Here is a 55,634-nt window from a genome sequence, read left to right on the forward strand (position 1 = left end):
CATCGGCGTCAGCGCCGGCGTCGTCGTCGCCTCCGCGGCGGGCTACGGCTCGTACGTCGCCTCCGCGGCCATCATCGCCACCTGAGAAGCCCGTACCGCAGACGGCGGTACGCCTTCCACCCACCACAACACCCCACACCCACGAGGGAGAACACCATGCAGGACATCGTGAAGCAGGACATCGCCACCGAGAACCTCGAGCTCGGCATGCAGGAGCTGGAGGCCATGGAGGCCCCGTCCTTCTGGTCCGGCTTCAAGCAGGGCCTGGTCGTCAGCGGCATCGCCGTCGCCAGCGCCACGCTCGCCACCTGATCCACCGGCAGCCCGGCGGCTGCCCACACCACAGCGGACCGGACCCCCGGTCCCCCAGGGTGACTTGGTCCCGTGGCGGTGGCGCGAGCCACCGCCGCGGGCCCCCCTGCACCCGCATCACGCACCACACGCACAGAGCAGAAGGAAGAGGGAGCCAACATGCCGAAGGAGAACCCCCGCAAGGGGACGAACGGACAGCTGGGGACGACCGCCGCGCTGCTCGCGCTGGCACTCGCCGTCGCCAACGCGCAGCTGACCGGCCCCGCGCTCGTCGCCGTCATGGCCGTCATCGGGATCGGCCTCGTCGCCTGCGCCGCCAAGGTCGGCGCCAACGTCGCCGCGGGCAAGCGATGAGCGCCGCCGGCGTCGTCCGCGCCTCGGGCCTCACCAAGGAGTTCGGCCCGTTCACCGCCGTGCAGGACGTCACCTTCGAGGTCCGCCCCGGCCGGGTGACCGGACTGCTCGGCCGCAACGGCGCCGGCAAGTCCACCACCCTGCGCATGCTCCTCGGCCTGGCCCGCCCCACCTCCGGCACCGCCACCGTCTTCGGCCACCCCTACACCGAACTCCCCGACGCAGCCCGCCGCGTCGGCGTCTGCATGGACGGCATCGGCCCCACCCCCGGCGCCTCCGGCCGCCGCGACCTGCGGATCTGGGCCCGCACCCTCGGCGTCTCCGCGACCCGCGTCGACGAGGTCCTCGACCGCGTCGGCCTCGCCGACAGCGCCGACCGCCCCGCCAAGGGCTACTCCACCGGCATGAAGCAGCGCCTGGCCCTCGCCACCGCCCTGCTCGCCGACCCCGAACTCCTGATCCTGGACGAGCCCGCCAACGGCCTCGACCCGGACGGCATCCGCTGGCTGCGCGACACCCTGCGCGCCCTGGCCGCCGAAGGCCGCACCGTCCTGGTCTCCAGCCACCTCCTCGCCGAGGTCGAGCAGACCGTCGACGACATCGTCGTCATCCAGCGCACCCTGCGCTTCGCCGGCTCCCTCGCCGAGCTCACCTCCGACGGCGCCCAGCGCCTCGAAGACCGCTTCTTCTCGCTGGTGGACGCAGATGCCGAGACCGCCGCGCGCACCGAAAGGCTGACCCATGCGTAACGTCCTCGCCGGCGAGTGGATGAAGGCCTGGACCGGCCGCACCTGGCTGATCCTCGCCACCGCAGGGATCTTCATGTCCCTCCTCACCTGCTTCGGGTACGCCTCCACCGGCGACGAGGCCATCGCCCTCGGCAAGAGCACCGCCGCCGCCGTCACCGACGACATGGCCCAGGCGTGGATGATGACCTTCCTGATGTCCGCCGTGTTCGGCGGCATCCTCGTCACCCGCGAGTACAACTCCGGCTCCATCGCCCGCTCGGTCCTGCTCAGCGGCGGCCGGATGCGCCTGCTGTCCGCCAAGGCCCTCGTCGCCACCGCCGCCGGACTCGTCAACGGCCTCCTCGCCGCCGCCCTCGCCGTGCTGTGCGCGTTCACCCTTCCCGGCCACTTCGGCTACGACGGCGACTGGACCGGCCACACCACCCGGATCGTCCTCGGCGTGATCACCGTCAACGTGATCGCCGCCCCCTGGGGCGCGCTCCTCGGCTGGATCCTCCGCAACCAGCTCGCCACCGTCGTCACCGTCATCGCGCTCACCCTGCTCGTCGAGCCGGGCCTCCAGGAGATCGTCCCGGACGTCGCCGCCTACCTGCCCACCATCGCGATGAGCTCCGTCTACCTCGACGGCAAGCCCGAGCTGCTCTCCGTACCGCTCGCGCTCCTGGTCCTCGCCGGCTGGCTCGCCGCCGCCGGGACCGCCGCCCGCCGCCTGCTGCTCTCCCGCGACGTCATCCAGGGGTGATCCGGACATGTCCACCAAGACCCTCATCCGGAAGGCGGCCCCCAAGCCGGCCGCCGCCGCGGACGACCTCGACCCCGCGCTCCTGGAACGCCCCCGCATCGCCGCGAACGTGGAGATCCACGAGCCCATCGAGAGCGGCGCCCCCTGGGTCCTCCAGCGCGGCAACCACCAGCACTTCCGCCTCCAGCCCGACCTGGCCCGCCTGGTCCGGGCGATGGACGGCTCCCTCGACCACACCGGCCTCGCCGAGGTCCTCGGCCCGCCGTGGACCGCGCAGCACGTCGGCACCGCCGTCGAGAAGCTCGCCGACTCCAAGGTCCTCGACGACGGCAAGCCCGCCGAACGCCGAAGCACCTGGTTCCGCTTCGTGCCGCCGATGACCCTCCAGTTCACGGTGCTGCACCCCGAGCGGCTCCTGGCCCGCCTCGCCCCCGTGATCCGCCTCCTCGCCGGACGCGCCTCGGCCGCCGTCGCCGCCCTGTTCGTCCTCGGCGGGATCCTCGCCCTCGCGCTGCTGTCCCCCCAGGTCGACGCGGCGCTCGGCCGGCCGCTCCCCTTCTACGCCTACTTCGGCGTGATGATCGGCGTCCTCGCCACCACCGCCGTCCACGAGGTCGGCCACGGCGCGGTCCTCACGTACTACGGCGGCCGGCCCAGCCGGATGGGCTTCATGCTCTTCTACATGTCGCCCGCGTTCTTCTGCGACGTCTCCGACGGCTGGCGGCTCTCCCGCAAGGAACAGCGCGTCCGCGTCGCCCTCGCCGGCATCGCCACCCAGACCGTGATCGCCGGGGCCGCCGCCCTGACCGCCCTGTTCCTGGCACCCTCGGACCTGCGCGACGCCGTCCTCGTCTTCGCCGTCGCCACCTACGTCAGCGGCATCGTCAACCTGCTGCCCTTCGTGAAGCTCGACGGCTACATCGCCCTGATGAGCCACCTCGACATCCCGCACCTGCGCGACCGGGCCATGACCGACGCCCGCCGCTTCCTCGCCCGGATCCTCTTCGGCGGCCGCGGCTACGCCCGCGAACTGGACGGCCGCCGCTGGGCCGTCGCCTTCGGACTGGCCTGCATGGCCTTCCCCCTCTACGTCATCGCGGGCGCCCTGACCCTGTGGTCCGACCTGCTCCAGCGGCTCGGCGCCGTCGGCACCAGCACCGTCCTGATGGCCATCTGCTACCTCGTCTACCGCCTCGGCCTCGGCTTCACCAAGCTCGCCTCCGAGGGCCGCACCGCCGGCGCCCCGCTGTGGCGCACCATCGCCGCGGCCGTGCTCCTCACCGGAGCCGCCGCAGCCGCACTGGTCCTCGTCAAGGCGCCGCACACCATCGCCGCCGGATACGTCGCCCACGACGGCGGCCGCGTCGAGCTGGTCCTGCCGAACACCGCCGACCTGTCCGCCGTCCGCCCGGACTCCGCCGTCCGCTTCTACCGGGCCGGACTGATGACCCGCGAGCAGACCGGCACCGCGAGCGTCGCCGCGACGGACCGCACCGAGAGCACCGCGCCCATGTCGGCCTTCTTCCCGGTGGCCGCCACCCCGATCCGGATGCCCGTCGTCAGCCTCCCGCTGACCGTCGGCCAGGCCCCCGCCGACCCCGTCGGAGCGGCCCGGATCGACCTCGGCGAACTCCCGCTGGGCGAGTGGCTGTACGTGAAGTACGTCGCCCCGCTCTGGCGCCGGTAGCCGATCCCCGCCTTCCCCTTCCCTCCGCCCCTCCCGTCACGAACGGAGAGCACCATGGACCTTCGCTACATGAACTACTGCCAGCCCGGCAATCCGTTCTACGACGTACCGGCCACCGCCGCCGCCGACGCCAGCGTCTTCCCGGCGGTGACCGGACCCCTCCCCGAGGGCTGGACCCGCAACGACAACACGCACTGGCTGCTGATGACCCCGCCCGACACGGTCCTCCCCGGCCAGGGCTGGAAGATCCACGTGTCGGCCACCCTGGAGAACGCCGACCGCGTCCTCACCCTGGTCCGGGACTTCTGCGTCGCCGAACGCGTCACCTTCAAGTTCATCCGCAGCGCCGGCATCCTCAAGATGCGCAACAGCAAGTACGGCGACCGCGGCAGCAGCGGCAAGTTCTTCACGATCTACCCCGGCGACGAGGCCCAGCTGGAGCGGATCCTGCGCGGACTCGGCGACCTCCTCGACGGGGAGACCGGCCCCACCATCCTCAGCGACCTGCGCTGGCGCTCCGGCCCGCTGTACGTCCGCTACGGCGGCTTCGTCTCCCGGCTCGGCCGCTCCGAGACCGGCGAACTCGTGCACTGCATCGAGGACCCCGAAGGCCGCCTGGTGCCCGACGTGCGCGGCCCGTCCTTCCGCCCGCCGTCCTGGGTGGAGCTGCCCGCCTTCCTCGGCGAGGCCCTCGCCGCCCGCAACGCGGCCACCCTCACGGACTTCCCGTTCCGCGCCACCAAGGCCCTGCACTTCTCCAACGGCGGCGGCGTCTACCAGGCCACCGACACCCGCGACGGCGGCACCGTCCTGCTGAAGGAGGCCCGCCCGCTCGCCGGCCTCGACGAGGAGGGCGCCGACGCCGTGGCCCGCCTCCAGCGGGAGCACTGGGCCCTCGACCAGCTCGCCGGCCTGGACTGCATCCCCCCGATCGTGGACTACCGCAAGGGCAACGAGCACTGGTTCCTGGCCCGCGCGTACGTCGACGGTAAGCCGCTCGCCCGCGAACTCCTCAGCCGCAACCCGCTCGTCAGCGGCGACCGCACCGAAGGCGCGCACGCCGCCTACACCGCCTGGGCGCTGGACATCGTCGACCAGGTCGAGCGGGGCGTCGAGGCCATGCACGCCAAGGGCGTCGTCTTCGGCGACCTGCACCCCAACAACATCCTGATCCGGCCCGACGACACGATCTCCTTCATCGACCTGGAGACCGCCAGCCCCGCCGAGGACGAGTCCGCACAGGCCATCGGGGCCCCCGGCTTCCGCGCCCCCGCCGGCTACAAGGGCACCGCCGTCGACCGGTACGCCCTCGGCTGCATCCGGATCGGCGTGTTCCTGCCGCTGACCGTCATGGCCACCTGGTCCCCGGCCAAGGTGGACCAGCTCATCGGCCTGGTCACCGAACACTTCCCGGTCCCCGACGGGTTCGCCGCGCAGGTCCTGGCCGACCTCGGCCCCGAACCGCACCCCGGCCGGCTCCCCGACCCCGTCCCCGGCCCCCTGTGGACCGCGCCCACCGCCGCCGGCTGGCCCGCGCTGCGCACCACCCTCGCCGAGGACCTGCTGGCCAGCGCCACCCCGCAGCGCGAGGACCGGCTCTTCCCCGGCGACGTCGAACAGTTCTCGGTACCCGGCGGCGGCGCCACCTTCGCCTACGGCGCGGCCGGCGTCCTGTGGACCCTCGCCGAGCTGGGGCACGCCCCCGCCGACGAGCACGTGTCCTGGCTGACGGACGCCACCGCCCGCGCCGCGGACATGGGCCCCGGCTTCTACGACGGCCTGAGCGGCGTCGCCTACGCCCTGGACCGGCTCGGCCGCACCGACGAGGCCGCCGCCGTACTGGACCGGGTCCGCCGGGCCCCGCTGGAGGACGTCGACCACGGCCTCTTCGGGGGGCTCGCCGGCATCGGCCTGACCCACCTCCACTTCGGCGACGCCGACGAGGCCGCCCGGATCGCCGCCCTCATCGCCGACCAGGCCCCCGGCGGATCCGTCGGCCGCCCCCGGCCCGGACTGCTGCGCGGCGCGGCCGGCGGGGCGCTGCTGATGCTGCGGCTCCACGAAGCCACCGGCGAGCCCAAGTACCTGCACGTGGCGGGCGAGCTGCTGCGCCACGACCTCGCGGAGGCGGGCTGGTCCGAGGACAGCGACCCGTCCGGCTCGGAGGACGCCGCCTGGAAGGTCCCGTTCCTCGCCTTCGGCGGCGCGGGCCTCGCCATGGTCGTGCACGAGGCGGCGCGGCTGCTGCCCGAGCCGGAGTTCGTCCGGGCGCGGGACGCGCTGCGCGAGCAGGCCGGCCCGTCCTTCATGCTCAACGCCGGTCTCTTCCACGGCCGGGCCGGCGCCCTGCTGGCCCTGCGTCACCTGCACGACGGCTCCGCCGCCACCGAGCGGGCGGTGCGGCGCCACCTGGACGCCCTCGGCTGGCACGCGGTCCGCTGCGACGGCCACCTGGCCTTCTTCGGCGACCACACCCTGCGCCTGTCCGCCGACCTCGCGACGGGTTCGGCCGGTGTCCTCCTCGCGGTCGAGGCCGCGCTGGGCGATGCTGGCCCCGGTCTGCCGTTCCTCGCGCCGGGCCCCCGATGACCCGTCAGGAGACCCCGATGCGCACCACCACGTACCACTTCCTCGTCGCCCCGGACGGCCGCGGCCCCGAGGGCGCGGCGCCCGAACTGGCGGCCGTGCGGCTGATCTCGTTACTGCCGGCGGACTGGGGCTACGCGCCCGAGTTCCCCGGCGGGACGGTGTCCCTGCGGCTGACCCCGCCGGCCGGAACCACCGAGGAGGCGGCGCACGCCGTCGTCGCCGAGGGCCTCGCCGACCCGAGCCTGCGCGGCTGGAGCTGGGCCAACCGGCCCGCCTGAACCTCCCGCGGCTAGGGTGCGGGGTCATGGACACGCTCAGAGCCGCCGTCGGGTGGGGGCTGGTCGCCTCCGCCGGGGCCGCCGCAGCCACCGCGGTCGCCGCCCCGCTGTACGAACACCCCGGTGGTCCGGCCCTGCTGGCCGAACTGAACCACCCCGTCCTGCTGGCGGTGCTGGCGGTCCTCGCGCTCGCGGGGGCCGCCCTGCTGCGTTCCCGGCGGCCGGACGTGCGCAGGGCGGCGGGGGCGGGGCTGGCCCTCTCGGTGGTCCTCGGGGTGCTCGCGGTCCCGGCGTACGGGGTGGTCACCGATCCGATGCCGATGGAGGAGTGGGACGTCCCCGCGCCGGACGGTGCCCCCCGCCGGCTGGTCGTGGAGCAGACCTCGGCGCTGACCGACCCGGTCTGGCGGATCTACGTCGACGCGGGCACCTTCCCGACGGCCCGCCGGTGGCCGGTCGCCGAGTACCGGAGCGACCCGGAGTCCGCCTTCACCAAGGGCGTACTGGGGGCCCGCTGGACCGACGCGGACCACGTCCGCATCATCGACCTCGACCACGGCCACCACGACCTGCGCATCGGCCCCGACGGCCGCCCGCTGGACCGGCTGGACTGGTAGCAGAACGCCGCCCCGGCCGGGGCCACAAGGCCGGAGCCCGCCCCAAGAGGCCGCGTGCGGTGGGACGATGGGGTGAGCCGTAGAGGCCAGGTCGAGGTCACCAGGGGGTGCCATGAGCGTCGACGTCCGCGAAAGGCTAGCCGAGCTCGGATTACGGCTGCCGGAGGTGAGCGCCCCCAAGGGGGCCTACGTACCCGCCGTCCGCAGCGGCATCCACGTCTTCGTCGCCGGTCAGATCCCGCTGACGGACGGCGAGCTGACCCTGACCGGCAAGGTCGGCGCCGAGGTGCCGCCGGAGCGCGCTCGGGAGCTGAGCCGCCAGTGCGCGCTGGCGGCGCTGGCCGCCGCCGACTCGGTGGCCCCGCTGGAGTCCGTGGTGCGGGTGGTGAAGGTCGTCGGGTACGTGTCCTCCGCGCCCGGCTTCACCCGTCAGGCGGGGGTGGTCGACGGGGCGAGCGAGCTGCTGGTGGAGGTCTTCGGCGAGGCCGGCCGCCACGCGCGCAGCGCCGTCGGGATGGACATCCTCCCGCTGGACGCCCCGGTGGAGATCGAGATCGTCCTGGAGGTCACCCCCGGGCCCTGAGCCCCGGCCGGTGTTCCGGGGCTCCCGCCGGGCCGCGCCCCGGGACCACCGGCGCCCGCGCGGTGCCGCCATCCCGGCCCGCCCCGGTCGCCGCCCCGGCCCGGCCTGCCGCCGGGGCGCTCCGGACGCGGGCCCGCCCGGCGTCCGGTCACGGCCCGGCCGGGGCGAGGGCCCGCCGGAGCAGGGCCCGGGCCGAGCACGGCCGGGCCCGGGCAGGGTCAGGCGATCGGGACCGCCGTGCCCGTGACCTCGATGCCGGCCGACGGGTCCGCCGGGACGCCCACCGTGATCAGGCTCGGGCGGCCCATGTCGACGCCCTGGTGGACGGTGAGCTCGGCCGGCAGCTCGACCAGGCCGAGGCTGCGCAGGTACCCGCCGAACGCCGCGGCGGCCGCACCGGTCGCCGGGTCCTCCACCACCCCGCCGGGCGGGAAGGGGTTGCGGGCGTGGAAGACGTCCGCCGACTCGCGCTGCACCAGGGTGATCGTGGTCCAGCCGCAGCGCGCCATCAGGGCGCCGAGCGCGGGCATGTCGTAGTCCAGGTCGGCGAGCCGCTCCCGGCTCGCCGCCGCGATCACCGGGTGCCAGGCCCCCGCGTACGCCGCCCGCGGCGGCAGCGCCGGATCGAGGTCGGACGCCGACCAGCGCAGCGCCGCCAGCAGCTCCGCCAGGTCGGCGTCCGCGATGGGCTCCGTACGCGGCTCCACGCTCACCAGCGTCGCGACGACGGCGCCGTCCGGGCCGTCGGAGGTCGTCACCGGGACGAGGCCCGCCTTGGTGTGCAGCAGCAGGTCCCCGACGCCGTGCCGCTGGGCGTACGCCACGGCGGTCGCGATGGTGGCGTGCCCGCAGAAGGGCACCTCGTTCTGCGGGCTGAAGTAGCGGATGTCCAGAGCCCCGTCCTGGCGGGGTACGGCGAAGGCCGTTTCCGAGTAGCCGACGTCCGCCGCGACCGCGGCCATCGTCGCCTCGTCGATGCCGGTGGCGTCCAGCACCACACCCGCCGGGTTCCCGCCCAGAGGGTCGGTGCTGAATGCCACGTAGCGCAAGAGGTCCATCGCCCGAACGTAGCGGGCCCGTCCGCGGAACGTCAAAATCCGTCCCACGCCCGGGAATTGGCGCTTCCGGAACGGGCCCGCAGAGCTCCGGCCGGGGCCGTCAGGCCCAGGTGAGCAGCCGCCCGGACGTACCGAGCCCCACCGCGAACCCCAGCGCGATCCTGCGGTCCCCGTGACTGGGCCGGACCGCGTGGAAGAACCGCGGATCGATCAGCAGCGCCTCGCCGACCTCCGGAGCGAGCTCGATCGACTCGGCGCCCGCCACCACCGTCTCGGCGTACCCGTACCGGGCCGCCAGCCGGTGCACCTCGTCCTCGGGCTGCCAGCGGTGCCTCCACAGCACCGTCTCACCGCCCTCGGGCGGCACGCTGAGGTACAGGTTGAACGCGAACTGCCCGATCAGCGGCTCGTCCAGCAGGTCCCCGTCGTACTCGCGCAGCGCGTCGTCGAAATGGACCTGGAACCCCTGGTTCGGCTCCCGGGCCACCCCGTCGCCCATCTCCACGCCGCCCCGGCGGCCCACCGCCACCCCGCCCGGCCAGGCCACGGCGAGCGCCTCCCGGCAGGTGCGGAACGGATCGAACGACAGGCCCAGGCCCTGCCAGGACTCGTGGTGCCCCTGGAGCGCCTTCCAGTAGGTGTCGGCGACCCCTCCGTCCGCCATGTGGTCGCTGACGCCCACCCCGAACCGCATCACCGGCGGATCGACGCGGGCCTTCCCGTACGAGTCGAACACCTGCTGCCGCAGCGCACCGAGCACCTCGTCACACCGCTCGCGCGGGAGGAAGGAAGGCACCCGGACCGCCGCGTACCGCCCGGCGGCCAGCCCGGCGAGCAGCTCGTGGGTGAACGCCGGCGCGGTCACGGCGCGGAAGAACGGATCGTGCGGTGGTACCGGTAACGCACTCTGAGTGGTTCGCCCTGAGGATTGCCCTGACGTCATTCGATCGCCCCCCGGCGTCGGAAAGACAACAGAAAACAATGGCGCCTATCCGGGATGCGTTCCGCTGGTCGCGCGGAACGCCGTCTTCGCGTCGAGTTCCAGTGCCTGCCGTCCGGCCTCCAGCGCTTCCATCGCGATCCGCCGGCCGACCTCCGCCTGCATCTGCTCCAGGTCGCTCCCCGGAGCACCCCATCTGAGGGACTGGTCGTCGTTCGTATCGGTGGGGACAGCAGTCATCGGCGGACCTCCGCGCATTTCGGTGTGGGACGCGTCACACAGGGTGAGGCAACGTCAGGCTACGCGCAACCCTGCGCCAGACGTCGGAGTTCCGCTCAACTCATATGAAAAGAGGGGGGTTTCAGCCCGGCAGCTCCCGCAGAAGTTTCTGCAGGAGAGCCCTGGCCTGCACCAACAGCGGATGCTCCGGAGCGACCACCCGGGTGAGGTCGCGCACCAGCGCCTTCAACTCGTTCACTGCTTCGGGTGTACGCCCCACGATCCCCAGGAGCACCAGCACGAACGTGTAGCGGAACCGCATGACCATGTTGGAATCCGGCGGCTGGGCCGCGTCCCGCAGCGCCTCCCGGATCACCTGCTCCGCCTCCGTCGCCCGCCCCTGGTCCAGCAGCGCGTGCGTCAGCGTCTCCCGCACCCGCAGGATCTCCGGCGTGGACGGCGGCCAGTGGTTGCGCCGGCTGATGTCCAGGATCTGCCAGGCCTCCGCCTCCGCCTCCGCGTGCCGGCCCAGCGTCCGCATCGTCCGGGCCAGCGTGTGCCGCACCACCAGCGTGTCGTAGTGCTCCCGGCCGCGCACCTCGTTCTCCGCCTCCACGATGGAGCGCAGCATCTCCTCCGCCTCCGCCTCCCGCCCCTCCTGCTCGTTGATCGCACGGGCCAGCTTGTGCCGGCTGGCCAGCGTGTCGGCGTGGTTCTCCCCCAGGATCCGGGTCCGCGCCAGCACCACCCGCGCCAGCACCTCCTCGGCCTGCGGCAGCTGCTCCCGGTCCAGGTGGATGCGGCCCTGCTCGTGCCGCAGCCCCAGGATCTCCCGGTCGTCGATGTCGAAGCCGAAGGAGGAGCACCGCTCCACCATCGGCACCACCAGGTCGTACGCCGGCCCCAGCAGCCCCCGCGCTATCAGGTAGCGGGCCGTCAGCCGCGCCAGCTCCAGCGCCTCCGTGCGCACCGTGCGGTCCGACAGCTTCAGGTCCCCGAGCAGGCAGGCCCGGGACACCTCCAGCGCGTGCGGGGCCAGCGCCGCCCACAGCGGCCAGTTCGCCGGATGGTCCGGATTGACGTGGAGGGTCGCCCGGATCACCATCCGCACCGCCAGCCCGTAGTAGTCCGCGGGCCGGTCCCGCACCTCCCGGTCCTCGCGCAGCACCCCGTGCACCACCGGGTGCAGCGACAGCACGTGGGCCAGGTCCCGCTCGGCGACGCCCTCGCGCTCGGAGAAGTCCACCAGCCCGAACTCCTCCAGGCCCGCGAGCGCCGCGTACGTCCGCGCCGGGGTGATCCCGGGGAACAGCGGGGACTGCGACAACGGCGGATCGGCGAGCAGGCACCGGTAGGGCACCGGGGCGATGCTCAGGCAGGCGAACACCTTCAGCAGGGACGCTGCCTGCGCCCGCTCCTGCCTGCTCAGCAGGTCCATCGCGATCCCGCAGACCTTCTCGACTATCTCCCGGCCCAGCAGCTCGCTCAGGTCCGGGCCCGCCTGACCCGGGGCGGCGTCGACCCGCGCGGCCACCGCCCGGCCGAAGGACTCGAAGTCCCGGACGTCGCTGTCCAGGGAGATCTGGCTCTCGTTGACCGCCTTGATCACGTCGGCGGCGTGCCGCAGGGCCAGCGGCAGCCCGCCCAGCTGCTGCGACAGCCCGCGCGCCTGCTCGTTCGTACCGCCCAGGCCGCCCGTCCGCTCCAGCAGCATCGAGGCCCCGTCGTCCTCGCCGAGCGGCACCACGTGGTGCACGGCGCTGTTCTCGCCCCAGGTCTGCTGGCGGCGCACCCGGCTGGTGACCAGCACCGTGCCGTTCGCGTTCTGCGGGCGGCGCAGCCAGCCGGTGCCGTCCGCGACCTGGCCGTCGCGGGGGCCGAGCCGCTCGGGGTCGTCCGCGTTGTCGAAGATCAGCAGCCAGGGGTCCGGGCACGCGTTGAGCAGCGTCCACACCAGGTCCATGGCCGTCCCCAGCAGCCAGGCCCGCTCCACCGTTATCGACGGCGCCCCCAGGTCCCGGGCGACCATCCGCATGCGCACGCTCAGCTCCGGCAGCGACACCCACCACACCCGGCGCCCGGCCCGGTGCGCCCGGTCGGCGACCTCCAGCGCCAGCCGGCTCTTGCCCGACCCGCCCAGCCCCGACAGCACGTGCACCTGCTGGCGGGCCTGCTCCGACAGCAGCGACGCGACCAGGCTCAGCCGCTCCTGCCCCTTGAGCTTGCCGTCCTCCAGCGTCCCGTACGGCGGCGGCGGGAACGGGGCCAGGTCCAGCTCCCCGGCGGCGGGCGGCGGCAGCGAGGGCCGCCCGGCCACATCGGCGCGGGAGCGCGGCGCGATCAGCCCGGACCCGTCCGCGACCCCGTCCGCCGGCCCGTGCGCCGCCTCCAGCAGCGCGGCGCGGACCGCCTTGTACGGGGCGGCGGCGCGGTCGGCGGGCTGCACGATGGAGAAGTGGTCGGCGGTGACCACCCCGCCCTTGGGGAACACTCCGCGCGCGACGACGGGCGGCACGATCTCGTCGCCGGAACCCCCGTACGCGCGCACCGGTATGGGGCACTCCTGGTCGCCGTACTCCCGCCCGTGCACGACGGCGCTCAGGACGGTGCGCTGGGCCTCCGTCACGGCCCGGTCGAAGGGCCGCAGCTGCTTCTCCTGCGGGTTGCTCCAGATCTTGAGCCAGCTGCGGACGGTGAGGAAGAACCCGGACCCGGTGTTGGGGCAGGCGAACATGGTGAAGTGCTTGATCCGCGCCAGCTCCCGCCCCTCTCCGTTCCACAGCTTCCGCGCGAGGAACCGCTGCACCACGAGCCCGCCCTGGCTGTGGGTGACCAGCACGATCCGCTCGGCGTCGGCGAGTTCGGTCTCCAGGAAGGTCCCGAGCTGGTCGGCGACGTCATCGGTCTCGGCCACCCGGCGGTCGGGCCGCAGCCGCACGAAGGGGGAGTCGTACTCGAAGCGGTGGACGGTGACCCAGTCGTACAGCTCGGGGTCGGTGGTGAGCAGGGTGTGGAAGGCCGTCCACACTTTGGCGGAGGAGAACAGACCGTGCACCAGCACGAGGTGGACACGTGTCCGTACCGCCATCGCGAACCTCCGCAGCCAGAATGTGGGTTGAAGCAGAAGGATTTCGGTCGCAGCTGAGAACTTAGATGAAGAACTACCCGCGTCAATGATGCATGCGAGGCGACCGCAGGATCCATAACCAGACACCCTCAGACCCGGCGCGCAACAGGCGCGCCGGTCGCGCGCGGGGGCGCGCCGAGCGCGAAGCGGGGCGGCGCGAGCGCCCCGGAAGGGGGCGCACGGCACGGCTGGGGCGCGTGGGGGCGGTCGTCAGAAGTCGCCGGGCGGCAGCGGAAGGGGCAGGCCGGGCAGCCCGTCGATGCTCTGCGCGATGTGTTCCTTCTTCGCGAAGTACGCGCTCAGCGAGGCGTCGTCCTCCCGCGCGAAACGACGGCCGTGCAGGTCGCGGTCCTCGTCGTACGACATGAACGGCACCCCGTACCCGCAGGAGTCCCGGACGAGCTCGGCCGTCACGACGATGATCGCGCGCAGGCCGTGCAGGGCGGGATCGATGTCGGGGAAGTGCGCGAGCAGCTCCTTGAAACGCGGGTCGTCCCGGAACACCGGCTCCCCGCGCCCGTGCACCCGGACGATGTTGGGCGGCCCCTGGAAGGCGCACCACATCACCGTGATCCGGCCGTTCTCCCGCAGGTGCGCGACGGTCTCGGCGGTACTCCCGGCGAAGTCGAGGTAGGCGATCCGCTGCTCGTCGAGCACGGCGAAGGACCCCTTGAGCCCCTTGGGGGAGAGGTTGACCGTACCGTCGCCGGAGAGCGGGGCGGTGGCGGTGAAGAACACGGGCTGCTGCTCTATGAAGGCGCGCAGACGTCCGTCGATGCGCTCGTAGGTCTTTCCCATGGCCAAGGATTATCCGATGCGGGCCCCTAGCGTGCGTCCCTCTTCACGTACGACCATGCGCCGAGCGCAGCCATCACGGCGGTGAAGCCCATGAACACCGCGGTTCCCGTTCCGGACGAAAGTTCGCTCCCCACGAAGGCCTCCACCAGGGCACGGTCCGTCTCGGGCAGAGTACGGGAGCCCGCTGCCATGGCGGCGCGGCCGGCGCCGAAGGGAAGCCAGCCCGCGACGGCTTCCATACCGGGTGCAAGGCGTAGCAGGGTGCCGGCGATGCGTTCGCCGAGCAGCGGCCACAGGATCAGCAGCAGTGCGGCCGCGATGCGGTTGCGGATCAGGGCGACGGTCGAGGCTGCGATGACCGGCCAGCAGGCCATGAAGATGACGTATCCGAACAGCCCGGAAAGGGTCTGAGCCCATGCAGGCTGTGCTCTGCCGCTCAGTGCCAGGGCGGCAGTTGCGGAGAGGGCGACGAGGACGGCACCGCCCAGTGCGCTCAGGGCCCCGATCCCGCCGCCGACCATGAGTTTGGCTGCGAACGCAGTGCGGCGGCCGGCCAGGGTGAGCCAGGTCGTGCGGGCGGTTCCCCGCGAGAGTTCGGTGGAGACCGGGCCGGTTGCCAAGGGCATGAGGAGAAGAGCGCTGAGGGGCAGCTGCATCGAGATGGCGTCCATCTGGAACGCGGTCACCATCGACCAGGACGACGGAGGCGTGCCTTCTGCCAGGCCGACGGGTGCGGTCAGACCGGCGACCAGGCTCAGTGCCGCGATGGCTGCGAGGAGAACCCAGGTGGAGCGCAGACCGGCGAGGTGGCGCCACTCGTAGCGCACGGCGCGCTGTAGTGCGATGGCCCGCGTGACCGGGATCAGTCGCGAATCCAGTGCGGGTGATGACGGCTTCATGAGATCCGGAACTCCTCTTCGGCCACGGACAGGTAGTAGTCCTCCAGGGAGGGAGCCTGTTCGTCGAGCCAGTGGAGGGGGATGCCCCGTTGGGCGGCCAGGTCGCCGACCTGGAACCGGGTGACGCCCCGGATGGTGGCTCTGCCGTCGCCGAGGAGCTGGAAGGTACCGTCCAGCTCCCTTACGGGCGCAGCGAGTTCGCCGACGAGTGGGCTCTGGACGTTCACATGCGCCCCTCGGCGTGCCAGGTCCTCGATGGACGTCTCTGCCACGACGCGTCCCCGGGCGAGGACGATGACACGGTCGGCGAGGTGCTGCATCTCGGCGAGCAGGTGACTGGAGACGAGTACAGCTTTGCCTTCGCTCGCAAGCTGTCGGAGAGTGTCGCGCAGCCAGCGGATCGAGTGGGGGTCGAGTCCGTTGGCGGGTTCGTCAAGGAAGAGCGCGGCCGGATCGGCCAAGAGCGCCTGGGCGATGCCGGCTCGCTGCGCCATGCCCAGGGAGAGCGTTTCGAGACGCTTACCCGCTGTGGCGGTGAGACCCACCCGCTCGATGACTTCAGGTACGCGACCGTCGGGTATACCGGCGCCGGCCGCGACCATGCGCAGGTGTGCCGTGAGGGTGTGCTGGGGGTGTCCAGCGACGCCGCCCATCACCACGCCGACGACCTTGGCCGGGTCCCGCCACTCGGCCAGGGGGCGTCCGAAGTACGTTGTGGTTCCCCGGCCCGCCGTCAGCCCGAGCATCAGGCGCAGCGTGGTGGTCTTTCCTGCGCCGTTCGCGCCGAGGAAGCCGGTCACCACCCCTGCCGGGACGTGCAGGTGGACATCATCGACGATCCGCTTGCCTTTGTACTGCCAGGTCAGCCCCTCGGCATGCACAGCGTCCGGCGTGCCGGTGCGCGCTGAGGTGGGGGCCCGGTCAGGCATGGTTGAGCCAGAACAGGAGGCCGAAGCCGGCGAGCACGAGCAGTGCGAAGGCGCCCCCGACGCCCGGGCGTTCCCGGCGGACCGCGCATACGGCCACCGCCACGAGCGGTGGCAGCCAGCCCGCGAAGTAGAGCATCCAGCCGACTCGAACCGCCGTGTCGGAACGCACCACTACGAAGGCGATGAAGGCAGCGGTGACAAACAGCGCCGGCGACGCCCATAGGTTGCGTACGACTGTCTCGCGGGTCAGAGCCACGTGTTCACCTTTCCTGGGAGGGCGCGCTGTCAGCGGCAGCGGACGAGGAAACGGAACCCGGCGACTGCGGGACGTCAGCCGTCTGAACCACTGCGACGGTCCGGACGGGCGTCGACGTGGTCGCGTTGGCCGCGGGCGCGCCGCCGGTATCTCGGCGGTCGCCGCTCTCCCCGAATGCCGACCCGGTTGGTCTGGCCGGGGCGTGCTCAAGGAACGTATCCCGCAGCTCTGCGTCTGATCAATTGGTGAGCGCAGTGAACAAAGTCATGGGCGACACGCCCAGGAATTCCTTTGCTGCAAGAGTCCTGGCACCAATCAAAAATGCCGCCTACAGGTCAAGTTGCCTCAGGTGGCGCTGACGATGGTATCGGCCAGCGCGTCGCAAAACAATCCACGCCGAACCGAAACCTGCCCGATACCTGTAGGTAGGGCCTTGACCAGCGTGAACGTCTGGACTGGGACTGCAGATCGTCCATTCTCCGGCCGATAATTTCTCCCTGAAACAAGGTGCAGGTCGAACCAATTCAGCCCTCGTTCGATTAAAATCGGAAACGGTTCATCGCGACCCTCGAGTTGATCCCTCGTTCTGGGCTGGTGGCGAGAAATGGCCTCCGTGTGACGCAATCCAACCCCTATGCCGCGGCAGCGGTTCGAAAGCCCGGTCAGATCTCCTGGCCCAGGGCAGCGGCGCACCGGGAAGTCGCGTCATATCAGCGGCGGCCACAGGCCCGGATCCCGGATGCCCGCCACGACAAAGCAACCTCAGAACCGGCACCGGAGGTTGACCAGGACGGTCAGCGGATCCCCTCGTCCATGAGCACGTAGAGCAGAGGCACGAGGGAACCGCTGCTGACGATCTCGCGGCGGTCGATCATGCCCCGGATCTCCGTCAGGGGGATCCACTCGATGCGGTCGGACTCGTTCTTCTCGGTCGGCGGCCCCACGTACGTGGCGCCGTCCGCGCGGAACAGGTGGTGCTGCGAGTCCGTGATGCCGGCCGCCGGCTCGGCGTAGACCAGCTGCCTGACCGGACCCGGCCGCCAGCCCGTCTCCTCCAGCACCTCCCGGGCGGCCGCCTCGCCCGGCGTCTCGTCCGCCTCCACGAGCCCCATCGGCAGTTCCCAGGCCCAGGTGTCGGTGATGAACCGGTGGCGCCACATCATCAGCACCTCGCGCCGCTCGTTGACCACGGCCGCCACCGCCAGGTTCCGCAGCTTGACCACGTGGTGCTCGAAGCGGCTCCCGTCGGGCGTCTCCACGTCCGCGAACCACAGGTTCAGCCACGGGTTCTCGTAGATCGGACGTTCCCCGTGGATCTTCCACTGCATGGCGACAACCCCTCTCGATCAACCCTCAGCATCGCTTATTCGTTTGCCGCAGGTCAGCCCGGCCCGATAGGAAGCACGCATGCTTACAGGCGGCAAGGTCGGGCTCAGGGCCCGGCATGAGGAAGACGTCCCCATCCTGCGGACCGAGCTCTACGACGACGTCGTCAACGGATCCCGCTCCGAAGCCGCCCCCTGGAAGCCGATCACGCCCGGCTCGAAGGACCCGCGTCTCGTCGTGGACGACACCAAGGAGACCAGCGTCCAGTTCTCTGTGGTGGAACTGGAGGCCGGCACCCTCGTCGGCGCCGCCACCTTCTGGGGCATCGACACCCACAGCCGCTCGGCGCACATCGGCCTGGGCCTCCTGCCGTCCGCCCGCGGCAAGGGCTACGGCACGGACGTCGTCGCGGCCCTGTGCCACTACGGCTTCGTCGTACGCGGCTTCCACCGCATGCAGATCGAGACGCTGGCCGACAACACCGCGATGCTGCGCGCCGCCGAGAACAACGGCTTCGTCCGCGAGGGCGTCCTGCGCTCCTCCGCCTGGGTACTGGGCGAGTTCCTGGACGAGGTGATCCTCGGCCTCCTCGCCGAGGACTGGACCAAGACCCACCGCTCCTAGGATCGCCACCATGTCCACGAGACTCGTACAGATCAACATGAAGGCCCACGACGACGCCGCCCTCGGCCGGTTCTGGGCGGAAGCCCTCGGCTGGGGCATCGACAGCGAGGGCCCCGGCGTCACCAACCTCGAACCCGTCGGCTTCAGCTACCCCGACCCGTCGGCCGTCTGCATCGACCTCATCGCCCGACCGGAACCCAAGACGGGGAAGAACCGGGTCCACCTCGACCTGGCCACCACCTCCACCGCCCACCAGGCCGAGCTGGTCGAGCGCCTCCTGCACCTCGGCGCCACCCTCGCCGACGTGGGCCAGGGCGACGTCCCCTGGACGGTCATGGCCGACCCGGAGGGCAACGAGTTCTGCGTCCTGGAACCCCGCCCGGTCTACCGGGACACCGGCCCGGTCGCCGCGGTGGTGGTCGACTGCACCGACCCCCGGGAGATGGCCCGCTTCTGGGGCGGGGCGACGGACTGGACGCTGCACGAGGTCGCCGACGACCACGCGACCATGCGCTCGGCCAAGGGCGTCGGCCCCTACCTGGAGTTCATCCGCAGCCCCGACACCAAGACGGGCTGGAACCGCGTCCACCTCGACGTCGCCCCCTACCGCGGCGACGACCCGGCCGCGGAAGCAGCCCGCCTCCGCACCCTGGGCGCCACGGACCCCGACTTCGACCGCTCCGCGATCCACTGGACGATCCTGTCCGACCCGGAGGGCAACGAGTTCTGCCTCCTCAGCCCCCGCTGACCCCCACCTCGGCCCACCGACACGGCCGCGCCGTCGTTGCCGGGCCGGACTCCTCGGCGACGGCTTCGTCCTCGCCGCCGATGCCCAGAGCGGCCCCAGACGGCCGGCGGCCGCCGAGGCGAGCGGAGCGCGTAGCGATCTGATGCGTCGGTGGGATCCCTGGGCCGCTCTGTTCGTCCTGGGCTGCGGGTATCAGCCCAAGACGGTCGCCGGACGCTGAGAGATGAGGAGCGCGTAGCGATCTGTCGCGCTTGGGTGCTCCGTAGCGTGCTCTGAGCGACTTTTCGTGCAGGTAGTCGCGCCCCTGGCCCGGAATCATGGATCTGGGGCTCGGATGCCCGGCGGGCCGGGGCCCGGCCCCTCGCTCATCGCTGACGGACCCGCCCCTCCTCCTCTGGACCGTGCCGTTTCTTTGGGGGTTTCCCGGCAGTCTTTCGGCTTTCCGGGGCGGGTCGGGCTGTCAAGGGTGGCCGAAGGCCATCACGAAGTGACGCGACGAAGGAGCGCCCTTGACAGGCCGGCACGAACCGGAAGGACGATGGGACTGACGGGAAACCCCCAACCCTCCCTGAGACCGTCCGGGGGTGCACCGCCCACCCGGCCCCCGGCCCGCACCCAGGGAGGCGGGTGGGCAGGCGCCGACCGGCCGGCGGGGGTCGAGGGGGAGATAGCGGGCCCGCGCCGCGAGCGGCGAACGCCCCCGCCCCCTACCCCCGCCCCAGCAGCACCGTTCCCGCTGAGCAGAACCAGCCCCCCGTGCCCGAGGCCAGGGCCACTTCGGGGAGGTGGCCGTCCGGCTTCGTGACCTGGCCGGGGCCGGCTTCGCCGCGGAGTTGGCGGACGGCTTCGACCAGGAGGAAGAGGCCCCGCATGCCCGGGTGGCAGGCGGAGAGGCCGCCGCCGTCGGTGTTGACCGGGAGTTCGCCCCCGCGCAGCAGGCGGCCCTTCTCCACGAAGGCCCCGCCCTCGCCCTTGGCGCAGAACCCGAGGTCCTCCAGCGTCACCAGGGTCATGTACGTGAAGGCGTCGTAGATCTCCGCGAGGTCCACGTCCGCCGGGGTGAGGCCCGCGGCGGCGAAGGCCCGGCGGCCCGAGGCGGCCGCGGGGGAGACGGTGAAGTCCTCCCACTCCGACATCGTCGTATGGGACACGGACGTGCCCGTGCCCAGCACCCAGACCGGGGACTTCGCCGTGTCCGGTACGTAGTCCTCGGCGGCCAGCAGCACCGCGCAGCCGCCGTCCGAGCGGATGCAGCAGTGCAGCTTGGTGAACGGCTCGGCGATGGGGTCCGAGGACAGGACGTCCTCCACCGTGATGGGGTCCCGGAACATCGCGTCCGGGTTGGTGGCGGCGTTGGCCCGCGCCTGGACGGCCACCGAGGCGAGCTGCTCCAGCGTGGTGCCGTACTCGTGCATGTGCCGCCGCGCGGCCATCGCGTACTTCGACACGAGCGTGTGCCCGTACGGGACTTCGAACTGGAGCGGCCCCCGCGCCCCGAACGACAGGTTCGACGTGCGCCGCCGGGCCTTGATGTCGGCGCGGGCGGTGGACCCGTACACGAGCAGGACGGCGTTGGCGTGGCCGGCGGCGATGGCGTCGGCGGCGTGGGCGGCCATGACCTCCCACGTGGAGCCGCCGACGGAGGTGGAGTCGACCCACGCGGGCCGCAGTCCGAGGTACTCGGCCACCTCCACCGGGGCGAGTACGCCGAGCCCCGCCGAGGCGAAGCCGTCGATGACGGAGCGGTCCAGGCCCGAGTCGGCCAGTGCCCGGCGGGCGGCCTGGGCGTGCAGGGCGTAGGGGGTCGGGCCGTCGACCCGGCCGCAGTCCGAGAGGGCGACGCCGACCACCGCGACCCGGCGGCGGGGCACGGAGGAGGCGGGAACGGGCGCAGAGAGGGCTCCAGGCATGGAGGGACCGTACAGCTGACGCACCGTCAGACGCCAGACCGCCGCGGGCCCGCCGAGCCCCGGCCTCCGGGCCCCGGCCTCCGGCCTCCGGGTGGGGTCCCCGCGCAAAGGCCCGCCCCCGCCCCCTGTGCATCTCACCCCCGCCGCCCTAACATGACGCCCCGTCAGAAACGGGGAGGAGCCCGACGATGGATGCCGCCTTCACCGCGGAGCAGGACGAGATGCGCCGCACCCTGCGCGAGATCCTGGGCAAGCGCTGCGGGCCGGACGAGGTCAAAGCCGCCGTCCGGACCGATGCGGGACACGACCGCGAGCTGTGGCAGCAGCTCTCCCGGCAGCTCGGCCTGCCGGGCATCGCCGTCGCCGAGGAGTACGGCGGCGTCGGCTGCGCCCCCGGCGATCTGGCCCTGGCCTGCGAGGAGACCGGGCGCGCCCTGCTGCCCTCCCCCCTCCTCGCCACCGCCGTCCTCGCCGCCCCGCTGATCGCCGCCCTCGGCACCGCCGGGCAGCGTTCCGCGCTGCTGCCGCCGCTCGCCGCGGGTGACCTGACCGCCGCCCTCGCCGTACCGGGCCCCGCACTGGCCGCCGCACTCGCCCTGACCGGCGACAACGCCCCCGGCGACTGGGCGGGCGGGGGCCGCGCCGGCGGGGTCCAGGCGCGCCGCGCCGACGACGGGTGGCGGCTGTACGGGGAGGTGTCGCAGGTGCTCGACGGGCACAGCGCCGGCCTGCTCCTCGTCGCGGCCCACACCGGCGGCTTCGCCCGCAGCCGCACCCTGCTGTTCCTCGTGCGGGAGGACGCGCCCGGCCTCGTACGCGCTCGGCAGACCACCCTTGACGAGACCCGCCCGCAGGGCCGCGTCCAACTCCGCGACGTACCCGCGGAACCACTGGGCCCCGACACCGGCGCCGACACCAGTACCGGTACCGGCACTGGCCCCGACCCGCACGCCACCCTCTCCGCCCTCGCCGCCACCGGCCGCGGCGCGGCCGCCGTCCTGGCCGCCGAGGCGGTCGGCGCGGCCGACCGGGCGCTCGCCCGCACCGTGGAGTACGTACGCCAGCGCGAGCAGTTCGGCCGGGCCGTCGGTTCCTTCCAGGCGGTCAAGCACCGCCTCGCCGACCTCTACGTACAGGTCCAGGCGGCCCGTTCGGCCGCCTACTACGCCGCCTGGGACCCGGACCAGGGCGGCCTGGCCCTGGCCCAGGCCCTGGAGGCCCTGCGCACCACCGCCGGGGAGGCGATCCAGCTGCACGGCGGCATCGGCTTCACCTGGGAGCACGACGCGCACCTCTACTTCAAGCGGGCGGCCGCCGACGAGCTCCTCTTCGGCCCCGTCCACCGCCTGCGCGCGCACGCCGCGCACCACGCAGGACTCTTCGACCCGTCCGCGACCCCGGAGAGGGCGGCCGTCTGATGGCTTCCACCACGTCCACCGCCCTCGGCGTCAGGCTGATGCAGAAGGTCTCCTCGACCCTCCTCTTCGCCAGGATCGCCCCGCACTTCATCCCCGCCCTGGACAAGGCCGTGCACCGCCTGACCCGGGGAAAGGTGCTGCTCAGCGCCCGGATGCTGCCGGGCGTGATCCTCACCGCCAAGGGGGCGAAGACGGGTGAGCCGCGCACCACGCCGCTCGCGTGCATGCCGGAGGACGGAGGCGTGAGCTGGCTGCTGATCGGCTCCAACTTCGGCCGCCCCGGCCACCCGGCCTGGACCGGGAACCTGCTCAGGCATCCGGACGCGGACGTGAGCTGGCAGGGGCAGGACATCGCGGTACGGGCCCGGCTGCTGGAGGGGGCCGAGCGGGCGGCGGCGTGGCAGGCGGTACTGAGGTTCTGGCCGCCGTACGCGACGTACCAGGCGCGCATCGAGCGCGAGATCAGGCTGTTCCGCCTGGAGCGGCGCTGACCGAGACGTCGGCCGCGACACTCACCGCGGCGTCGGCCACGACACTGACCGAGACGTCGGCCACGACACTCACCGCGGCACTCGCGCGGCGCTCACCGCGGCACGGACCGCGGACCTGATCGTCACGAGTGCGGGAACGACACTCCGGGCGGACCCTCCAGGGGGTCCGCCGTCACCTGGTCGGCTTCTTGCCGGTGATGCCCAGGTGCACGAGCAGGGCCAGGTTCGGCTTGAGTTCGGCCTGCTTGACGCCCCAGGTCTGGAAGCCCTTCTGGTGCGAGGCGACCGCGGCCAGCATCGCGACGAGTGAGCCCGCCATCGCGGCCGGGCTGAGGTCCTTGTCGACCTTGCCCTTGGCCTGGAGCTCCTTCATCGACTCCGTAAGGGAGTTGGTGACGGAGTTCAGGATCTTCATGCGGATCTTGTAGAACCGCTTGTCGCCCTCGGCGGCGCCGAGGTCGACGACCCGCAGGATCGCGTCGTTGCGGCGCCAGAACTCCAGGAATCCTTCGACGAGTTCCTCGGCGGCGGCCCAGCCGGCCTTGCCGACCCAGTTCCGGCCCTCGACGAGCGCCGTCAACTGCGCGCCCTCCGTGGCCATGTGCTCGGCGATCTCCAGGACGGCACCCTCGACGTCCGGGAAGTACTGGTAGAAGGTCGCGGGGGAGGTACCGGCCTTGCGCGCGACGTCGATCACCTTGACGTCGCGGTACGGCGAGGAGCTGAGCATCTCGCTGAGGCAGTCGAGCAGCTTCTGCCGCGTCGCCTGGCCGCGCCGGCCGGCGACACGCCCGTCGACGGTGCGTACTTGTCCTGTCATGCCGTCAGCTTACCGAGGGGGGATCGGCGCGCTATTCGGCCGCCTGCAAATGGGGTTACGCGGCCGCCGACCTGCCAGGGAGGCCCTCCGGCCGCGGCTCGGGGGCGGATTCCGGCCGCCCTCCCGCTCGGGGCGCCCCGGTACGTACCGGGCCGTATCCCCCGAATAGTCTTATCAACAGGCTGTGGACAAGTTTTCGGGCGGACCATGGTGCATGGGCATGAAACGCCCGCTGTCCGGACAAGCCCCCCAACCTACCCAAGGGTCGGCGTCCACCCGCACCACGGGCGCGACCACGCGCCACCGCACCACCCGCCCCACCCCGCCCCACCCGCACCACCCGCACGACGGAAGGAACCGCCCCATGGCCGCAGCCGCAGCAGCATCCGCAGCCGCATCCGCAGCCTCCTTCGCGGAAGGCTCGCCCTGCTGGGTCGACGCCTCCCTCCCCGACGTCGAGGCGGGCAAGCGCTTCTACGGCGAACTCTTCGGGTGGACCTTCGCCGACCCCGCCGGCGGCGCGTACGGCGGCTACACCCAGGCCTACAGCCGGGGCCGCAACGTCGCCGCCCTCGCCCCCAAGCCCGACGGCCGCATGCCCACCGTCTGGGGCGTGTACCTGTACACCTCCGACGCCTACGCCTGCGCGGCCCGCATCCGCGCCGCGGGCGGCCAGATGGTGATGGACCCGCAGCCCGTGGGCCCGTACGGCACCGCCGCGATGGCCGCCGACCCCGGCGGGGCCGTCTTCGGCCTGTGGCAGCCCGGCACCCACCACGGGTTCGAGGCCCAGGACGAGCCGGACACGTACTGCTGGGCGGAGGTCTACACGCGGGCCCGCGACGCCGTCGACGTCTTCTACGCCAACGTCTTCGGCTACGTCCCCCAGGACCAGGACGACTCCGGTTCCGGCGTCGAGTACCGCGTCTGGTCCCCGCCCGGCAGCTTCCCCGGTCCCGACACGGCCGTTCTGGGGCGGAGCCTGATCACCGACGCGTTCCCGGAGATCATGCCGGCGCACTTCCTCGTCTACTTCGCCGTCCCCGACTGCGACCGCGCCGTGGCCACCGTGCAGCGGCTCGGCGGGCGCGTCACGGCCGATCCGTTCGACACGCCGTACGGGCGGATCGCCGTCGTCGCGGACAATCAGGGGGCGGTGTTCGCGCTGCTGTCCGAGCCGCCGGCCGAGCAGCCGTCGCAGGAGCGGCCCAACGCACACCCGTAGCCGGGGCCGGACCAGGCGCGGGCCTGACAGAATCGGGTTGAACCGGTGCGTGCGGCCTTGGCAGCCGCGTACGGGTGGAAACGGGTCCGGCAGGGGCCCGTACGGGGAGGTAGTGGAGGCGAGTGGTGGAGCAGCTGACGCAGCACGACCCGAGACGGATCGGCCCCTTCGAGGTGCTGGGACGGCTCGGCGCCGGCGGCATGGGGCTGGTCTATCTCGCACGGTCGGCGTCCGGACGCCGGGTCGCGATCAAGACGGTGCGCACGGAACTCGCCGAGGACCAGCTGTTCCGGGTGCGGTTCACGCGGGAGGTGGAGGCGGCGCGGGCCGTCTCCGGTTTCTACACGGCGGCCGTCGTCGACGCCGATCCGCGCGCGGCGGTGCCGTGGCTGGCGACCGCGTACGTGCCGGCGCCCTCGCTGGAGGAGATCGTCAACGAGTGCGGGCCCATGCCCGCGCAGGCCGTGCGGTGGCTCGCGGCCGGCATCGCCGAGGCGCTGCAGTCCATCCACGGCGCGGGGCTGGTCCACCGCGACCTGAAGCCGTCCAACGTGCTGGTCGTCGAGGACGGCCCCCGCGTGATCGACTTCGGCATCGCGAGCGGGGTGTCCAACACCCGCCTCACGATGACGAACGTCGCCGTCGGCACCCCGGCGTACATGTCGCCCGAGCAGGCGAAGGACTCGCGCAGCGTCAAGGGCGCCAGCGACGTCTTCTCGCTCGGCTCGACCCTCGTCTTCGCCGCGACCGGGCACCCGCCGTACCACGGGGCGAACCCGGTCGAGACGGTGTTCATGCTGCTGCGCGAGGGCCCCAACCTGGAGGGGCTGCCGGACGAGCTGCGGCCGCTGATCGACGCCTGCATGCAGATGGACGCCACCCAGCGCCCGACCCCCGCCGACCTCCAGGCGCAGCTGGCCCCGCACCTGTTCGACGGCGGCGACGACAGCGGGACGGCCTCGGCGTGGCTGCCGGAGCGGGCCGTCGCGATGATCGAGACGCGGCGCGCGGGCAACCGCACGATGACCACCCCGTCCCCCGTGGCCCCGTCGGCGCCGCCCGCCGGCCCGTCCACGCACCGCCGGCCGCCGCGCGGCGCCGCCGACCCGTGGGTGGACCCGCGGACCGGACAGGCCGTGCCGCCGCGCCCGGACCGGCCGCCGCTGACCCCGCCGCCGGGCCGGGCCCCGGGGCAGGCCCCGAGTCAGTCTCCGGTGCCGGTGCAGGGGCCCGCCCCGGTGCCGGTGTCCTCGATGCCGGGCACGCCCGTACGCCTCGGCGGTGCGCCGGTGCCGATCGGGCCCGGTCCGCGGGCGACGGCCTCCGCCCCGGCGGCGCACGCCGCCGTGGACGCGGCGACCGGCTGGGTACGCCCGCCGGCCGGCACCCCGGCGTCGGCGGCGGCCCCGGTGGCGACGCCATCCGTACCGGGTCCTGGGCCGTCCCCGGACAGCGGGCGCTGGCGGCCGTGGCGGTTCCGCATGTCCAACGAGGTGTGGGGCACCCCGACCGTCGCGGGCGACCTCCTCTACGTGACCTCGTTCGAGGTGCACGCCCTGGACGTCGGCAGCGGCCGGCGCCAGTTCAAGACGCGGGACGTGGCCTGGTCGATGGCGGTCGCCGACGGCCGCATCCACGCCTCCGACGGCCCCTCGCTCTTCGCCCTCGACGCCACGGACGGCTCCGAGCGGTGGCGGCTGAACGCCGACGCCTGGGTGTACGCCCTGCGCGCCGAGCGGGGCACCGTCATCACCGCCACGCGCGGCGGCGGGGTGCAGGGCTGGGAGGCGTCCAACGGCCAGAAGCTGTGGGAGCTGAGCGGCGCCCAGTCCGACTTCGAGACCCCGGAGGCGGCCCCCGTCCTCCACGAGGGGACGGTCTACGTCTGGCAGGACGCCCGGCTGCGCGCGCTGGACGCCCGCTCCGGGCAGGAGGCCTGGTCGTACCCGGTCGGTGACGCGGCCTCCTGCGGCAACGTCCCGGTGCGCGTCACGCCCGCCCCCGACGGCAACGTGTACGTCACCGCCGGCACCCGCGTGCTCTCCGTCGACCGGGCCTCGGGCCGGGTCCGCTGGCACTTCGAGGCCCCGGCGGTCTTCCTGGCCCCGCCCGCCTTCGCCCCCGGCCCGGCGGTCACGGGCGGCGGCGTCTACCTCGCCGACTACCTGGGCACCGTCTACGCCCTGGACGCGGCCACCGGCAAGGACCGCTGGCGCATCGCCACGGAGCCGCGCCCGGCGTCGGACCTGGTGCTCGTCGCGAACGGCAGCGTCCACCTGGGCGCGGGCAGCGCCCTGTACACGCTGGACGCGGTGACCGGCACCCCGAAGTGGCGGTTCGCGGCGGGCGGCGAGATCACCGGGCCGCCGGTGGTCGCGGACGGCCGCGTCCACTTCGGCTCGGCCGACCACTGCCTGTACACCCTGGACGCGGCGGGCGGCCAGCTCCGCTGGAAGCTGGCGACGGGCGGCGAGATCACCGGCGCCCCGGTGGCGGAGGCGGGCGTGGTGTACGCGTGCAGCAAGGACCGCTGCGTCTACGCCCTGGACGCCGCCAAGGGCACGGGCACCCGCACGGGCGGCTGACCTGCGAGGACGAAGGCCCCCACCGGATCCGGCGGGGGCCTTCGCGACGCGCCGCAGGCGTCGTCCGCGGCCCCGCCGGGGTGCGGTTGGTACCGGGAGTGACAGGATGGGACCCATGAGCAACGTTTTCTTCGACATCACCATCGACGGCGCGCCCGCGGGCCGCATCGTCTTCGAGCTGTTCGACAAGGTCGTCCCGCAGACCGCGCGCAACTTCCGCGAGCTGGCCACCGGCCAGAACGGCTTCGGCTACGCCGGCTCCGGCTTCCACCGCGTCATCCCGCAGTTCATGCTGCAGGGCGGTGACTTCACCAACCACAACGGCACCGGTGGCAAGAGCATCTACGGCGAGAAGTTCGCCGACGAGAACTTCGACCTGAAGCACGACCGCCCGTACCTGCTGTCGATGGCGAACGCCGGCCGCAACACCAACGGCTCGCAGTTCTTCATCACCACCGTCGTCACCTCCTGGCTCGACGGCAAGCACGTCGTCTTCGGCGAGGTCGTCGAGGGCCAGGACATCGTCGACAAGATCGAGTCCCTGGGCACCCAGTCCGGCGCCACCCGCGCCAAGATCGAGATCGCCGCTTCCGGCGTCGTCGAGGCCTGATCCAGAGGTCTGATCCAGAGGTCTGATCCCGCGGCCTGATCCCGCGGCCTGATCCAGCGGATCACCCGCACGCGCCGGTCGGCCCCGCCCCCCTCTCCGGGGTGCGGGGCCGCCGCCGTTTCAGTGGTCCTGGGACGGGGCCGCGGCCCAGCGCCGGGGATCCACCGGGTCGACCGTGTCGCGCGGGAGCTCGCGCCGCGCGCGGCGGGGGCGGCCGCGCATGACCGCCGCCCCGAGCAGCAGCAGGGCGCCCGCACCGAAGGCCGTGGCGACGCCGACGCCGATGCCGATGCCCTCGATCCCGACCGACAGGCCCCCGGCCGCCTGGCCCTGGCGGACCATCCACAGCACCGCGAAGCCGAGGACGACGACCCCCGCGAACGCCATCAGCAGCCGCGAGCGCCGCACGGCCGCGAGCAGCGCCACCAGCGCCGCGAACAGGAACGGCAGCAGCAGCGAGCCCAGCAAGGCGGCCCGGTCGTCGGTGACGCCGGAGCCGGCGAACAGCTCCTCGATGCGGTAGTCGCGGCCCGGGCGGCCGTCGTACCAGGCGCGGAAGGGGCTCCAGACGGCGGCCGCCGCCCCGAGCAGGCCGATGAGCGAACCGATGGTGTTGCGGATCATGCCCGGCCCTCCGGAGATAGGGGTCATGGGGTCACGGGGTCATGAGCCCGACGCTATGTCCGGTGTCCCGCGGCCGCACGCCGGGCGCGTCAGGACGTGGCGCGGGCCGACTCCACGCGGGCCCGCAGGGCGCCGTTCATCGCGGTGAAGTTGCGCGCGGTCCCGTCGAGGAGCTTCCCGAGGAAGGGCACCAGCAGGCCGCGGAAGCGCTCCCCGTGCTCCAGCCGGGTGGTGCGGTTCGGGCCCTCGGACAGCCGCAGGTAGTGCTCGCCGTCGAAGAGGCCGCGGACGAGGAAGTGCCCGGTCCAGCGCAGCTCGGTGCCGGGGGTGGCGACCAGCACCGTCGGCCGGAAGACGGTGGGCTTCCCGGACTCCGGGTACATCGTCAGGGTGAGCCGCTCCCCGGGCACCGCCTCCCCGGCGGCCTCGCGGATGAACGGGTTCCAGGTGCAGTAGCGGGGGAAGTCGGCGAGGACCGCCCAGACCTCCTCGGGGGCCGCGTCGATGCTGATCTCGGTGCTGATGGTGCGCACTGTGCCGTGCTCCTCATGGGTGGTCCGATGCCACCGAAGGGACGCGGAGTGGTGCGGTTCGCCGCCGGGTTCGGTGCTCGGGATGCAACCACGGTTGCCACCGGCGCAGCACCGCCCCGGGGGCGTCTTCGCTGGTGGCGCAGAGAGTGGAGGAGTGCGTTCCGGGTTTCGGGTGGTGAATGCCGACACGTCGGGCGGCGCCGGGACCGCACCGCCCGCCCCCTGGACGCCCCCCCCGTCAGCGCAGCCGGAACGCCGTTCCCGGCGGGCGGGAGGCGAACAGGTCCGCCTGCCGCTCCGGAGGGAGGTTCCCCAGCGCGATCAGCGCCGGCGCCTGGTCCAGCGCCTGCTGCAGCGCGGCCCGCTTCGCCGACCACAGGGCCCGCACGGTGCCCTGCACCGCCTCCGTGGGGAACCCGGCCAGGGTCCGCGCCGACCGCAGCGCCGCCTCCAGCAGCTCCCCGGGCTCCGCCAGCTCCGAGACCAGCCCGATCTCGTACGCCCGCCGCGCGGAGAGCCGTTCGGCCGTCCCCATCAGGGACATCCGGGCCGCCTCCCCGAAGGGCATCCGCTGCGCCATGTACACGGCCTCGTAGGCGCTGACCATCCCGTACGAGGTGTGCGGGTCGAAGTACGTGGCGCTCGTCGACGAGACCACGAACTCCGCCTCGCCCAGCAGGTAGAACGCCCCGCCGCAGGCCATGCCGTTGACGGCGGCCACCACCGGCTTCCACAGGTCGTTCGCCTTCGGCCCGATCGCGATCAGCGGGTCGTCCGCCGAATACGGCGACTCCGGCTGCGGGACCTCGGCCGACCGGTCGATCCCCGTGCAGAACGCGGCGCTCCCCGCACCCGTCAGCACCACCGCCCGCACGTTCCCGTCGAAGCGCAGCTCCCGCCACACCCCGGCCAGGGCGGCTGCCGTCTCCAGGTCGATCGCGTTGTGCCGGCGCTCCCGGTCCAGGGTGACGACGGCGACCCCGGCGGCCTCGTCCCGTTCCACGCGCAGGGTCATGCCTTCTCCAGGATCCAGCGCGGCACGCTCATCCCGCCGATCTCGGTGAAGACGGCCTGCACCCGGGCGCCGATGCGCAGCCGCGCCGGGTCGACGGAGTTCAGCGGGGCGTCGGCGGAGCTGACGAGGTTCCCGGCCAGCCGGATCTGCGGGGCGTCCGCCAGCTCGACGAGGACGACGTTGTACGGGGCCTGCGCGGCGTACGCGGGCAGCAGCGGCGGGTACGGCCGGACCCAGGACCAGATCCGGCCCCGGCCGCTCATCCGGCGCCACTCGCTGTCGAAGGACTGGCAGTGCGGGCAGCAGGGCCGGGGCGGGAAGCGCAGCCGGCCGCAGGCGGTGCAGGCCTGGACGCGGAGTTCGCCCCGGGCGGCGTACTCCCAGAAGGGGGCGCCGTCCTCGTCGGGTACGGGCAGCAGCAGGGATTCCGCGGGGGTGGCCCCGTCGGTCGCGGTCGCGGTCTCGTCGGCGGTGGTCATCGCTCGCTCCTCACGCGCGCAGCAGGATCGCGGACGTCGGGACGCCCTCGCCCGCCGTCACCAGGCAGGTGGCGGCGTCGGGCACCTGGGCGGTGGAGGTGCCGCGCAGCTGCTTGACGCCCTCGTTGATCAGGTTGAAGCCGTGCACGTAGGCCTCGCTCAGCCCGCCGCCGCCGGTGTTGATCGGCAGCCGGCCGCCGAGTTCCAGGGCGCCGCCCTCGGTGAAGGCGGCGCCCTCGCCGCGCCCGCAGAAGCCGTAGCCCTCCAGGGAGAGCGGGATGAGGGGGGTGAAGGCGTCGTAGATCTGGGCGACGTCCACGTCGGCCGGGCCGAAGTCGGCCTGCTTCCACAGGTGGCGGGCGGCGGTCCAGGCGGGCCCGGACAGCGGGTCGTCGTTCCAGTAGTTGACCATCCCGTGGTGCTGTGCGGGCAGGCCCTGGGCGGCGGAGTGCACGTAGACGGGCTTCTGGCGGCAGTCCCGGGCGCGCTCGGCGGAGACGATGACGCAGGCGAGGGCGCCGTCGGTCTCCAGGCAGTTGTCGAAGAGGCAGAGCGGGTCGCTGATCATGCGGGAGGTCATGTACATCTCGCGGGTCAGCGGGCGTTCGTACATCATCGCGGCGGGGTTCTCGTTGGCCCGGTTGCGGCAGGCCATCGCGACGTTGAAGAGGTGGTCGCGGGTGGCCCCGTACTCGTGCATGTAGCGGCGGGCCAGCATGCCGATCTCGTCGGCGGGGCGCAGCAGTCCGAAGGGGCGGGTCCACTGGCCGGGGGTGGGCAGCTGGACGGCGGTGTTCTTCCAGGGCCGGGGGCCGGAGCCGCGCTTGCGGGAGCGCCAGGCGACGCCGACGGTGGCCTGGCCGGTGGCGATGGCGGCGGCGAGGTGGCCGACGGTGGCACAGGAACCGCCGCCGCCGTAGCCGACCTTGGAGAAGAAGGTGACGTCGCCGGCGCCGATGGCCTTGGCGACCTCGACCTCGTCGGTCTCCTCCATCGTGTAGGAGGCGAAGGCGTCGACCTCGGAGGGGGCGATGCCCGCGTCGGAGAGGGCCGCGAGGACCGCCCGGCAGGCGAGTTCCTTCTCGGTGGCGGGCAGCCGCTTGGCGAAGGCGGTCTGGCCGATTCCGACGATTGCCGTAGCGTCCTTGAGCGTTGCCGCCATCGCCACCTCCGGGTGTGCGCCAGTACTGACAGCCGCGAAGGCTACAGCTAATCTGACGGATAGTCAGCTACTGGGTTCCAGGGAGGGGCGGGCCGATGGACGAGGGCGCGGGCGCGAACGGCATCGAACAGGACTCCGCAGCGCATCCGGCAGCACATCCGGCACCGCATCCGGCACCGGACGCCGGCGGCCCGCCGGCCGCCCCCGCCGACACCCCCGACCCCCGCGGCGACCTGCGCTGGCGCACCCTCGCCGCCCTCGTCCGGGACGCGGCCGGACGGTACGCCGACCGGGAGGCCGTCGTCGACGGACGCACCCGCATCACCTACGCCGAACTCGGCGCCCGCGTCGAACGGGCCGCCGCCGGCTGCCTCGCCGCCGGCGTCGAACCGGGCGACCGGGTCGCCGTCTGGGCCCCCAACACCCTCGAATGGATCGTCTCCGCCCTCGGAGCCGTCTCCGCGGGCGCCGTGCTCGTCCCCCTCAACACCCGCTTCAAGGGAGCCGAGGCCGCCGACATCCTCGCCCGCAGCCGGGCCCGCCTGCTCTTCGTGACCGGCACCTTCCTCGGCACCTCCTACGTGGCCTCCCTGCGCCGCGCCGCAGCCGAGGGACCCGGCACCGGCCCCCTCCCCGGCCTGCCCCACCTCGACCAGGTCGTCGTCCTCGCCGACGACGCCCCCGAGGCCTTCCGCACCTGGAAGGACTTCCTCGCCGGCGGGGACGCGGTACCCGCCGCCGCGGTCCGCGCACGCGCCGAGGCGATACGCCCCGACACCCCCTCCGACATCATCTTCACCTCCGGCACCACCGGCAGCCCCAAGGGCGCCGTCATCACCCACGCCCAGACCCTGCGCTGCTACGCCGTGTGGAGCGAGCTCGCCGGACTGCGCGAGGGCGACCGCTACCTCATCGTGAACCCCTTCTTCCACACCTTCGGCTACAAGGCCGGGATCATCGCCTGCCTGATGCGCGGCGCCACGATGGTCCCCCAGCCCGTCTTCAACGTGGACACCGTCCTCGCCAACATCGCCGCCGAGCGGATCTCCGTCCTCCCCGGCCCGCCCACCCTCCACCAGTCCCTCCTGGACCACCCCCAGCGAGACCACCACGACCTGTCCGCCCTGCGCCTGGTCGTCACCGGCGCCGCCGTCGTCCCCCTCCAGCTCGTCGAACGGCTCCGCGCCGAACTGCACATCGCCACCGTCCTCACCGCCTACGGGCTCTCCGAGGCCGGCGGCATCGTCACCATGTGCCGCCGCGACGACCCCGCCGAAACCGTCGCCGCCACCTCCGGGCGGGCCATCCCCGGCACCGAGGTGCGCGTCACCGGCCCGGACGGCACCCCCCTCCCCGCCGGCGCCGCGGGCGAGGTCCTGGTCCGCGGCCACCACGTCATGCGCGGCTACCACGAGGACCCCGAGGGCACCGCCGCCGCCATCACCCCCGACGGCTGGCTGCGCACCGGCGACGTCGGCGTCCTGGACGCGGCGGGCAACCTGCGCATCACCGACCGGATCAAGGACATGTTCATCGTCGGCGGCTTCAACGCCTACCCCGCCGAGATCGAGCAACTCCTCGGCCTCCACCCGGACATCGCCGACGTCGCGGTCGTCGGCGTCCCCGACGCCCGGCTCGGCGAGGTCGGCAGGGCCTACGCGGTCCGCCGCCCCGGCTCCACCCTCACCGCCGACGACCTGATCGCCTGGGCGCGGCGGGAGATGGCCAACTACAAGGTCCCCAGGGAGGTCGAGTTCGTCACCGCCCTCCCGCGCAACGCCGGCGGCAAGGTCCTCAAGACGGAACTCCGCCGACGCTGACCGCACGGCGTGCGGCGGCCCGGCCGGGCACGGGCGTTAGCCTGCACGGGTGAGGTCGAACCAGTCAGGTGTCCGATTCCGTCTGCCGTCCCGGTCCAGGTTCCGGATCCGCCGGCCGAGCGGGAGGGCGGGCACGGCCTGGGCCGCCGCCGGCGCCCTCGGCCTCGCCGCGGCCGGCTGGTTCACCCTCGCCCCGGCGGACGGCGGCGCCGCCGACGGCGCGGGAACCGGGAAGCCGAAGAAGGCCCCCGGCCTCACCGCCGCCGTCTCCGCCCCCTTCAGCGCCTTCACCGAGGGCTACGACTGCTACCGCATCCCCACCCTCGTCACCACCAAGGACGGCACCCTGCTGGCCATGGCCGAGGCCCGCACCGCCGGCTGCGACGACATCGGCGACATCGACATCGTCCTCAAGCGCTCCACCGACGAGGGCCGCACCTGGGGCCCCCTTCAGGTCGTGCGCGGCACCGGCGACCCAGGCGCCTACGGCAACCCCGTCCCCGTCGTCGACTCCGCCTCCGGACGCATCACCCTCCTCCACGCCTACAGCACCTGGGCCCCCGACGCCGAAGGCAACCGCGTACGCGGCCCCCGCGAACTGCGCCTGGCCCACAGCACCGACGACGGCGCCGGCTGGACCACCGACCCCGCCCCGCAGCCCCACCTCAAGGGCGCCGACTGGGCCTGGGTCTCCGTCGGCCCCGGCCACGGCATCCAGCTCACCCCGACCCGCCCCGACCGCCCCGGCCGGCTCGTCGTCAGCGCCGACTACCGCACCGAGTCCGGCGAATCCGGCGCCCAGCTCCTCTACAGCGACGACGGCGGCCTCACCTGGCTCCCCGGAGCCCGCTGGGGCGCCCCCGAAGGCACCCCCGCCCCCAACGAGCCCGCCCTGACCCAGCTGCCCGACGGCCGGATCTACGTCAACGCCCGCTCCACCGCCACCTGCGGCACCCCCGACCACCGCGTCGCCGCCATCGTCGAGGACGCCGCCGCACCCGCCGTCCCGGAACCCGGCTTCACCCCCGTCACCGACCTCCCGGCCCCGCCCGCCGCCGGATCCGTGCTCCAGCTCCCCGGCGGCCCCCTGCTGCTGTCGGCACCCAGCCGGCCCGGCGCCGAGTTCTCCGACCGCTGGACCCTGGCCGTGCGCACCTCGAAGGACGGGGGCCGCACCTGGTCCAAGGGCGGCGCCGTCGTCCTGCGCGAACGCGCCGGCTACTCCGACATGACGGCCCTGCCCGGCGGCCGCGTCGGCATGCTCTACGAGACCGCCAACGGCACCCCGCACGGCTACGTCAAGTTCACCGCCTTCGGCCCCCACGAGCTCCAGGCCGCCACCGAGGACCTCACCCCCCGCCGCACCGCCGACGCCTCCCCCTTCCACGCCGACGCCGTCGTGCACGGCGCCCCCAGGCTCGGCAACCGGCCCGACGGCGGGAAGACCATGCGCTTCGACGGCAAGGACGACTTCCTGCGCCTGATCGACTGCCCGGACCAACTCCGCTTCGGTGACGGCGACTTCGCCGTCACCACCTGGGTCAGGTACAAGACCCGCGGCCAGGACCGCGACAGCGGCCTGCGCCAGCCCCTCTTCTGGGCCTACGGCCAGGGCCCCGCCGCCAAGCAGCTCCGCATCGAGGCCGACCCCGCCACCGGACGCCTCGAAGCCACCGTCAACGCCGGCACCGGCCCCGCCGCGCTCACCGCCCCCATACGCACCGACGACGACGCGTGGCACCACGTCGTCCTCCAGCGCAAGGGCACCCGCCTCGAACTCTCCGTCGACGGCGCCCCGCCCGCCACCACCGAACTCGCCCCCGGCCAGATGGACTTCAGGCCCACCGGAGTCTTCACCGTCCACCTCGGTACGCAGCCCGACTACAAGGCCTTCTACGCGGGCGCCCTGGACGACGTACGCGTCTACGGCCGCGCCCTGTCCGCCAACGACACGGCCCGCCTGCGCGCCGGCAACGACCTCACCGACCGGCTGCGGGTGCACCTGCCCTTCGACCGGACCTGGTGATCAGGCGCCCTTGCGGGCCAGCAGCAGCCGCCAGCGCGGGGTGCCGTCCTCCCGGTACCCGAAGTGCTCCAGCGGGACCGTCTCCACCCGGAAGCCCGCCGCCTCCAGGTCGGCCCGGACCGGACCGAAGGGGAAGGTGCGGTAGTACATCACGAACGGCGGCCGCCACACCGCGTTGCGGACCCGCATCGCCGCGTCGAAGCCCGCCGCCGCCCACCACACGGGGGACGTCAGCGGGATCGGGGCGCCGACCGGGAAGGCGAACACGCCGCCCGGCCGCAGTGCCCGGTGCACCCCGCCGAACAGCGCGGGCCGCTCCGACGGCAGGAAGTGCCCGAAGGCCCCGAAGCTCACCGCGAGGTCGTACGCGTCCGCGAGCGCGTCCGGCAGCGCCAGCGCGTCGGCCCGTACGAAGTCCACGCCCCCGGGATGCGCCCGCGCGGCCTCCGCCAGCATGCCCGCGCTGAGGTCCACCCCGGTCACCCGGTCCCGGCACAGCCGGCGCAGCATCCCCAGCCCCGCGCCGGTACCGCAGCACACGTCCAGCCCCGACCCGAAGGAGCCCTCCCACGCGGCGAGGGTCTCCTCCACGGCGTCGAGCATCCGGTCGGGGGTCCGGAAGGGGGTCCGGTCGAACTTCGGCGCGAGCAGGTCGTAGCCGTGCTCGACGGAAGAGAGGGCCTGGACGGCCAGTTCGCGCAGGCTCGGCCCCTGAGAAGTGAACACGGCCACACCCTACGGCGTACCGGACGCGGAAAGGCGGCGGCCGCGGTGGTCCCCCTCCGGCCACCGCGGCCACCGCGCTCGTTCCCCCGTGCGGACGGCCCCGAATTCCCCCGAATCCCCCGTGGGCCGTCCGTCCTTGCGATCCTTCCCCCGTACGCCCCCCGAGCGGTTCCCCCGTACGTCCCCCGTACGCCCGCTCAAGGGCCCCCCGTACGCTTCCCCCGTACGTTTCCCCCGTACGCCGTGCCCTGCTCCCGGTGGTTACGGGCGCGGGCCGGACGCGTGGTTGTCCAGCGAGACGATCTCCTCGCCGGAAGCGTGGTTGTCGTCCGGGGTCTCCCCGGGCTTGACCACCGGCGGCTCCACGGGGAGACCCCGCGGGTCGATCTCGGCACCGGAGGCGTGGTTGTCGAACGGTCTGATGTCTCCGTCGAGCGGCAGGCTGTTCTCGTTCGTCGTCATCTCGGCTCTCCTGATCCTGAGTCGGGCCCGTGCTGGGGCGGGCCCGTTCGGCGGTTCCCCCGTGGACCGCCGAACGGGTGATCCTCCAACCGGCCCGGCTGTCCCCCGAAGCGCCGGGTCGATGTACCTATCGTGGCGCGCGGCGATAAACGAACGATGAACGTCCACGTCCATCGTCGGCCGGCCCGCAGCCCATCCGCAGCCCACCCGGAACGCAGCAGGTCAGCGGTCGGCCGGGCGGCAGGTCAGGCGGCCAGTTCCGAGGCCAGCAGGGACCGCACCTCGGCCAGTTCGGCCGACCCGAGCTGCGCGAAGACGGTCTCCGCGTCCCGCCAGCACGCCCGCGCCCGGTCCGGCTGGCCCAGCCGCCGCAGCGCCCTCCCCAGCACCGTCAGGACGGTGGCCCGCCGCCACTCCCCGCCGATGCCGCGCAGCGCGATCGCCTGCTCGGCGTGCTTGGCGGCCAGGGTCGGCCGCTGCGCCGCCAGGTGGGCCTCGGCGAGCCGGTAGTGCGTGACGCCCTCCCACAGCGGCTGCCGGTTGTCGTGGAACAGCGACAGGGCCTCGCCGAGCTGGTCCAGGGCCTCGGCGAGGCGGCCGGCCTGGGTGAGGGCGATGCCGAGCGCGTAGCGGCCGTTGGCCAGGCGCAGGGTCAGGCCCATCCGGTCGTAGACGGCGATGCCCTGCCGGGCCAGGTCGATGGCGCTGCCGAGGCGGCCCAGGCCGACGTGGATGCGGGAGAGGTTGCACAGGGCGCTGGCCTCGCCGATGTGGTTGTCGTCGGCGCGGAAGCTCTCTATGGCCTCCAGCAGGTAGCGCTCGCCGTCCTCGTAGCGGTTCTGGTAGAGGGCGATGATCCCCCGGTCGTTGGGCGCCCAGCAGCTGGGCAGCGGGTCGCCCGCCTCGCGGGCCAGCTCCATGGCCTGGCGGGCCTGCTCGTCGGCCTCGGCGAAGCGGCCGGCGAAGAGGTGGACCATGGTCAGGGTGGTGCGGGCGCGCCCCTCGGCGCGCGGGTCCCGGGCGGCGCGGGCGGCCTCGCACAGGGTGAGTGCGGCGGACTCGTACTGCTTGGAGTTGGCGCCGGACTCGGAGAGGTCCTTGGCGGCCCAGAGCAGGTCGACGGCGCGGCGCAGGGCCTCGGGGCGGCCGGCGGACTGGCGTACGCAGGCGAGCAGCGGGTCGGCTTCGGCGAAGAGCCAGTCGAGGGCGGCGCGGGGGTCGGAGAGGACGAGTCCGGGGTGGCGGGTGGTGCTGAGGTGGGCGGGGAGCCGGTCCCCGGGGCGTTCCACGGCGTACACGCGGGCGGCGGTGGCGAGGTAGAAGTCGAGGAGCCGGTCGAGGGCGTCGGTGCGGCCGGCGGGCTGCTCGTCGCGTTCGGCGCAGGCACGCGCGTAGAGGCGTACGAGGTCGTGGAAGCGGTAGCGGCCGGGGGCGGCGGATTCCAGCAGGGAGCAGTCGACTAAAGCCTCCAGGAGGTCTTCGGTGTCGTGCTCGGGGAGGTCGAGGACGGCGGCCGCGGCGGCGAGGGAGACGTCGGGGCCGTCGGCGAGGCCGAGGAGGCGGAAGGCGCGCTGCTGGGCGGGCTCCAGCTGGCCGTAGCCGAGCTCGAAGGTGGCCTTGACGGCGAGGTCGCCGGCCTGGAGCTCGTCGAGGCGGCGGCGTTCGTCGGCGAGCTTGGCGGCGAGGACGGAGACGGTCCAGGTGCGGCGGGCGGCGAGCCGGGACGCGGCGATGCGGATGGCGAGCGGCAGGAAGCCGCAGGCGCCGACGACGTCGAGGGCGGCCTGCCGTTCGGCGCCGACCCGTTCGGCTCCGACGATGCGGGTGAACAGCTGCAGGGCCTCCTCGGGGCTCATCACGTCGAGGTCGACGAGATGGGCCCCGGCGAGGCCCGACATCCGGACCCGGCTGGTGACGAGGGCGGCGCAGCCGGCGGTGCCGGGCAGCAGCGGGCGGACCTGGGCGGCGTCGCGGGCGTTGTCGAGCAGGACCAGGACGCGGCGGCCGTCGAGGGTGGAGCGGTAGAGCGCGGCCCGGTCGGCGGGGGAGTCGGGGATGGCGCTGTCGGGGGTGCCGAGGGCCCGCAGGAAGGAGCCGAGGACGGCTTCGGGGAGGGCGGGGCGGGGTTCGGTGCCCTGGAGGTCGACGTAGAGCTGCCCGTCGGGGAAGTGCGGCCGGGCGGCGTGGGCGACGTGCACGGCGAGGGTGGTCTTGCCGACCCCGCCGATGCCGGCCAGCGCGGAGACGGCCATGACCTGCCCGTCGGCGCCGGCGAGGATTTCCCCGAGTTCGGCGACGAAGGGGGCGCGGCCGGTGAAGTCGGGGACCGTGGCGGGCAACTGGGCGGGCCTCACGAGTACGGGCGCGGCGGTGGGGGCGGGGTCCTCGGCGCGGGCGAGTTCGGCGTCGGCGTTGAGGATGCGCTGCTGGAGGGCGGAGAGTTCGGGGCGCGGGTCGACGCCGAGTTCCTCGGCGAGGAGGCGGCGGGTGTCCGCGTACACGGCGAGGGCCTCGGCCTGCCGGCCGCTGCGGTAGAGGGCGAGCATCAGCAGCTCGCGCAGCCGCTCCTGGAGGGGGTGGGCGGCGGTGAGGGCGGTGAGCTCGGAGACGGCCTCGGCGTGGTGGCCGACCTCCAGGTCGAGGTCGAGGCGGGTCTCCAGCAGCTGGAGGCGCCACTCGGACAGCCGGGTGCGCTCGGTCTCGGCGTGCGGGCCGGGGACCCCGGCGAGGGGTTCGCCGTCCCACATCTCCAGGGCGCGGGCCAGCAGGGTGCGGGCGAGGGCGCGGTCCCCGGCGGCGCGGGCCTTCTCGGCGTCGGCGGCCAGGCTGCGGGCGATCCCGAGGTCCAGGGCCTCCTGGTGGCGCAGCCGGACGGCGTAGCCGCCGGCGTCGCTGACGAGCAGGCCGGGTTCGAGGACCTTGCGCAGCCGGGAGGCGTACGTGCGGATGGTGGCGAGGGCCTGCTGCGGTGGGTCGTCGCCCCAGATGGCGTCGATCAGCTCGGGTGCGGTGGCGGTGCGGCCGTCGCGCAGCAGCAGTACGGCGAGCAGGGCGCGCTGCTGGGGGCTGCCGGAGGGCAGCACCTCGGCGCCGCGCCAGGCGCGGACGGGGCCGAGCACGGCGAAGCGGTTGTCGGCGGGGGCGGGGGCGTCCGGCGCGGTGCCGGACCCGCTTCCGGACCCGGTTCCGGTGTCGGTTCCGGTTCCGGTGTCGGTTCCGCTGCGGGGCCGGGCCGCGCCGGGGTTGCTCCGCTGGTGCGGGATGGGCGGTACGCCGTCCATCTGTCGTCCCCCCTGCCTTCCGTCGGTTTAAGGGTCAGTCTGCCCTGTGTTGCACGTACAAGTCAGCCCGCAGCGGAGCCAACCACTCCTGGCCGAAGCGCGACCGTGGCGGGACCGGGCGGGCCGCGGCGGGCCCGTGACCGGACTGCTGCCGGAATAGCTGACGGTTCGTCAGTTCAGCGCTACGGTAGAACGCATGGAGACCTTCCCGAAGATCATCTCGGTGGACGACCACACGGTGGAGCCCCCCCACGTCTGGCGGGACCGGCTCCCGTCCAGGTACCGCGACACCGGCCCCCGGGTCGTACGCGCCCCCCTCAAGGAAATGACCTTCCTCGGCGGGAAGTTCGCGCCCGTCATGGGCGCCAAGGGCGACGACGGCCCCATCGGCGACTGGTGGGTGTACGAGGACCTGCACCGGCCGCTCACCCGCCTCGACACCGCGGTGGGGTACGACCGTGACGAGATCAAGCTGGAAGTCATCACCTACGAGCAGATGCGCCCGGGCTCCTTCTCGGTTCCCGACCGGCTCGCCGACATGGACGTCAACCACGTCCAGTCCGCCCTCTGCTTCCCCACCTTCCCGCGCTTCTGCGGCCAGACCTTCACCGAGGCCAAGGACCGCGAGCTCGGGCTGCTCGGCGTACGCGCCTACAACGACTGGATGGTGGAGGAGTGGTGCGGCCCCGAAGCCCGGGGCCGCCTCATCCCGCTGACCCTGATCCCGCTGTGGGACGCGCACCTCGCCGCGGCGGAGGTGCGCCGCAACGCCGCCCGGGGCGTGCGCGCGGTCGCCTTCTCCGAGATACCGCCGCACCTGGGACTGCCGTCGATCCACACGGACGACTGGGACCCGTTCCTGCGGGCCTGCGACGAGACCGGCACGGTCATCGCCATGCACATCGGCTCCTCCTCGCGCATGCCCTCCACCTCGGCGGACGCCCCGCCGGCCGTGGGCTCCACCATCACCTTCGCCAACTGCTGCTTCTCGATGGTGGACTGGCTGATGAGCGGCAAGTTCGAGCGCTTCCCCAACCTGAGGATCATGTACGCCGAGGGCCAGATCGGGTGGATCCCCTACATCCTGGAGCGCGCGAACGTGGTCTGGGAGGAGAACCGCGGCTGGGGCGGCGTCGCCGACAAGGTCCACCGCCCGCCGTCCGAGCTCTTCGCGGAGCACGTCTACGGCTGCTTCTTCGACGACGCCTTCGGGCTGCGCAACCTGGACGCCATCGGAGCGGGCAACGTCCTCTACGAGACGGACTACCCGCACTCGGACTCCACCTGGCCGAAGTCGAGGGAAGTCGGCGAGGCCCAGATGGCCCACCTGGACCCCGAGGTGGTGGACCGCATCGTCCGCGGCAACGCGATCGACCTCCTGAGCCTGACCCCGGAGGGGCTCTGGCCGGGGCCGGGGCCGGGGGCGTAGGGGTGTGAGGGGGCCTGCTTCCGTCCGCCGAGCACGACGCCCGGACCGGGCGCCGGGGTATCGTCCCGGCGGGCGGAGTTCCCGGACCGGCTTGCCGGAGGCGGCCAGCCGGAACGGAGCGGCATAGGGTCCGGTGCCATGGATGACAGGGTTTCCGGCGGACGGGTGCCGGCCAGTACGGCCGGATATGCCGAGGCAGCCGAGGAGTTGGCCGTGCAGTACGAGGGCGTGACCTTCGAAGAGGTGCACCGCGAGGTCCTGCACCTGTTCCCGGACCGGCCCGGCGCGGTCCTCGACGTAGGGGCGGGCAGCGGGCGGGACGCGGCGGCACTGGCCGCCCGGGGGCACCGGGTCGTCGCCGCCGAACCGACCGCCGAACTGCGCGCGGTGGGCACGCGCATCCACGCCGGGCGGGGGATCGAGTGGGTCGACGACGCGCTCCCCGGGCTTCCGGGCCTGGAGGCGCGCCGCTTCGGCCTGATCCTCCTGACCGCCGTCTGGATGCACCTGGACGAAGGGGAGCGGGCCGCCTCCATGGCGCGGCTCGCCGGGCTGCTGGAGGGCGGCGGCCGCGTGGTGCTGTCCCTGCGCCACGGGCCGGTTCCGGCGGGCCGGCGCATGTTCGCCGTCACCGCCCAGGAGACCGTCGACCTCGCCCGGACCTGCGGGCTGGACCTCCTCCACCGCGCGGAACGCGAGGACCCGCACGGACGCCCCGGGGTGTCCTGGACCTACCTCGGCTTCGCCGGACCCTGAGGCCGGCCGGTGGCGGCGCTCCGGTCGAAGCCGAGCTCACCCGCGGTGATGCGCAGGTAGAACGCCGCCCCTCGGCGTCCTCGCCGATGCCCAGGACGCCGTCCAGGTCCGCGTACTTCCCGCTCATGCGCCCATGGTCCTCCGGCAGCGCATCGATCCGGCCAGGCGGGATCTCGCCAACACCGCCCTGACCAGCCGTCCGGCCTTGCACCTTGGCATGCCCGCGGGGCATGCTCGCCAGGGCTAAGCGGGAGGGGATCATGGCGGTGGACAAGAGGTCCGTGGTGACGGGAGTGCTGTGCGCACTGGCGGCGCTCGGCGCCTCGGCGGCGGTGGCCGAGTTGGCGCCCCCTCCGGAGGCGGCCGCGCCGGTGCGGGCCGAGGCGCCGGCGCCCTCGGCGTCGCCGACCGGGCCGGCGCGTACGCAGGTGTCCAAGCCGCAGCTCGCCTCGCCCCCGCCGGCCGCCGCGAGCCCCCAGCCCGGCGGGCCCGTCGCGTTCACCGGCGCGCTCTTCACCGGCGGCCTGGACGGCGAGCACTTCTGCACCGCCACCGTCGTGCGCAGCCCCGGCAAGAACATGATCGTCACCGCCGGGCACTGCCTGATGGAGGGCAAGCAGACCGGCGGCAAGGGCGCCGTCTTCGCTCCCGGGTACGTGAACGGCACCGCCCCGTACGGGGTGTGGAAGATAGAAGAGGTCTTCGAGGACGAGCGCTGGGCCGAGGGCACCGACGACGACTACGACCTCGCCTTCGCCCGCCTCGCCCCCGACGACAAGGGCCGTACCGTCGAGGCCGTCACCGGCGGCGCGCCCCTGGACACCTCCGGCCGCGCCGGCGAGGAGGTCACGGTGACGGGCTACCCCGCCGACCGCAAGGTTCCGCGTACCTGCACCGCCGTCGCCGTGCGCACCGGCGAGCGGCAGCAGCGCTTCGACTGCTCCGACTTCCCGGGCGGCACCAGCGGCAGCGCCTGGATCGGCCGCGACGGGAAGATCATCGGCATCCTGACCGGCGGGGACACGGACGACGTCTCCACGAGCACGGTCCTCGGCGAGTACGCCGCCAAGCTCTACGCCCGGGCCACCGGCCAGCGCTGACCGCTACGCCGGCCCGGCCAGGATCTCCCGCGCCAGTGCGAGGAGGTCCGGTACGGCCGGATGGACCGGGCCCTCGCGCCAGGCGAGGACGACCGGGACCCGCGGGGCGTCGGCCAGCGGGCGGTAGACCAGCGACGGGTGCGCGTGGTTGCTGGGCGTCGCCGAGGTGGTGACGCCCAGGGCGCGCCCGGCGGCGACGGCCATCAGCCACTCGTCGGTGTTGGTCACCTCGATCACCGGCGCGGGCCGGCCCGACGCGGGCCACAGCTCCAGGGTGGTGGTCCCGGAGACCGTGTTCAGGGCGATCGGACGGCCCGCCAGGTCGGCCAGCGTCACCCGGGGGAGCGCGGCCAGCGGGCTGTCCGCCGGCATGACCACCACCCGCTCCTCCTCCAGCAGCAGGGCCGTGCGCAGACCGGGCGCGGTGACGGCGCCGCGCAGCAGGGCCGCGTCGACCCTGCCCTGCGTGAGGCCGGCCGTGGGGTCGTCGACGCGGAGCAGCTCCAGCGGGACGTCCGGGCGGGACTCGTCCCAGCGGCGCAGCAGCGGGACGGTGAGGTCGCCGAGCGCCGCCCAGGTGTGCCCCAGGCGCAGCGGCCAGCTCCGCAGCCCGGCGGGATCCAGCGCGGCGTCCACGGCGGCGACGGCGGCACGGGCCCTGTCGCGGAACGTACGGCCCTGCGCGGTCAGCTCCAGGTGGTGCGTGGAGCGGTCCACGAGGCGGGCGCCGAGGTGGTCCTCCAACTGGCGCAGGGTGCGGGACAGCGCGGGCTGGCTCAGGTGGAGGCGGGCCGCGGCGCGGGTGACGTTGCCCTCGTCGGCGATGGCGAGGAAGGCGCGCAGGTGCCGCAGCTCGATGGTCATGCCTGGGGAGCATAACCGCGCTCCGTTCGGCATTTCACACGGCGCGGGGGTCTTCCTAGCGTGGAGGGCATGACCTCCACGCCCTCCGCGGTGCCTCCCGCTGTGTCCGCTGCCGTGTCCCCTGCCGTGTCTTCCGCCGAGTCCCCTGCCGTGCCTTCCGCCGCGGCGTCGGCCGCCACGGCGTCCACCGCCGCATTGCCGCGCCTCCTCCGGCACCCCGCCGGCCGCGGCACCCTCGGCGGTGTCGGGCTCGTGCTGGCCGGGACACTGTCCGTCCAGTTCGGGTCGGCCTTCGCCGCGCTGCTGTTCCCCCGCGCGGGGGCCCTGGGGACGGTCGCACTGCGGGTGACCTTCGCCGCGGTGCTGCTGCTGGCCGTCGCCCGGCCCCGGCTGCGCGGGTACGCGCGCGGCGACTGGGCGGTGGCGGTCGGCTTCGGCCTGGCCCTCGGCGGGATGAACCTGCTCTTCTACCAGGCCCTCGACCGCATCCCGCTGGGCGCGGCGGTCACCTTCGAGGTGCTCGGGCCGCTGCTGCTGTCGGTGGTGGTCGCGCGGCGCGCGTCCAGCCTGCTGTGGGCCGCGCTCGCCCTGGCCGGGGTGTTCCTGCTGGGCCGCAGCGGCTTCGCCGCCGGACTCGGTGCGGCGGGCGTGGCGTTCGCGCTGGGCGCCGGCGCGATGTGGGCGGCGTACATCGTGTTCAACGCCCGGGCGGGCGCCCGTTTCCCGCGCCTGGACGGCCTCGCCATCGCGATGGCCGTCGCCGCCCTGGTCAGCCTGCCGCTCGGCATCGGATCGGCGGGCCCGGCCCTGCTGGAGCCGGGCGTGCTCGCCCTGGGCCTGGCGATCGCCGTGATGAGCTCGGGGGTGCCGTACACCCTGGAGCTGCTCGCCCTGCGCAGGCTGCCCGCGGCCACCTTCGCGGTACTGGCCAGCCTGTCCCCGGCCGTCGCGGCGGTGGCCGGCTACCTGGTGCTGGGCCAGGGGCTGTCCCCGGTGCAGTGCGCCGCGATCGGGCTCGTCGTGGTGGCGAGCGCGGGCGCGGTACGCACGGGCGGCCGCGGCCGCGGCCGCTGAGCCGCGGGGCGGGGGCATCGGGGCCGCCGGGGTCAGGCGATCAGGCCCAGGTGGACCGGCTCGGCGGGGGTGCGGGCGAGGAGCTCCGGCAGGCGCGGGGGCCAGAGGGGCTCGCCCAGGGTGGCGAGGCGCTCCGGGGAGAGCCACTGCCAGTGGATGCCGGGTTCCTCGAGCACCGGCTCGCGGTGGGGGCCCGCGGTGACGTAGATGTGCTCGTGCTGGCGGACCGGGATGCCCTGGTGGGTGAAGTCGTGCTCCCAGGTGCACAGCAGCCGTTGCGGCTCCAGGTCGGTCCAGCCGGTCTCCTCGCGCAACTCGCGCCGCACGCACTGCTCCGGGGTCTCGCCGGGGTCGATCCCGCCGCCCGGGGGTAGCCAGTGGATTCCCACTTCGACGTTGTTCTCGCGGAACAGGAACACCGATCCGCTGGGGGAGAGGACGACAATGCGAGCTGCCTGACGCGGAGTTCTCATCAGATCAGGGTAAGTCGGGCGGTACCGGGACGGGAGGGGTCGGAGACACCGGACGGGGCCGGCGAGCCGGATCCCCCCGGACGGCCTCACGGCAGGTTCGGGGGTTTCCCGGCAGTCCATCGTCCTTCCGTGTCGGGCCGGTCCCTCAAGGGCGCTCCTTCGTCGCGTCGCTTCGCGATCGCCTACGGCGACCCTTGACCGACCGACCCGCCCCGGAAAGCCGAAAGACTGCCGGGAAGCCCCCGAAAGAACGGTCACGGGGAGAAGGAACAGGGACGGGTCCCTCAGCGACGAGACGAGGGGCCGGGCCATGGCCGGCCTGCCTTCGGGCCCCAGATCCATGATTCCGGGCCAGGGGCGCGACTACCCGCACGAGAGCTTGATCAGAGCCCCCTGCGGACCACCCAAGCGCAGCAGATCGCTACGCGCTCCTCCCGCCTCAGCGTCCGGCGACCGCCCGTGGCCGATCCCTGCACCAAAGGACGAACAGAACACTCTAGGGATCCGAGAGACGCGCCAGATCGCTACGCGCTCCTCCCCGTGGGCGTCCGGCGGCCGCCTTGGGCTCGGATGGGAAAGAAGAGGGGCATACAGGCCTCCTGCGCACATGTGACCAGCCCAGGACGGCGGCCGGACGCCGAGACGGGAGGAGCGCGTAGCGATCTGTCGCGCCCACGTGCTCCCCGCGCTGCTCTGATCACCTTTTGGTGCGGGTATCAGCCCCGGGCGGTCGTCGGACGCTTGGTCGGGAGGAGCGCGTAGCGATCTGGTGCGCTCTTGGCCCTGGGCCGGGCCTCGAAGGGCCCGGATGCCCGGCGTGCCGAGGACCGGCCCCTCGTCCGTCGCTGAGGTGCCCGTCCCTTGACCTGGATCCATGCCGTTTCCCCGGGGGCTTCCCGACAGTCTTTGGCATTCCGGGGCGGGTCGGTCTGTCAAGGGTGGCCGAAGGCCATCGCGAAGCGACGCGACCGCAGGGAGCGCCCTTGACAGGCCGGCACGACACGGAAGGACAGTGGACTGGCGGGCAGCCCCCGGCACTCCTCCGACCCCTCCGGCGGTGTACCGCCCCCGTACCCCGCCCCGCCCGCCCCGCCCGCCCCGCCTGCCCGCCCCGCCCGCCCCGCTCCGGCCCCCGATCGCTTCCGCTTCTCCCCGCCGGACGGGGGGACGGGGACCGGCGTTCGCGGGGAACGATGATCACCTGATGTACCTTCGGGGGGATGAGCAAGCACGCCCGAGACCGCTCCCGCTTCCGGACCGGTGACCGTACGCAGCCCCGTACGGGCTCCCGTGCGGCCGACCGTCGGCGTTCCGTTTCGGCCGGACGGCCGCCGAAGGCCCTGATCGCCGTGGCCGCCCTCGGCCTGCTGACCTTCGCCGCCGGCTGGCTGCACGCGCTGCACGAACAGCCCGGCGCGCCCGTCCCGGCGGCCCGTTCGGACGCCCGTCCGCAGGCGCAGGGCGCGGCCCCGAAGCAGCAGCCGCAGGCGCAGGGCGGTGCGCCGGGGCACGCCACGCGCGGCACCCCGCGCGCGGACGCCCTGCAGGGCCTCCCCGACACCCTCAGCGCGGCGACCCGCGCCCGGATCCCGGCGGCCTCGCGTCAGCTCGTGCTGGTCACGGGCAAGGCGAAGGACTCCTCGGACTCCACCGTCACCTTCTTCACCCGCACCGCCGCCGGCAAGAACTGGACCGCGGCCGGGCACTGGCCGGCCCGCAACGGCGCCAACGGCTGGTCCACCGTCCGCGAGTACGGGGACCTGACCTCGCCGGAGGGCGTGTTCTCCCTCACCGACGCGGGCGGGCTGCTGCCGCCCCCGGCGGGCACGAAGCTCGCGTACGACCAGGACCGCGGTTTCGTCCCGTCGGGCCGGGGTGTGAACGGGGAGTCCCTGGACGGCTCCTTCGACTACGTCGTGGCGATCGACTACAACCGCCGCAAGGGGGTCTCCCCGCTCGACCCGGCCATGCCGGAGGGTGAGGACAAGGGCGGCAACATCTGGCTCCACGTGGACCACGACGGCCCCTCCCAGGGCTGCGTCGGACTGCCGAGGGCGGCGATGGAGCAGCTGCTGCGCAGCCTGGACCCGGCGGCGAAGCCGGTCATCGCGATGGGTCCGGCGGGCTTTTGACCGGGGCTGGGACGGCACCGGCCCCGGCACGGGCCCCGGGCCGCCGTACCAGCAGCCCGATGTAGACGAGGTCGAAGACGGAGCACAGCGCCCCCAGCCCGAGCACGAAGCCGTTGCGCTCGATCACCCCGAACAGCACGGTCGGCGCGAGGGTGCCGAGCCACTTGGCGACGGCGATGAGCGGCGACTGCCCGCGGGGGCCGCGCCGGGCGGCGTACATGCCGATGAACAGGCCGGACATCAGCAGGTTCTGCAGGAAGGCCGAGTAGCGGCTGGCGTCGTGGGTTCCGAAGTGCGCGACGAACAGCAGCTGCACGGCGAAGCCGGTGCCGAGGACGAGGGCGCTCCAGGCGGCGAACAGCGGCCGGGTGACGAAGGCGGGCAGCTCGGCCCGGCCGTGGCGCAGGTACGTGGAGAGGATCACGGCGTCGGCGACGCCCCACACCACGTTGACCACGCCCTGCGGGGAGAGCCCGGTGGCGATGTCGTGGGCGGCGTAGACGACCTCCCAGGCGAAGTTCAGGGCGAGCGCGGCGACGGGCATGGCGTACGTCCGGTCGCGCAGCCCGACCCGGATGGCCTCGACGTACACGACGGTCCAGGCGATCCCGCTGAGGAGCGTCAGTATCAGTTCCACCCGCGCACCCTAGGCGCTGCCCGCGCGTCCGGACAGCCCCGCGGCCCGGGGCCGCGGCGCAGTCCGGGGATCCGGTCGCCCGCGCGGTCCGCCCCGCCCCTTGCCTGACGGACCGTCAGCTACGACGATGGCCCGGCACCGCACGACGAACCGGCAGACGAAGGCGAGGCGGCCGCCATGGCACGCGTGTTTCCGGAAGGCCGGCTGGAGTACGGGATGCAGCTCCCGGTCCAGTCGCAGAGCACCATCTACGCCGAGCCCTGGGAGGCCTCGGCCGGCGCGGCCGACCTCGTGGAGGTGGCCCGCGCCGCCGACCGGGCCGGCTTCGGGTACGTGGCCACCTGCGACCACGTGGCCATCCCGCGCCGCCTCGCGGGCCCCATGAGCACCGTCTGGTACGACCCGGTGGCCACCCTGGCCTTCCTGGCCGGGATCACCGAACGGGTGCGGCTGCTGAGCCACGTCGCGATCGTCGGCCTGCGCCACCCGCTGCTCACCGCCAAGCAGTACGCGACCCTCGACCACCTCTCCGGGGGCCGGCTGGTCCTCGGGGTCGGGGCCGGGCACGTCCAGGAGGAGTTCGAGGTGCTCGGCGTCGACTTCGAGCGCCGCGGGGCCGTCCTGGACGAGAGCCTGGACGCGCTGCGCGCGGCGCTGGGCCCCGAGGAGTACCCGGAGTTCGAGGGCGAGCGGTTCTCCTTCCGGGACCTCGGTCAGCTGCCCCGGCCCGCGCAGGAGCGGGTTCCGGTCTGGGTCGGCGGCTCCTCCCCGGCGGCGGTGCGCCGGGCCGCCGTGCGCGGCGACGGCTGGCTCCCGCAGGGCGACCCGCGCGAGCGGATCCCGGGGCAGGTCGCCCGGATCCGCGAGCTGCGGGAGGCGGCCGGGGTCGAGGGGCCGTTCGAGGTCGGCGCGATCACCGAGCCGCTGTACGTGGGCGAGCCCGGCTGGGACACCGGCCGCCGGACCCTGACCGGCAAGGCGGAGGTACTCGCCGAGTCCCTCCGGGGGTACGCGGCGCTGGGCGTGGACCAGATCCAGGTCCGCTTCCGCAATCGGGACCGCGCCGAACTCGTCGACCAGATCGCCGCTTTCGGGGCCGAGGTGGCTCCGCTCCTCAACGACTAGGGGTATCCGATGGGCAAGCTGGACGGGCGCGTCGTCGTCATCACCGGTGCGGCGCGCGGCCAGGGCGAGCAGGAGGCCCGTCTCTTCGCCGCCGAGGGCGCGAGGCTGCTGCTGGGCGACGTGCTGGACGAGCAGGGCGCCGCCGTGGCGCAGGAGATCGCCGCGGAGGCGGGCGCGGACCGGGTGCGGTACGTACGCCTGGACGTGAGCCGGGAGGAGGACTGGGCGGCGGCCGTGGCCGCGGCGAAGGAGGCCTTCGGCAGGATCGACGGGCTGGTCAACAACGCGGGCATCCTGCGCTTCAACGAGCTGGCCTCGACCCCGCTGGAGGAGTTCCGCCAGGTGGTCGAGGTCAACCAGGTCGGCGCCTTCCTCGGCATCAGGGCGCTCGCCCCGGAGATCGCGGAGGCCGGCGGCGGGACCATCGTCAACACCTCCTCCTACACCGGCCTGACGGGCATGGCGTACGTGGGCGCGTACGCGGCGACCAAGGCGGCGGTCCTCGGGCTGACGCGGGTGGCGGCGCTGGAGCTGGCCGCGAAGAACATCCGGGTCAACGCCATGTGCCCGGGCGCGGTGGACACCCCGATGGCGAACCCCGGGCTGCTCGACCCGGCGGGGATGACGGACGAGGCCAGGGACGCGATGGCCGAGCTGTACAAGCGGGTGGTGCCGCTGGGGCGGGTGGGCCGGCCGGAGGAGATTGCGAAGCTCGCCCTGTTCCTGACCGGCGACGACTCCTCCTACATCACCGGCCAGCCGTTCGTGGCGGACGGCGGCTGGATGGCGGGAGTCAGCATCCTCTGAGATTTCTGACGGCGCGTCAGGTAAGGCCGTGCGGGCGTCTTGACGGCCCCGCACCGGCGGTGGAACAGTCGGACCCATCGAATCTGACGCAACGTCAGAAACCTAAGGACGGTGAACCCCCTTGGAATTCGGGCTCTTCGTGCAGGGATACGTGCCTGAGGCGCGGTCCAAGGTCGACCCCGAGGCGGAGCACAAGGCGCTGCTCGAGGAGACCCAGTACGTCATCCAGGCCGACAAGTCCGGCTTCAAGTACGCCTGGGCCTCGGAGCACCACTTCCTGGAGGAGTACTCCCACCTCTCCGCCAACGAGGTCTTCCTCGGCTACCTCGCCGCCGCCACCGAACGCATCCACCTCGGCTCCGGCATCTTCAACCCGCTCGCCCCGGTCAACCACCCGGTGAAGGTGGCCGAGAAGGTCACCATGCTCGACCACCTCTCCAAGGGCCGCTTCGAGTTCGGCACCGGACGCGGCGCGGGCAGCCACGAGATCCTCGGCTTCCTGCCCGGCATCACGGACATGAACCACACCAAGGAGATCTGGGAGGAGACCATCGCGGAATTCCCCAAGATGTTCCTCCAGGAGGAGTACGAGGGCTTCCAGGGCAAGCACTGGTCGCTCCCGCCGCGCAAGATCTTCCCCAAGCCGTACGGCAAGGCCCACCCGGCCATGTGGTACGCCGCAGGCTCGCCCTCCTCGTACGCCATGGCCGCGAAGAAGGGCCTGGGCGTCCTGGGCTTCAGCGTCCAGAAGGTCTCCGACATGGAGTGGGTGCTGGAGCAGTACAAGACGGCGATCCAGGAGGCGAAGGCGATCGGCGCCTTCGTGAACGACAACGTGATGGTCACCTCGACGGCGATCTGCGCCGAGACGCACGAGAAGGCGGTGGAGATCGCCGTCAACGCGAACATGAACCGCTTCCAGTCGCTGGTGTTCCGCTACCACGACACCTTCCCGCGGCCGGAGGCGATCCCGCAGTGGCCCGAGACCCTGCCGGAGTACAACGCGGAGATCATCGAACTGCTCATCGCGGAGGAGCTGCTGATCTGCGGTGACCCGGCGGAGGTCCGGGCGCAGTGCAAGCGGTGGGAGCAGGCGGGGGCGGACCAGTTGTCCTTCGGACTGCCGACCGGGGTGTCGTACGAGGACACGATGACGACGATCAAGCTGATCGGGGAGCACGTCATCCCGCACATCGACACCGACCCGGTCCACCGCACGACCCGCTTCCGCCAGGCCGCCACCTCCTGACGCGCCGCTCGCACGGTGCGGGTCCCCTACCCGCCCTTCCACCGTTCCCCGGGCTGCGCCCGGACCCTTACGGCGCTACCGCGCCCGCGCCTCAAACGCCGGCGGGGCTGATTTCAGCCTCGCCGGCGTTTGAGGCGCGGGGTCTGGGGCGGAGCCCCAGGGAACGGTGGAAGGGCGGGTAGGGGACAGCCCCGCAGGGCCGCACCCCCCCGGCGGGTACGGCCCCCGACGGGAGACGCCCCCGGCGAAGGAGGGGCAAGACAGGACAGGCCCGGCCAGGGCAACGGCAACGGCAACGGCAACGGCGAACCACCCAGGAGGGGACCGCATGCTCGACCACCTCATCCGCGGAGCGACCGTCGTCGACGGCACCGGCGCCCCCGCGTACACCGCCGACGTCGGGATCAAGGGCGGCCGCATCGCCCTCATAGCGAAACCCGGCACGGAAGCGGCGGCGGCGGCGACCACCGAGGACGCCACCGGCCTCGTCCTCACCCCCGGGTTCGTCGACCCGCACACCCACTACGACGCCCAGCTCTTCTGGGACCCCTACGCCACCCCCTCCATGAACCACGGCGTCACCACCGTCGCCGGCGGCAACTGCGGGTTCACCCTCGCGCCCCTCAACCCCGCCCGCCCCGAGGACGCCGACTACACCCGCCGCATGATGAGCAGGGTCGAGGGCATGGCCCTAGCCGCCCTCGAAGAAGGCGTCGACTGGACCTGGTCCACCTTCGGCGAGTACCTCGACGCCCTCGAAGGCCGCATCGCCGTCAACGCCGGTTTCATGGTCGGCCACTGCGCCCTGCGCCGGCACGTCATGGGCGAGGACGCCGTCGGCGGGCAGCCGACCCCCGCCCAGATGGAGCAGATGCTGGCCCTCCTCCACGAGGCCATGGACGCGGGCGCCTGGGGGCTGTCCACCACCCAGTCCTCCACCCACTCCGACGGCGCCGGCGCCCCCGTCGCCTCCCGGCACGCGAAGCCCGCCGAGCTCCTCGCGCTCTCCCGCGCCGTCGGCGAACACGAGGGCACCCAGCTCGAAGCCATCGTCGCCGGCTGCCTCGACCAGTTCTCCGACGACGAGATCGACCTCTTCGTGGAGATGAGCGCCGCCGCCGGCCGGCCCCTCAACTGGAACGTCCTCACCATCGACGCCGCCGTCCCCGAGCGCGTCCCGCGCCAGCTCGTGCCCAGCGAGCGCGCCCGCAAGTCCGGCGGCCGGATCGTCGCGCTGACCATGCCGATCCTCACCCCCATGAACATGTCCCTCGGCACCTTCTGCGCCCTCAACCTCATCCCCGGCTGGGGCGAGGTCCTCGCGCTCCCCGTCCCCGAGCGGATCGCGAAGCTCCGCGACCCGGACGTGCGCGCCGCGATGCTGCGCCGCGCCGACAGCAAGGAAGCCGGCGTGTTCCGGCGCCTCGCGAACTTCGGGCGGTACGTCATCGGCGACACGTACAGCAAGGAGAACGAGGGGCTCGGCGGACGCGTCGTCGGCGACATCGCCGCCGAGCGCGGCCAGGACGCCTTCCAGTGCCTCGTGGAGATCTGCGCCAACGACGGGCTGCGCACCGTCCTGTGGCCCATGCCCACCGACAACGACCCCGCCACCTGGGCCCTGCGCGCCGAGACCTGGCAGCACGAGGACGTCATGCTCGGCGGATCGGACGCCGGCGCGCACCTGGACCGGATGTGCGGGGCCCCGTACACGACCCGGTTCCTCGGCGACTGCCTGCGCGGCCGCAAGCTGGTCCCGCTGGAGCAGGCGGTACGGATGCTCACCGACGACCCGGCCCGGCTGTTCGGGCTGCGCGAGCGCGGCCGGATCGCCGAGGGCTTCCACGCGGACCTGGTCCTCTTCGACCCCGAGCGCATCGACGCGGGCCCGGCGACCCTCGTCCACGACCTGCCCGGCGACAGCCCCCGGCTGGACGCGCGGGCGATCGGGGTGGTGTCCGTACGCGTCAACGGGGTCGAGACCATCCGCGACGACGAGGTGACCGGCGCGGTCCCCGGGGCCGTGCTGCGCTCCGGCCGCGACACGAGGACGGTGAGCACCCGATGAGCGGGGGAACGCAGCGCCTCTACATCGGCGGCGAGTGGGTCGAGCCCGACGGCGGTCACTACGAGGTGGTGAACCCGGCCGACGAGTCCGTCGTCGGCCTGGCCCCGGAGGCCTCCCGCGCCCAGGTCGAGGAGGCGGCCCGCGCTGCCGCCGAGGCCTTCGGCTCCTGGTCCCGTACGGCCCCCGAGGAGCGCGCGGCGATCCTCGACCGGGCCGCGGACGTCATCCAGCGGGAGTTCGAACCGTGGGCGGAGCTCGCCCGGGCGGAGACGGGCGCGCCGACGGGCATCGCCCGCGGGATGCAGGTCGGCGTCGGCGTGTCCCGCTTCCGGCGGTACGCGAAGGGCGCCCTGGAGCCGGTGGAGAAGGGGATCCCGCCGCAGGTCACCGAGGCCGGCCCGATGGGGAAGGCGTCGGTCCTGGGCGCGCTGGAGGTCCGCCAGCCGGTCGGGGTGGTCACCTGCATCACCTCCTACAACAACCCGTGGGCGAACCCGGCGGGCAAGGTCGCCCCGGCGCTCGCCATGGGCAACACGGTGGTGGTCAAGCCGGCCCCGCAGGATCCGCTGTCGGTGTTCCGGATGGCCGAGGCGCTGCACGAGGCCGGGGTGCCGGCCGGGGTGGTGAACGTGGTCTCCGGTGCCTCGGTGGAGGTCGGCGAGGCGGCCGTGGACTCCCCGTACGTGGACATGGTCTCCTTCACCGGCTCCACGGGCGTCGGGCAGCGCATCGCCGAGGTGTGCGGGCGGAGCATGAAGCGGCAGCTGATGGAGCTGGGCGGCAAGGGCGCGGCCGTCGTCCTGGAGGACGCCGACCTGGACGCGGCGGTGATGGGGATCGGCACCACCTTCTCCTTCTACAGCGGCCAGATCTGCACCGCGCCCACCCGGGTGATCGTCCACCGGTCGGTGTACGGGCCGCTGGTGGAGAAGCTGCTCGGCTATCTGGCGTTCATGAAGGTCGGCGACCCGGGGGAGCGGGGCACGGTGGTCGGCCCGGTGATCTCGGCCGCGCACCGCGACCGGGTGGAGTCGTACGTGGAGCTGGGCCGCAAGGAGGGCGCGCGGATCGCGTACGGCGGGGAGCGCCCGGTGGTCGGCGACGGCCGCGGGTTCTACGTGGCGCCGACGCTGCTGGTGGACTGCACGAACGACATGCGGGTGGTGCGGGAGGAGATCTTCGGGCCGGTCGTGGTGGTGGTGCCGTTCGACGGGGACGAGGAGGAGGCCGTCCGGCTGGCGAACGACAGCGACTTCGGGCTGATCGGCTACGTGTGGTCGGGGGACGCGGCGCGGGCCTTCCGGGTGGCGCGGCGGCTGCGTTCGGGCGGGGTCGGGGTCAACACGATTGGCCGCAACATGGAGGCCCCGTTCGGCGGGTTCAAACGGTCGGGGGTCGGACGGGACGTGGGCTCGTACGCGCTGCACGCCTACAGCGAGGTGCAGTCGCTGGTCTGGACGACCTGAGGGGTGGGGAGGGGGAGGGCCCGGGGCGGACACCACCGCCCCGGGCCCTCCCCTTCTCACGGCTGCGGCTCCTTACGGCTGCGGCCAGGCGTAGCCGAGGGACTCGGCGAGCTCCCGGCTCCCGCCGACCACGGCGGCGTACGTCTTCGGGTCGGCCTCCTCCAGCCGTTCCACCGCTGCCGCGGCCTGCACCTCGGGCGGGCGGCCGTCGTCGGGCAGCCGCCATTCGAAGAACAGGCCCGGGCCGGGGTCCTCGCCCGGTCCCGGCGGGGTGGCCGGGGCGGGCCGGTGGCCGAAGAGCACCTTCACGGTGTCCGGGTCCTGCCAGTCCGTGTCGGCCCGGATCCACCGGAGGTCCCAGCGGGCGCGCAGCTGCGGCCGCTGCCGCAGGGCCGCGGTGATCCGCCGGGCGGTGCGCCGGGCCGACCAGGC

The 55,634-nt window shown here is 73.4% G+C and carries 51 protein-coding genes (1 of these 51 running past the window's edge); 28 read left to right on the top strand and 23 right to left on the bottom strand.

The features are described 5' to 3' along the window. Window positions 1-156 precede the first annotated feature (156 nt). From ACIPW5_RS24115 to ACIPW5_RS24155, 9 genes are all read left to right on the top strand, one after another. A complete protein-coding gene (locus ACIPW5_RS24115; protein WP_401248467.1) occupies window positions 157-312 on the top strand; it encodes a daptide-type RiPP in 156 nt (51 codons plus the stop codon). Between the two features lie 159 nt (window positions 313-471). Further along, window positions 472-666, top strand: a complete 195-nt coding sequence (locus ACIPW5_RS24120) for a hypothetical protein (RefSeq protein WP_401248470.1) — start codon at window positions 472-474, stop codon at window positions 664-666. Further along, the gene (locus ACIPW5_RS24125; protein WP_401248473.1) at window positions 663-1,415 is read left to right on the top strand and encodes an ABC transporter ATP-binding protein; all 753 of its coding nucleotides are present in this window, start codon (window positions 663-665) and stop codon (window positions 1,413-1,415) included. Before ACIPW5_RS24120 ends, ACIPW5_RS24125 begins: the two co-directional genes overlap by 4 nt. Continuing rightward, window positions 1,408-2,157 (top strand): ABC transporter permease, encoded by a 750-nt coding sequence (locus ACIPW5_RS24130; protein ID WP_401248476.1) that lies wholly within the window; start codon window positions 1,408-1,410, stop codon window positions 2,155-2,157. Before ACIPW5_RS24125 ends, ACIPW5_RS24130 begins: the two co-directional genes overlap by 8 nt. 7 nt (window positions 2,158-2,164) lie before the next feature. After that, window positions 2,165-3,844: a daptide biosynthesis intramembrane metalloprotease gene (mpaP, locus tag ACIPW5_RS24135; protein WP_401248479.1), complete on the top strand. Its 1,680-nt coding sequence runs from the start codon at window positions 2,165-2,167 to the stop codon at window positions 3,842-3,844. A 54-nt stretch (window positions 3,845-3,898) separates the two neighbouring features. Then, complete coding sequence (gene lanKC / locus ACIPW5_RS24140; RefSeq protein WP_401248482.1) at window positions 3,899-6,433, top strand: class III lanthionine synthetase LanKC; 2,535 nt, start codon at window positions 3,899-3,901, stop codon at window positions 6,431-6,433. A 17-nt stretch (window positions 6,434-6,450) separates the two neighbouring features. Next, the gene (locus ACIPW5_RS24145) at window positions 6,451-6,711 is read left to right on the top strand and encodes a hypothetical protein (RefSeq protein ID WP_401248485.1); all 261 of its coding nucleotides are present in this window, start codon (window positions 6,451-6,453) and stop codon (window positions 6,709-6,711) included. 26 nt (window positions 6,712-6,737) lie between these two features. After that, window positions 6,738-7,328, top strand: a complete 591-nt coding sequence (locus ACIPW5_RS24150) for a hypothetical protein (RefSeq protein WP_401248488.1) — start codon at window positions 6,738-6,740, stop codon at window positions 7,326-7,328. A 112-nt stretch (window positions 7,329-7,440) separates the two neighbouring features. Continuing rightward, entirely contained in the window at window positions 7,441-7,911 is a 471-nt protein-coding gene (locus ACIPW5_RS24155; RefSeq protein ID WP_401248491.1) for a RidA family protein, read from the top strand. Window positions 7,912-8,129: 218 nt separating this feature from the next. Here ACIPW5_RS24155 and ACIPW5_RS24160 read toward each other — a convergent pair whose 3' ends face one another. From ACIPW5_RS24160 to ACIPW5_RS24200, 9 genes are all read right to left on the bottom strand, one after another. Then, window positions 8,130-8,969 (bottom strand): PhzF family phenazine biosynthesis protein, encoded by an 840-nt coding sequence (locus ACIPW5_RS24160; RefSeq protein WP_401248493.1) that lies wholly within the window; start codon window positions 8,967-8,969, stop codon window positions 8,130-8,132. Between the two features lie 100 nt (window positions 8,970-9,069). Continuing rightward, window positions 9,070-9,834, bottom strand: a complete 765-nt coding sequence (locus ACIPW5_RS24165) for a proline hydroxylase (protein ID WP_401248496.1) — start codon at window positions 9,832-9,834, stop codon at window positions 9,070-9,072. 123 nt (window positions 9,835-9,957) lie between these two features. After that, window positions 9,958-10,149 carry a hypothetical protein gene (locus ACIPW5_RS24170; protein ID WP_007265721.1) on the bottom strand — a complete coding sequence of 64 codons (192 nt, stop codon included), beginning with the start codon at window positions 10,147-10,149 and terminating at the stop codon, window positions 9,958-9,960. 121 nt (window positions 10,150-10,270) lie between these two features. Next, the gene (locus tag ACIPW5_RS24175) at window positions 10,271-13,216 is read right to left on the bottom strand and encodes an alpha/beta fold hydrolase (protein WP_401248499.1); all 2,946 of its coding nucleotides are present in this window, start codon (window positions 13,214-13,216) and stop codon (window positions 10,271-10,273) included. Between the two features lie 249 nt (window positions 13,217-13,465). Continuing rightward, a complete protein-coding gene (locus tag ACIPW5_RS24180; RefSeq protein WP_401248502.1) occupies window positions 13,466-14,053 on the bottom strand; it encodes a pyridoxamine 5'-phosphate oxidase family protein in 588 nt (195 codons plus the stop codon). A 26-nt stretch (window positions 14,054-14,079) separates the two neighbouring features. Next, window positions 14,080-14,952 (bottom strand): hypothetical protein, encoded by an 873-nt coding sequence (locus ACIPW5_RS24185; RefSeq protein ID WP_401248504.1) that lies wholly within the window; start codon window positions 14,950-14,952, stop codon window positions 14,080-14,082. Then, the gene (locus ACIPW5_RS24190) at window positions 14,949-15,881 is read right to left on the bottom strand and encodes an ABC transporter ATP-binding protein (RefSeq protein ID WP_401248507.1); all 933 of its coding nucleotides are present in this window, start codon (window positions 15,879-15,881) and stop codon (window positions 14,949-14,951) included. The genes ACIPW5_RS24185 and ACIPW5_RS24190 overlap by 4 nt, the downstream gene beginning before the upstream one ends. Further along, entirely contained in the window at window positions 15,874-16,137 is a 264-nt protein-coding gene (locus tag ACIPW5_RS24195; protein ID WP_401248510.1) for a hypothetical protein, read from the bottom strand. Before ACIPW5_RS24195 ends, ACIPW5_RS24190 begins: the two co-directional genes overlap by 8 nt. Before the next feature lie 794 nt (window positions 16,138-16,931). Next, window positions 16,932-17,465 (bottom strand): NUDIX hydrolase, encoded by a 534-nt coding sequence (locus ACIPW5_RS24200; protein ID WP_401248513.1) that lies wholly within the window; start codon window positions 17,463-17,465, stop codon window positions 16,932-16,934. A gap of 79 nt (window positions 17,466-17,544) precedes the next feature. Between ACIPW5_RS24200 and ACIPW5_RS24205 the strand changes: the two genes are divergently transcribed. Together ACIPW5_RS24205 and ACIPW5_RS24210 are read left to right on the top strand one after the other, a co-directional pair. Continuing rightward, window positions 17,545-18,087, top strand: coding sequence for a GNAT family N-acetyltransferase (locus ACIPW5_RS24205; RefSeq protein WP_401248516.1), 543 nt, complete (start codon window positions 17,545-17,547; stop codon window positions 18,085-18,087). 10 nt (window positions 18,088-18,097) lie between these two features. Then, window positions 18,098-18,835 carry a VOC family protein gene (locus tag ACIPW5_RS24210; RefSeq protein ID WP_401248519.1) on the top strand — a complete coding sequence of 246 codons (738 nt, stop codon included), beginning with the start codon at window positions 18,098-18,100 and terminating at the stop codon, window positions 18,833-18,835. A 707-nt stretch (window positions 18,836-19,542) separates the two neighbouring features. Here the strand turns inward: ACIPW5_RS24210 and ACIPW5_RS24215 are convergent. Further along, entirely contained in the window at window positions 19,543-20,745 is a 1,203-nt protein-coding gene (locus ACIPW5_RS24215) for a thiolase C-terminal domain-containing protein (protein ID WP_401248522.1), read from the bottom strand. Window positions 20,746-20,933: 188 nt separating this feature from the next. Here ACIPW5_RS24215 and ACIPW5_RS24220 point away from each other — a divergent pair, with 188 nt between their 5' ends. Together ACIPW5_RS24220 and ACIPW5_RS24225 are read left to right on the top strand one after the other, a co-directional pair. Further along, window positions 20,934-22,163 carry an acyl-CoA dehydrogenase family protein gene (locus ACIPW5_RS24220; protein ID WP_401248525.1) on the top strand — a complete coding sequence of 410 codons (1,230 nt, stop codon included), beginning with the start codon at window positions 20,934-20,936 and terminating at the stop codon, window positions 22,161-22,163. After that, complete coding sequence (locus tag ACIPW5_RS24225) at window positions 22,163-22,654, top strand: nitroreductase family deazaflavin-dependent oxidoreductase (protein WP_401248528.1); 492 nt, start codon at window positions 22,163-22,165, stop codon at window positions 22,652-22,654. Before ACIPW5_RS24220 ends, ACIPW5_RS24225 begins: the two co-directional genes overlap by 1 nt. Window positions 22,655-22,826: 172 nt before the next feature. On the opposite strand, the gene ACIPW5_RS24230 is transcribed toward ACIPW5_RS24225, so the two are convergent. Next, complete coding sequence (locus ACIPW5_RS24230) at window positions 22,827-23,474, bottom strand: TetR family transcriptional regulator (protein WP_388943060.1); 648 nt, start codon at window positions 23,472-23,474, stop codon at window positions 22,827-22,829. 364 nt (window positions 23,475-23,838) lie between these two features. Here ACIPW5_RS24230 and ACIPW5_RS24235 point away from each other — a divergent pair, with 364 nt between their 5' ends. The 3 genes from ACIPW5_RS24235 (at window position 23,839) to ACIPW5_RS24245 (ending at window position 27,894) form a co-directional block, all read left to right on the top strand. Further along, the gene (locus ACIPW5_RS24235) at window positions 23,839-24,699 is read left to right on the top strand and encodes a VOC family protein (RefSeq protein WP_401248531.1); all 861 of its coding nucleotides are present in this window, start codon (window positions 23,839-23,841) and stop codon (window positions 24,697-24,699) included. 122 nt (window positions 24,700-24,821) lie between these two features. Further along, window positions 24,822-27,284 (top strand): PQQ-binding-like beta-propeller repeat protein, encoded by a 2,463-nt coding sequence (locus ACIPW5_RS24240; protein WP_401248534.1) that lies wholly within the window; start codon window positions 24,822-24,824, stop codon window positions 27,282-27,284. A 115-nt stretch (window positions 27,285-27,399) separates the two neighbouring features. Beyond that, entirely contained in the window at window positions 27,400-27,894 is a 495-nt protein-coding gene (locus tag ACIPW5_RS24245; protein ID WP_401248536.1) for a peptidylprolyl isomerase, read from the top strand. A 120-nt stretch (window positions 27,895-28,014) separates the two neighbouring features. Here ACIPW5_RS24245 and ACIPW5_RS24250 read toward each other — a convergent pair whose 3' ends face one another. From ACIPW5_RS24250 to ACIPW5_RS24270, 5 genes are all read right to left on the bottom strand, one after another. Further along, entirely contained in the window at window positions 28,015-28,518 is a 504-nt protein-coding gene (locus tag ACIPW5_RS24250) for a hypothetical protein (protein ID WP_401248538.1), read from the bottom strand. Between the two features lie 89 nt (window positions 28,519-28,607). Beyond that, window positions 28,608-29,051 (bottom strand): SRPBCC family protein, encoded by a 444-nt coding sequence (locus ACIPW5_RS24255; RefSeq protein WP_401248541.1) that lies wholly within the window; start codon window positions 29,049-29,051, stop codon window positions 28,608-28,610. Window positions 29,052-29,289: 238 nt separating this feature from the next. After that, the gene (locus ACIPW5_RS24260) at window positions 29,290-30,066 is read right to left on the bottom strand and encodes an enoyl-CoA hydratase/isomerase family protein (RefSeq protein ID WP_401248544.1); all 777 of its coding nucleotides are present in this window, start codon (window positions 30,064-30,066) and stop codon (window positions 29,290-29,292) included. Then, entirely contained in the window at window positions 30,063-30,545 is a 483-nt protein-coding gene (locus ACIPW5_RS24265) for a Zn-ribbon domain-containing OB-fold protein (protein ID WP_401248547.1), read from the bottom strand. The genes ACIPW5_RS24260 and ACIPW5_RS24265 overlap by 4 nt, the downstream gene beginning before the upstream one ends. Before the next feature lie 10 nt (window positions 30,546-30,555). Continuing rightward, the gene (locus ACIPW5_RS24270) at window positions 30,556-31,707 is read right to left on the bottom strand and encodes a lipid-transfer protein (protein WP_401248550.1); all 1,152 of its coding nucleotides are present in this window, start codon (window positions 31,705-31,707) and stop codon (window positions 30,556-30,558) included. A gap of 95 nt (window positions 31,708-31,802) precedes the next feature. Between ACIPW5_RS24270 and ACIPW5_RS24275 the strand changes: the two genes are divergently transcribed. Both ACIPW5_RS24275 and ACIPW5_RS24280 read left to right on the top strand, forming a co-directional pair. Next, window positions 31,803-33,527, top strand: a complete 1,725-nt coding sequence (locus ACIPW5_RS24275) for a FadD3 family acyl-CoA ligase (protein ID WP_401248553.1) — start codon at window positions 31,803-31,805, stop codon at window positions 33,525-33,527. 49 nt (window positions 33,528-33,576) lie between these two features. After that, entirely contained in the window at window positions 33,577-35,553 is a 1,977-nt protein-coding gene (locus tag ACIPW5_RS24280; RefSeq protein ID WP_401248555.1) for an exo-alpha-sialidase, read from the top strand. Here ACIPW5_RS24280 and ACIPW5_RS24285 read toward each other — a convergent pair whose 3' ends face one another. The 3 genes from ACIPW5_RS24285 to ACIPW5_RS24295 form a co-directional block, all read right to left on the bottom strand. Next, a complete protein-coding gene (locus ACIPW5_RS24285; protein ID WP_401248558.1) occupies window positions 35,554-36,279 on the bottom strand; it encodes a class I SAM-dependent methyltransferase in 726 nt (241 codons plus the stop codon). 261 nt (window positions 36,280-36,540) lie between these two features. Next, window positions 36,541-36,741 carry a hypothetical protein gene (locus ACIPW5_RS24290; RefSeq protein ID WP_401248561.1) on the bottom strand — a complete coding sequence of 67 codons (201 nt, stop codon included), beginning with the start codon at window positions 36,739-36,741 and terminating at the stop codon, window positions 36,541-36,543. A gap of 245 nt (window positions 36,742-36,986) precedes the next feature. Next, window positions 36,987-40,022 (bottom strand): BTAD domain-containing putative transcriptional regulator, encoded by a 3,036-nt coding sequence (locus ACIPW5_RS24295; protein WP_401248564.1) that lies wholly within the window; start codon window positions 40,020-40,022, stop codon window positions 36,987-36,989. A 196-nt stretch (window positions 40,023-40,218) separates the two neighbouring features. Here ACIPW5_RS24295 and ACIPW5_RS24300 point away from each other — a divergent pair, with 196 nt between their 5' ends. The 3 genes from ACIPW5_RS24300 (at window position 40,219) to ACIPW5_RS24310 (ending at window position 43,307) form a co-directional block, all read left to right on the top strand. Next, window positions 40,219-41,451 carry an amidohydrolase family protein gene (locus tag ACIPW5_RS24300; protein WP_401248567.1) on the top strand — a complete coding sequence of 411 codons (1,233 nt, stop codon included), beginning with the start codon at window positions 40,219-40,221 and terminating at the stop codon, window positions 41,449-41,451. 138 nt (window positions 41,452-41,589) lie between these two features. Beyond that, window positions 41,590-42,207 (top strand): class I SAM-dependent methyltransferase, encoded by a 618-nt coding sequence (locus tag ACIPW5_RS24305; protein WP_401248570.1) that lies wholly within the window; start codon window positions 41,590-41,592, stop codon window positions 42,205-42,207. Between the two features lie 260 nt (window positions 42,208-42,467). Continuing rightward, entirely contained in the window at window positions 42,468-43,307 is an 840-nt protein-coding gene (locus tag ACIPW5_RS24310; protein ID WP_401248573.1) for a trypsin-like serine peptidase, read from the top strand. Between the two features lie 3 nt (window positions 43,308-43,310). Here ACIPW5_RS24310 and ACIPW5_RS24315 read toward each other — a convergent pair whose 3' ends face one another. Then, window positions 43,311-44,171 carry a LysR family transcriptional regulator gene (locus tag ACIPW5_RS24315; RefSeq protein ID WP_401248576.1) on the bottom strand — a complete coding sequence of 287 codons (861 nt, stop codon included), beginning with the start codon at window positions 44,169-44,171 and terminating at the stop codon, window positions 43,311-43,313. A gap of 69 nt (window positions 44,172-44,240) precedes the next feature. Here ACIPW5_RS24315 and ACIPW5_RS24320 point away from each other — a divergent pair, with 69 nt between their 5' ends. After that, entirely contained in the window at window positions 44,241-45,245 is a 1,005-nt protein-coding gene (locus ACIPW5_RS24320; protein ID WP_401248579.1) for an EamA family transporter, read from the top strand. Between the two features lie 32 nt (window positions 45,246-45,277). Here the strand turns inward: ACIPW5_RS24320 and ACIPW5_RS24325 are convergent, their stop codons facing one another. Then, complete coding sequence (locus ACIPW5_RS24325; RefSeq protein WP_401248582.1) at window positions 45,278-45,718, bottom strand: NUDIX hydrolase; 441 nt, start codon at window positions 45,716-45,718, stop codon at window positions 45,278-45,280. Window positions 45,719-46,938: 1,220 nt separating this feature from the next. Between ACIPW5_RS24325 and ACIPW5_RS24330 the strand changes: the two genes are divergently transcribed. Continuing rightward, window positions 46,939-47,850, top strand: coding sequence for a L,D-transpeptidase family protein (locus tag ACIPW5_RS24330; protein WP_401248585.1), 912 nt, complete (start codon window positions 46,939-46,941; stop codon window positions 47,848-47,850). On the opposite strand, the gene ACIPW5_RS24335 is transcribed toward ACIPW5_RS24330, so the two are convergent. Continuing rightward, on the bottom strand, window positions 47,822-48,487 hold the full coding sequence (locus ACIPW5_RS24335) for a hypothetical protein (protein WP_401248588.1): 666 nt from the start codon (window positions 48,485-48,487) through the stop codon (window positions 47,822-47,824). The two genes, ACIPW5_RS24330 and ACIPW5_RS24335, sit on opposite strands and share 29 nt — an antisense overlap. A 177-nt stretch (window positions 48,488-48,664) precedes the next feature. On the opposite strand from ACIPW5_RS24335, the gene ACIPW5_RS24340 reads away from it, so the two are divergent. From ACIPW5_RS24340 to ACIPW5_RS24360, 5 genes are all read left to right on the top strand, one after another. After that, a complete protein-coding gene (locus tag ACIPW5_RS24340) occupies window positions 48,665-49,612 on the top strand; it encodes an LLM class F420-dependent oxidoreductase (RefSeq protein WP_401248591.1) in 948 nt (315 codons plus the stop codon). 9 nt (window positions 49,613-49,621) lie between these two features. After that, on the top strand, window positions 49,622-50,419 hold the full coding sequence (locus ACIPW5_RS24345; RefSeq protein WP_401248594.1) for an SDR family NAD(P)-dependent oxidoreductase: 798 nt from the start codon (window positions 49,622-49,624) through the stop codon (window positions 50,417-50,419). 121 nt (window positions 50,420-50,540) lie between these two features. Then, complete coding sequence (locus tag ACIPW5_RS24350; protein ID WP_401248596.1) at window positions 50,541-51,668, top strand: LLM class flavin-dependent oxidoreductase; 1,128 nt, start codon at window positions 50,541-50,543, stop codon at window positions 51,666-51,668. A gap of 328 nt (window positions 51,669-51,996) precedes the next feature. After that, window positions 51,997-53,736 carry an amidohydrolase family protein gene (locus ACIPW5_RS24355; RefSeq protein ID WP_401248599.1) on the top strand — a complete coding sequence of 580 codons (1,740 nt, stop codon included), beginning with the start codon at window positions 51,997-51,999 and terminating at the stop codon, window positions 53,734-53,736. Next, entirely contained in the window at window positions 53,733-55,202 is a 1,470-nt protein-coding gene (locus tag ACIPW5_RS24360; RefSeq protein ID WP_401248601.1) for an aldehyde dehydrogenase family protein, read from the top strand. The genes ACIPW5_RS24355 and ACIPW5_RS24360 overlap by 4 nt, the downstream gene beginning before the upstream one ends. A gap of 72 nt (window positions 55,203-55,274) precedes the next feature. Here ACIPW5_RS24360 and ACIPW5_RS24365 read toward each other — a convergent pair whose 3' ends face one another. Next, window positions 55,275-55,634, bottom strand: partial view of a hypothetical protein gene (locus ACIPW5_RS24365; RefSeq protein ID WP_401248604.1) — the end only. 1,494 nt of this gene lie beyond the right edge of the window; the window shows 360 of its 1,854 coding nt (coding positions 1,495-1,854); its start codon lies off the right edge, out of view — the gene reads right to left on this strand; the stop codon is at window positions 55,275-55,277.

Origin of the sequence: Streptomyces sp. NPDC090077 (genome assembly GCF_044747545.1) — a bacterium.
GTDB lineage: Bacteria > Actinomycetota > Actinomycetes > Streptomycetales > Streptomycetaceae > Streptomyces.

What these genes read in the sequence shown, in the direction of transcription:
- ACIPW5_RS24120 (WP_401248470.1), top strand. Translation starts at nt 472, where the DNA reads ATGCCGAAGGAGAACCCCCGCAAGGGGACGAACGGACAGCTGGGGACG.
- ACIPW5_RS24180 (WP_401248502.1), bottom strand. Translation starts at nt 14,053, where the DNA reads ATGGGAAAGACCTACGAGCGCATCGACGGACGTCTGCGCGCCTTCATA.
- ACIPW5_RS24220 (WP_401248525.1), top strand. Translation starts at nt 20,934, where the DNA reads ATGGATGCCGCCTTCACCGCGGAGCAGGACGAGATGCGCCGCACCCTG.
- ACIPW5_RS24175 (WP_401248499.1), bottom strand. Translation starts at nt 13,216, where the DNA reads ATGGCGGTACGGACACGTGTCCACCTCGTGCTGGTGCACGGTCTGTTC.
- ACIPW5_RS24275 (WP_401248553.1), top strand. Translation starts at nt 31,803, where the DNA reads ATGGACGAGGGCGCGGGCGCGAACGGCATCGAACAGGACTCCGCAGCG.
- ACIPW5_RS24310 (WP_401248573.1), top strand. Translation starts at nt 42,468, where the DNA reads ATGGCGGTGGACAAGAGGTCCGTGGTGACGGGAGTGCTGTGCGCACTG.
- mpaP (WP_401248479.1), top strand. Translation starts at nt 2,165, where the DNA reads ATGTCCACCAAGACCCTCATCCGGAAGGCGGCCCCCAAGCCGGCCGCC.
- ACIPW5_RS24115 (WP_401248467.1), top strand. Translation starts at nt 157, where the DNA reads ATGCAGGACATCGTGAAGCAGGACATCGCCACCGAGAACCTCGAGCTC.
- ACIPW5_RS24345 (WP_401248594.1), top strand. Translation starts at nt 49,622, where the DNA reads ATGGGCAAGCTGGACGGGCGCGTCGTCGTCATCACCGGTGCGGCGCGC.
- ACIPW5_RS24260 (WP_401248544.1), bottom strand. Translation starts at nt 30,066, where the DNA reads ATGACCCTGCGCGTGGAACGGGACGAGGCCGCCGGGGTCGCCGTCGTC.
- lanKC (WP_401248482.1), top strand. Translation starts at nt 3,899, where the DNA reads ATGGACCTTCGCTACATGAACTACTGCCAGCCCGGCAATCCGTTCTAC.
- ACIPW5_RS24125 (WP_401248473.1), top strand. Translation starts at nt 663, where the DNA reads ATGAGCGCCGCCGGCGTCGTCCGCGCCTCGGGCCTCACCAAGGAGTTC.
- ACIPW5_RS24265 (WP_401248547.1), bottom strand. Translation starts at nt 30,545, where the DNA reads ATGACCACCGCCGACGAGACCGCGACCGCGACCGACGGGGCCACCCCC.
- ACIPW5_RS24295 (WP_401248564.1), bottom strand. Translation starts at nt 40,022, where the DNA reads ATGGACGGCGTACCGCCCATCCCGCACCAGCGGAGCAACCCCGGCGCG.
- ACIPW5_RS24155 (WP_401248491.1), top strand. Translation starts at nt 7,441, where the DNA reads ATGAGCGTCGACGTCCGCGAAAGGCTAGCCGAGCTCGGATTACGGCTG.
- ACIPW5_RS24190 (WP_401248507.1), bottom strand. Translation starts at nt 15,881, where the DNA reads ATGCCTGACCGGGCCCCCACCTCAGCGCGCACCGGCACGCCGGACGCT.
- ACIPW5_RS24315 (WP_401248576.1), bottom strand. Translation starts at nt 44,171, where the DNA reads ATGACCATCGAGCTGCGGCACCTGCGCGCCTTCCTCGCCATCGCCGAC.
- ACIPW5_RS24185 (WP_401248504.1), bottom strand. Translation starts at nt 14,952, where the DNA reads ATGAAGCCGTCATCACCCGCACTGGATTCGCGACTGATCCCGGTCACG.
- ACIPW5_RS24205 (WP_401248516.1), top strand. Translation starts at nt 17,545, where the DNA reads ATGCTTACAGGCGGCAAGGTCGGGCTCAGGGCCCGGCATGAGGAAGAC.
- ACIPW5_RS24200 (WP_401248513.1), bottom strand. Translation starts at nt 17,465, where the DNA reads ATGCAGTGGAAGATCCACGGGGAACGTCCGATCTACGAGAACCCGTGG.
- ACIPW5_RS24160 (WP_401248493.1), bottom strand. Translation starts at nt 8,969, where the DNA reads ATGGACCTCTTGCGCTACGTGGCATTCAGCACCGACCCTCTGGGCGGG.
- ACIPW5_RS24130 (WP_401248476.1), top strand. Translation starts at nt 1,408, where the DNA reads ATGCGTAACGTCCTCGCCGGCGAGTGGATGAAGGCCTGGACCGGCCGC.
- ACIPW5_RS24305 (WP_401248570.1), top strand. Translation starts at nt 41,590, where the DNA reads ATGGATGACAGGGTTTCCGGCGGACGGGTGCCGGCCAGTACGGCCGGA.
- ACIPW5_RS24170 (WP_007265721.1), bottom strand. Translation starts at nt 10,149, where the DNA reads ATGACTGCTGTCCCCACCGATACGAACGACGACCAGTCCCTCAGATGG.
- ACIPW5_RS24330 (WP_401248585.1), top strand. Translation starts at nt 46,939, where the DNA reads ATGAGCAAGCACGCCCGAGACCGCTCCCGCTTCCGGACCGGTGACCGT.
- ACIPW5_RS24355 (WP_401248599.1), top strand. Translation starts at nt 51,997, where the DNA reads ATGCTCGACCACCTCATCCGCGGAGCGACCGTCGTCGACGGCACCGGC.
- ACIPW5_RS24245 (WP_401248536.1), top strand. Translation starts at nt 27,400, where the DNA reads ATGAGCAACGTTTTCTTCGACATCACCATCGACGGCGCGCCCGCGGGC.
- ACIPW5_RS24235 (WP_401248531.1), top strand. Translation starts at nt 23,839, where the DNA reads ATGGCCGCAGCCGCAGCAGCATCCGCAGCCGCATCCGCAGCCTCCTTC.
- ACIPW5_RS24225 (WP_401248528.1), top strand. Translation starts at nt 22,163, where the DNA reads ATGGCTTCCACCACGTCCACCGCCCTCGGCGTCAGGCTGATGCAGAAG.
- ACIPW5_RS24320 (WP_401248579.1), top strand. Translation starts at nt 44,241, where the DNA reads ATGACCTCCACGCCCTCCGCGGTGCCTCCCGCTGTGTCCGCTGCCGTG.
- ACIPW5_RS24145 (WP_401248485.1), top strand. Translation starts at nt 6,451, where the DNA reads ATGCGCACCACCACGTACCACTTCCTCGTCGCCCCGGACGGCCGCGGC.
- ACIPW5_RS24360 (WP_401248601.1), top strand. Translation starts at nt 53,733, where the DNA reads ATGAGCGGGGGAACGCAGCGCCTCTACATCGGCGGCGAGTGGGTCGAG.
- ACIPW5_RS24150 (WP_401248488.1), top strand. Translation starts at nt 6,738, where the DNA reads ATGGACACGCTCAGAGCCGCCGTCGGGTGGGGGCTGGTCGCCTCCGCC.
- ACIPW5_RS24340 (WP_401248591.1), top strand. Translation starts at nt 48,665, where the DNA reads ATGGCACGCGTGTTTCCGGAAGGCCGGCTGGAGTACGGGATGCAGCTC.
- ACIPW5_RS24270 (WP_401248550.1), bottom strand. Translation starts at nt 31,707, where the DNA reads ATGGCGGCAACGCTCAAGGACGCTACGGCAATCGTCGGAATCGGCCAG.
- ACIPW5_RS24290 (WP_401248561.1), bottom strand. Translation starts at nt 36,741, where the DNA reads ATGACGACGAACGAGAACAGCCTGCCGCTCGACGGAGACATCAGACCG.
- ACIPW5_RS24230 (WP_388943060.1), bottom strand. Translation starts at nt 23,474, where the DNA reads ATGACAGGACAAGTACGCACCGTCGACGGGCGTGTCGCCGGCCGGCGC.
- ACIPW5_RS24250 (WP_401248538.1), bottom strand. Translation starts at nt 28,518, where the DNA reads ATGATCCGCAACACCATCGGTTCGCTCATCGGCCTGCTCGGGGCGGCG.
- ACIPW5_RS24215 (WP_401248522.1), bottom strand. Translation starts at nt 20,745, where the DNA reads ATGCCTGGAGCCCTCTCTGCGCCCGTTCCCGCCTCCTCCGTGCCCCGC.
- ACIPW5_RS24325 (WP_401248582.1), bottom strand. Translation starts at nt 45,718, where the DNA reads ATGAGAACTCCGCGTCAGGCAGCTCGCATTGTCGTCCTCTCCCCCAGC.
- ACIPW5_RS24300 (WP_401248567.1), top strand. Translation starts at nt 40,219, where the DNA reads ATGGAGACCTTCCCGAAGATCATCTCGGTGGACGACCACACGGTGGAG.
- ACIPW5_RS24210 (WP_401248519.1), top strand. Translation starts at nt 18,098, where the DNA reads ATGTCCACGAGACTCGTACAGATCAACATGAAGGCCCACGACGACGCC.